A 57,671-nucleotide genomic window follows, 5' to 3' on the forward strand; every position below is an offset into this window, starting at 1 on the left:
CAGGCACCCACACTCATCGGCTGTAATTTGTTAAAGATCGTTTGCCACATCCACTACGAAACCTGCTAGACTCTTCGTTTTCGCTGTTTCGCTGTTGTGTCTGCAGCGGAGAAACCGAACTATACGGGCCTCCCCGACACCCGTCAACACCTTCCTGCAACAAATTTCCCGCCTTCTCGACAAGAGACTGATCCGTAAGGAAATTCGGATTTAATTTCATTTCAGATTTGTTACGTGATGATATTTCAGGCCCGGATTTGTGTTTGAAACAGGCGTGTGATGCGCCCGCTGCATCGCCAGAAACAAGGCAAACCAGACAAAAAACAGAAAGGCCGCCCTTGTGGGCGGCCTTTCTGTTTATCCGGCGTACAACATATACATATATATGTGCGCTCAGCTCTGGCGATTGGAACCTGCCACTACCTTGAACTCATACAGCCGGCAATCGAGCGCACCGTTATAAACCGGGATGCGCTTGGTGGCGTTCAGGCGGATGAGTTTGGGCAGGCGCAGATCTGCCGTCAGCAGATAAGAGTTCCAGCCGGTGAAACGCTGTTTGAGGGCGTCGCCCAGTTGCGGGTAGAACTCGCTCAGTTGTTCCTGCTCTTCCAGACGTACGCCATAAGGCGGGTTGGTGATCAGTACACCCTCGGTCGCAGGCGCCTGGGCCAGCAACACGTCCCCGACTTGCACCTTGATCTTGCCTTGCAAGCCTGCGGCTTCAATATTGCGCAAAGCGATATCCACGGCCTGCAGATCACGATCGCTGCCTGTGATCGGGAATGGCAAGTCGGTTTTGATTGCGGCTTCGGCCCGCGCCTTGCAGTCCGCCCAGGCTGCGGCATCAAATGCAAACAGCTTTTCGAAACCGAAATTGCGCAGGCGACCCGGCGCCAGACCCAGCGCAATCTGAGCGGCTTCGATCAGGAACGTGCCGCTGCCGCACATGGGATCAAACAGCGGACGATCACCATGCCAGCCCGCCAGACCCAGCAGGCCGGCGGCCAGGTTTTCCCGCAGTGGTGCTTCACCACTATCCAGACGGTAACCGCGCTTGAACAGCGGCTCGCCCGAGGTATCTATATACAGGGTGGCCAGACGGTCCGTGAGGAACACCTGAATACGGATATCCGGATTATGGGTATCCACACTGGGGCGCTCATCATTGATGGTACGGAACACGTCGCAGATCGCGTCCTTGATCTTGAGCGCGACAAAATCAATGCTGCGCAGGCCGCTGTGTTGCGCGGTCACATTGACCTTGATGGTGCGTGAGACGTCAAACAGCGACGGCCAGTCGATGCGGGTGGCAAGGCGGTACAGATCGGCCTCGTTCCGGTACGCCCGCTCGTCCAGTTGCAGCAGAATGCGGCTGGCATAGCGCGAATGCAGGTTGACCGCGTACATCAGATCAACATGCCCCTCAAATGCGACCCCACCCTCGCCGGCCAGTACGGCCTGGGCGCCGAGTTGTTCCAGCTCATCGGCCAGCAGACGCTCCAGACCACGCGGGCACGGCGCGTAATAGTGCAAGGTAGCTTGCCAGTCGAAAGACTGGGGGCGGGTAATGGTGCTGGTCTGGCGCGCTGCGCCGCCGCCGGGTGCCGGGTGACTGAAGCCGCCACGCGCCTGCTGGGCGTTGCCCCGGTCGAAATCACGCGGACGCTCGTTGCGTTCAAACCGGCCACCTTCAGCACGGTCTTCACGGCGCGGACGGTCGCCACGATCAAAACCACCGTCCTGGCGACGCGCCGGGCGATCACCGAAAGATTCACTACGTTCGAAGCGGCCACCACCGGCACCCTCTTCGCGACGCGGACGATCTGAGCGGTCGAATCCGCCGTCCTCACGCCGTGGCGGGCGATCACCGAACGACTCATTGCGCTCAAAACGGCCGCCACCAGCGCGTTCATCCCGGCGCGGGCGATCTGAGCGGTCAAACCCGCCCTCATCCCGACGCGGCGGACGATCGCCAAACGACTCATTGCGCTCAAAACGGCCACCGCCGGCACGCTCATCCCGGCGTGGGCGATCTGAGCGGTCAAACCCGCCCTCATCCCGACGCGGCGGACGATCGCCAAACGACTCATTGCGCTCAAAACGGCCACCACCGGCACGCTCATCCCGGCGTGGGCGGTCATCAAAATTGCGCTCGCCGCGCGGGCGGTCAGCGTCGAAGCGTTCACGCGGCGGACGATCATCATCCCGGCGGAATCCCCCTTCCGGCTTTACGCGTGCACGCGGGGCCTGGCCACTAAAGCTGCGTTCCTCACCGCCATGCCGACCGCCGTCCTGGCGATCATCGCGCCGGAATGCCGGACGATCACCTTGCGGACGGTCGCCACGATCGGGGCGATCGCCCTGGTAACGCGGCTTGTCGTCCCGGCGCGCACGGCCTTCGCCACGCCCTTCACCCTCCTGGCCACTGCGCCAGGCTGGATCATGCTGGTACGGCTTTTGCGCCTGCCCACCGGAAAACGCAGCGGCCCGGCCTGCGGGGCGCGCTGCGCGGCGGTTGCCACCAGCACTTTGTTCTGCCGGCTTGGGCGGCAACTTCAGGGTTTTCTTGTCAGTCATTGTGATTGATCCGGTAAAGGCAAGGTATGGCGTACTTTGGCGGGCAGTTTGTCACGCACCAGTCGCCAGGAGGTATTGATGAGCGCGGCCAGTTCTGTCGCTGGCAGCGTATGAGTGTTGTCCAGGGCGATCCAGCCATGCCGCGCCAGATACGGCGCCGGGCTCACACCAGGACGGTCGGTCAGTTCCAGAAACCGGTCTTTGCCGACTTTGACCGCAAGATGGCCGCTATCAAGGCTGAGCACCGCAAACATTTTGCCGGCGACCGACCAGACTTCCCGCGTTTGCCATTTGATATCGCGGGTTGCACCGGGCAAGGCGGCGCACTTTGCCCTGAATTGATCCAGATTCATCGCTTTTCTTTATGCCCCGCCTGCACCACGCAGGACAGGTGTTTTGCTGATATCTATCCAGTTTAGTGGCAATCCGGCGCGATGGCAGGCGCCTGCTGAATGGTCGGCACTTCACCGGCCATGCAGCAAAGGGTTACTCCGCTGTGACCGGCGCGCGCACGCGCCGGCGCGTTTGTGCAATCACCGGCGCCCAGGTTTCACCTGGTTGCTTCTTGCGCGTGGTCAGCGTGAGTTCACTTGGGCCATAGACGTTGGTGTTATGCGTCAGCGGCGTGGTGATCAGATATTGCGCTTGCGTTGCTTTCAAAAAGCCACCGACGCGGTCAATGTTAAAGATGTCCAGGTGGGCAAACGGCTCATCAATAAACACAAAGCCGGACGGGTTGGCGTCATCCATCATCAGGCCGATCAGCATGATCAGGGACTTCATCACCTGCTGGCCGCCCGAGGCTTCGCCATCGTTCAGGCCCATCATGCCTTTCTGGTCAAAGTTGAAACGCACGGTCAGGCCGGCCTGGGACAAGATCAGATCATCGTTTTCCAGGTGCGGCAGGTCGGTTTCGACATCAATACCAGAGAGCTCGCCCAGGCGCTTGAGGTTGCGGCCGTACTCCCGCACGGTAGCCTTGAGTTTGTTGATGTAGGCGCCGCGCGCTTCGTCGGTGAGTTGTTCGGTACGCTGCACTTCGTTGCGGTGCGCGTGGGTGTCGTGCTCCAGCGCGTTGTAGTCGTCGGCCACTTTGTCGCGCCGGGCGAGAATGGTCGGATCGGTTTCCCATTCCATTTGCGCCAGACGTTCACGTTCACGCTCGACCATATGCTGGACTTCGCGCGCAGAGCCATATTTGTCGCGCAGTACACGCAGGCGCTCGGCGCTGCGCACTTCGTCCGGCATGGCGGCGCGGGATTTGCGCAAATCATTCACGCGGCGTGTTTGCTCGTCGCGCTGGCGGGCCAGTTGCTCCAGCTCGGTGTTGACTGCGCGGTCCAGCTGCTCGCGGCGATCCTTGAGTTTCTCGTAACCCAGGCGCCCTTCTTCACGCAGTTTGCGGGCTTCGTCCCAACTGGCCTGGGCCATTGCCATGGCGGCGCCGGCTTCTTGCACGCGCTGTTGCTCGGCCGGCCAGCGTTCTGCCACGGCGGCGAATTCTTCCTGGCGTGCGGCCAGTTGCACCACCGCCTGCATACCCATGAGTGATTGTTGCAGCGCCGAGATATCGCGCTCCAGTTCGACCAGTTTGCCTTCGTCATCCAGCAGTTGTTCGTTCAGATCGCGCAGGCGGCGTGTGGTTTCGTTCAGGCGCGACTGGCGGGCGGCCTCGCCAAAGGCGTAGTCGCCCGGGCGCGCCGAAATGTCGCGCGCGCCGCGGCGTTCCTTGTGGTAGCCATCGCGGGTAATCCAGTCGCCATCCAGATGTTCGCCATCGGCCACGGATTTTGCCCGCTGCGTGCGGTTCAACAAACCCACCAGCCAGCCCGGTGCGTCGGCCTTGAAGTCGACCACTTCCAGAATTGAATTGCGATTGGCACGTTCCACCGGCTCGCGCTCCGGCACGATGAAATGGCGGTATTTCAGTTGCTGCCCGATGCCGAACGCTTCTTTGCGATCACTGGCGCGGTTAAGCAAGATGATATGACGGTACGGCGCCAGCAACGCTTCGACCGCGTCTTGCCAGCTGTGGTCGCGCACTTCCACGATCTCGGTCAGCAACTGGTGCGCGATGCCGGCTTCATCCAGCGCCGCGCGCATGCGGTTCACAAAGTCCGGATGCGGCTGACGGCCTTGCTGCAGGGCAAACTGGGCTTGCGCCAGCTCCTGACGTTCGTCCTTCATCAGCTTGATCGACTGCTTGAGTCTGGCGGCGGACTCACGCTGTTGCGCCAGTCTGTCGTTGAGCGACACGCCATCTGCGCCATGCTCGGCTTCGGCCAGCTGGCGCAGGCGCTCGGCCTCTTTCATGGTTTTTTCGCTATCGCGCGCGGCATCACGCGCCACCTGGAACGTGGCATAAGCCTCATCGTGCTCTTTGCGCGCGGCCTCTTCTTGCGACTGGGCAGATTCCTGCCCGCCGGCAATGGCGCGATACTGCACATCCAGCGCGTCCAGTTCGTCCTGTTTCTGGCGCAGGCTTTTGCGGGCGCCGCGGAACTGGTTGATATAACCGCGCAGGCTTTCCCATTGCTCAACATACTTGAGCGCGGGCACCGCTTGCTGTTCGAGTTTTTCGATATCGTCCTGCAGCGAACGCCATTCCAGATAATTATTGCCGCGCAGCTTGAGGCGCTCGACATCCAGCCCGACCTGGGCCAGTTGCTGCTCCATCTTGGCCAGTTCGCCCTCGGCTTCTTTCAGCCGCAGCTTGGCTTCGGCGTAGTGATCCAGCACTTGTTTGTCGCCAAACACCTGGAACACCAGTTCCAGCAACGCCTTGGGCGAGTATTCGCACAGTTTGTCGGTATCGCCCTGTTCCAGCGCCAGCACTTCGGCAATCGCCGGGGTCAGCCCGGCTTGCTCCAGCCGGCGCTTGTATTCGTTGACGCCCAGCCACTGCAAGGTGCTTTCGGTCTGCGCATCCAGCGTGACATCGCCCTCGGCAATGGCGTACTGGCGCATCCAGTCGCCACCTTGTTTGCGGATACGGCAAAACAGCGTGACCACTTCACTGGTCGCCGGGAAAAACAGCGTGGGGAACAAGCCGCCGGCCTCGCGGCGCGGGTTGGATACCACGCCGCGCAGCCAGGCGTAGTTTTCGCGGTTGTTGCGCACATAGCGTTTGTAGTCACGCCGGCCCGAACATTTAAGCGCCAGCAACGTGCGCAGGGCATCAAGCAAGGTGGTTTTGCCAGAGCCGTTGGGGCCGACAATGGTGACAATCTGGGCATCCAGCGGCACGCGGATGGCGCGCCAGAAGTCCCAGTGGATCATTTCAAGTTCGCGGATCTGGAACATTTAAACTTCTTCCCCCGCGGCGGTTTCGGTCGTGTCTTCGGGATCATCTTCGCTGCTGCCATCTTCATCGACCGCAATGCGGGTGCCCGTCAGCTTGAGCACTTCGGCCAGCGCGCCTTCGATAATGCGGGGTGCGAGGCGGGTGTAATCGATCATCAGATCCAGCAACGGCCCTTCGTGGATCATCTTGTTGCGGCGGATCACAAAACCCAGTTTGGCCAGTTGCCCCAGGTTCATGGAAAAGCGCGACTTGCCGCCCAGCTTTTTGCCAAAGTCGGCATACACCGCATCTTCCGGCACACCCGTCGCCACTTCTTCACCGCGCACAATGGGTTTTTCCGTGCCGAACATGTCAGTTTGCGTGTCGCCCGCGGCAGAAGCGCGGGCAATCTGGCGTTCGCGCTTGGGCAAAATGATCAGCGCCCAGACCACAACCAGCAGCGCAATGGCATCGCGCGGCAAGCCCATATTGTTGGACAGCCAGTTCTCGCCCTCGCCAAAGACCCAGTCTTCCATCTCTGGCTTCAGGCCCACGGCAATGTGTTCGGCGTAGGGGTTTTCCAGCAACTGCAGGCCGCACTCTTCCAGCCGGCGTTCCAGGCTTTCACGAAAGGCTTCGTCAATCAGCGCGCGGCGCGCCAGCGGGTCTTTGCGGGGAATGAAGCGGTGCGCCAGCAGGCGCGCCACCAGAATGTTCAGGGCTTGATCCATGTAAATCCGGGTTAGCGTTTCAGCAGCGTCGCAATCTGGCCTGGTTTGCCCAGGAGCACGCAAGCCAGTTGTTCGCACAATGCCGGGCCACACTCTTTGGGCTCGATCACGATGCTGTCTTCGCGCAGTTCATCCAGGTTGCGGACGGTGAGCTTGATGCGCCCTTCTTCGTGCAGGCCTTCAAAGCGCACACGCGTAGGGAGCACAGGCTCGATGTTGACTGTAAAGCGCACCGCGCGTGCCTCGGCATTGCGGGTGATTTTTTCTTCAAGCCGGCAGCCCAGCTGCCACAGCTTGTCTTTCAGGTAATTGGCTTCTGCCTGCGAGGTGTAACTGGCCACCAGCGCTTGCGGGGCTTGCCAGATCACCGCAAATTCAAGCATTGCGGCCACTTCTGTGGCGTCGATGCGTTTCGTGCGCAGATCAGTCGCGGCTTTGTCAAAGGTCAGGCCCGCCCACTCGCCCACGCCCCAGATCAGATACCGGTGCGAGTTGGCCGGGCGGATCACCTTCAATTGTTCGGTGAGCTCGTAAAAATAGCTGAACGCACGGCGCAGGCCTTCGTCCACCTCACGCTGTTTGCGCTCTTGCTCCTGGCGCAGTTGTTCGTGATCAATTGCCTGTGACTGCGCTTGTTGCTTCAAATCATCAAGAAGACTCATGACTGGTCCTGGATACACTCGGATACAGTCATGATTTTACACCGTCTAACGGCCGTAGACTGCCACGTGTCAGCGTGGCGACATCCGGGTGATCTATTTCGTCCACAACATCTTCGGTCACCAGGGCCAGCGGCAGCTTCACGAGGTCCGCCACCACGCTCTGTTCCAGTGCGGCCTCCTGGTCGCCCAGCAAAGACAGCAGCGAGAGGCGGTAAGCGGTTTCCGGGTAGGTGTCGGCCAGCACGGCGCTGGCAAGAGAGGTTTCCAGGTTGATACCCTGGAGCAGTTCAAACAACTCTTCCGCGTGGACCAGGCGTTCGGCCTCCAGCGCGGTAACGGAGGGCGAGAACTCGGATGCGGGTAGTTCGCCTTCGACGATCTGTTCGCGCTCACGCTCCAGCAATTCGAACTCGGTCACATCCAGCAAGATGTCCGAGACCGCAAATCCGGGCTCGGGATGGAACGTCAGCAGATCACGCCCCAGACCCGCCAGTTCTTCTTGCGAGCGATCACGCAGCCAGTCGGCCACGTTGGTCGAAGTCAGGCCGGACTGGCCCAGGTGCACGCGCTGTGCGCCCAGTTCCGCAAGGCGGCGCTGGAACACACTGGTCATGCGCAACATGCGGCCCTGCGCCAGCGCAATGGCTTGTGCCACCTGCTGAACATGGCGCTCGCCCGATTCGTCTTCCAGCACTGAGCGGACTACTTCCGTGCCCTTCTCGACCCAGTTCCACACGCTTTGCAGCTTGGCGCGCGCCTTGCGGATCTGGAATTCCGACTGCGATTCCAGCGCTTCTTCAAAGTCGGCGTGCAATTCATTGAGGCGGGCGTGCAAGTGCTGCAGGGATTCGGGCGAGACATTGCCCACGGCCTGACCGGCCGCCACCTGCGCGGTCAAATAGCCAAGTTCCGCGTCGCCATCGGCAAACTGGGTCAGCGTGGCAATGGCGGCCAGCGCGATCCGGGCCGATTCAGACAGACTGTACAAGCCTTCATCGCTATCCCACACCAACAGCCCGTTTTCACGCAGGCGCTTGAGCACCGTGTCGCGCTTGACCGGGTTGATGTACGAGAAATGCGTTTCCAGCTCTTGCGGGCTCCAGCGCGGGGCATCTGCGCGTGAGCCAATCACCCGCAGCATCAAAAGCCGCACCATGACTTCGTCTTCGCCACCGCGAAAGAGTGTGATCAGCGCGCCGACCGATTCGCGCGCGCGCAAGAGGCTCGCCAGCGGCGCCAGATCAGCCGGGTTAAACCCGGGCTGGAAAAACTCGGCAAGCGGAGATTCTGTAGATTGCATGCGGGCGGTGTTGGCACAAAGGGCGCATTTTACGCGCTTGCACGCGTTTCATGGGCCTGACTAGACAGAGTGTGTGATGTTCAACGCCGCATCAAGGGCGGCTGCGGCATCACCATCGGGCGAGAACTTGCGGGCAAACAGGGCCGGGCTGGCGATCAGTTGCGGCACGTCGGCCGCCGTGAATTCTGCCGGCGACCAGGCGTTTTCTTGCCAGCGCAACTGATGCAGATTGTGCGAGGCCAGTTCCGGGCCACAAGCAGTGGCCATCAGCACGGTCTGGACAAACATTTCGTCGGGCACCAGCGTGCTGCGGAAAAAGGCCGGCACCTGCGGGTGCTGATCCACAAATCCGATGAGCGCTTTGCAGGCCGATTGCGACAGACACCACCATTGCGAACCCGCCCAGACGCGCGTCAATGGCGCGGGTAGGCTGCGCCGCAGACCCAGCCGGTTCAGGCCACGCTGCAGTTTTTGCAGGACTTTGCCGGGACGTGTGCCGTTGAGTTGTTCCGGGAAATACGCTTGCCAGCGGTAGCGCACATCAAATTCATCTTGCGCGCGCAGATCAATAAACCCTGCGGCAGTGGCCCGGGTAAGCCAGGCGCTGATGTGTTCGGTGGTCTTGATGGGGTAATCGGCGCCGGACAATAACTGCGCCCAGTCAAAGCCATCCTTGAGCGCAGCGCGAACCAGATCCAGCGTTGCGTCCACCAGAGAAAACCCGCCCCAGCGACAGGGGCGGCGGGCAATAAAGGTGACCGCTGCCGTTGCCGGCATGGCTGCCTTGATCGCATCAAAAGTAGCTTGATCCGTTCTGGCGTCGATATGCAGATAGCAACGCACACCAGGCGCATTCAGGCGCGCGACCAGCCGGCCCAACTGGGCAGGCTGGCCATGCGCCAGGATCAGATACGCTACGGAGAGGCTCAAGCCTCGTCGCCGTCCACGTGACGCAGCGCGGCGGCACATTCTTCCGGCGTCAGACCTTCGCAGACATTGGGCGTCGGCGTCGGGGCGTGATCGGCAGCGTGGGCGGCCTCTTCCTTGCGCATGGCGCGCACGGCATCCAGGTAATCCATGATCGCCCAGGTCAGTTCTTTACAACCATCGCCAGTCAGACCGGAAATGGTGAACATGCGGCGCTGCATCGGATCAAACGGCTTGTACGGGTCCGGCTCGCCGCCATCCCAGCCGTATTCCTTGAGGAAGTTCGCCACGCGTTCGGCGCGCTCTTCTTCCGGCACCATGTCGAGCTTGTTCAGCACCAGCCAGCGCGGCTTGTCGTGCAGTTCTTCATCGTACTTGCGCAGTTCTTCTACGATTGCATTGGCTTCTGCCACCGGATCAACGCCTTCATCAAACGGCGCCAGATCAACGATGTGCAGCAGCACACCCGTGCGGGTCAGATGCTTGAGGAAGCGATGACCCAGGCCAGCGCCTTCCGCGGCGCCTTCGATCAGACCGGGGATATCGGCGACCACAAAGCTGCGGTTGTCATCAATACGCACCACGCCCAGATTGGGGTGCAGTGTGGTGAAGGGGTAATCGGCCACTTTGGGTTTGGCGGCAGATACAGCGCGGATGAACGTGGACTTGCCGGCGTTGGGCATGCCCAGCAGGCCGACGTCGGCCAGCACTTTCAGTTCCAGTTTCAGTTCACGACGCTCGCCTGCTTCGCCCGGCGTGGTCTGGCGCGGGGCGCGGTTCACGGACGACTTGAAGTGGATGTTGCCCCAGCCGCCCTTGCCGCCCTTGGCCACGCAAACGCGCTGACCGTTGTGCGTCAGATCGGCAACGACTTCTTCGGTTTCAGCGTCGACGATCACCGTACCGACCGGCATGCGCAGTTCAATGTCGTCACCGGCGGCGCCGTAGCAATCGGCACCACGGCCGGACTCGCCATCCTGCGCCTTGTATTTCTTGACGAAGCGATAGTCTACGAGGGTATTGATGTCTTCATCCGCCACGGCCCACAGGCTGCCGCCACGGCCGCCGTCGCCGCCATCGGGGCCGCCACGCGGAATGAATTTCTCGCGGCGCATACTGGCCGACCCTTTCCCGCCTTTACCGGCGATGACTTCAATTCTGGCTTCGTCAATGAATTTCATGGTGAATTCTGCTTTCCAGTGAGGGGTTAGGCGTGAACGGTATTCACAGAACTGGCCGCCTTGTATGCGGTCAGCGCCCCAAAAAACCGCAGCTACCCAGGCTACGGGTATGCGGATGCTAAAACATTATATAAATAGTGCCGCTTTTGACGGCAACAACGGCAAACATCAAACAAATCAGTCCAGTTAGCCGGATACACTATCCGGTTGACTGGCAGATGGGCTACAAACCCTGCCCATAAACAAAAAGCCCCATCACAGGACAGGGCTTTTTTGATCCGTCATCGTTGTTGCTTAAGCAACTTCGATCACTTCACCTTCGTACGGTTCGATGAACACGGTGCGACGCTTTTGCGCGCCCTTGATCATGAACTTGACGTAACCGTCAACCAGCGCGAACAAGGTGTGATCCTTGCCCATGCCAACGTTGGTGCCCGGGTGGAACTCGGTACCGCGTTGACGCACGATGATCGAACCGGCGTTGATCAGCTCGCCACCGTAGGCTTTGACGCCCAGACGTTTGGCATGCGAGTCGCGGCCGTTACGGGAACTACCGCCAGCTTTTTTGTGTGCCATGGTTAGTTAGCTCCTGATGGATTACGCGTCGATGGAATCGATGCGGATTTCAGTGTAGTTCTGGCGATGACCAGCGTGCTTCTGGTAGTGCTTACGGCGACGCATCTTGAAAATGCGAACCTTCTCACCACGACCATGCGACACGACAGTTGCCTTGATGGCGGCGCCGGCTACCACAGGGGTACCGATCGTCACTGCATCACCGTTTGCCACCATCAATACTTCATTCAGTACGATCTGGCTGTCGATGTCTGCAGCAATCTGTTCTACTTTAAGTTTTTCGCCGACGACAACTTTGTACTGCTTGCCACCGGTTTTTACGACTGCATACATTTAACAAGCTCCAAAGAGTTTGCGCCCAAGAAACCGTGCCTTTGCAGACACAGCCTTCCCGCCCTTGCGGAAAGAATCGGCGACTATAGCGCGATCTTCTTTACCCGTCAAACACTTATCGCATTTCAAACGGCAAACCGACCCGCGGGAAAACCCTGGTCCACGCGGCCATCCGGCCTGCTTGCCCGTCTGAACATCAACGCGGTCGAAGAAAACGGCCGTTCCATGCTAAAATTGCGTGTTTATTCAATACCAGTTCAAGCGAGGCGCTCGTGGCAATGGAGTTGGTCAAATCGGTCGTCGACCAGGACATGACGGCGGTTGACGCCCTGATTCGCAAACAGCTCTATTCAGATGTCGTGCTGGTGCGCCAGGTCGGTGAATATATTGTTTCTTCCGGCGGCAAGCGGCTGCGCCCGATCATGGTGCTGCTGACAGCCCGTGCGCTGGGCTATCAAGGCGAGCATCACCACACCCTGGCGGCCGTCATCGAGTTCATCCATACCGCCACCTTGCTGCATGACGATGTGGTGGATGAATCTGCTCTGCGCCGCGGCCGCGAAACCGCCAATGCCCTGTTCGGCAATGCCGCCAGCGTGCTGGTGGGCGACTTCGTCTACACCCGCTCGTTCCAGATGATGGTGTCGGTCGGCTCCATGCGCGTCATGGAAGTACTGGCTGAAGCCACCAACATCATTGCTGAAGGCGAAGTGCTGCAACTGATGAACATCGGTAACGTCGATATCGACGAAGCCGGCTATCTGCAGGTTATCCAGTACAAGACGGCCAAGCTGTTTGAAGCGGCCTCGCGCCTTGGCGCCATTCTGGCCGGCGTGGATACCGCCACCGAAGCGGCCTTTGCCCGTTACGGCATGCACCTGGGTACGGCATTCCAGATTATTGACGATGTGCTGGATTACTCTGGCCACACCGAAGAAATCGGCAAGAACCTGGGCGATGACCTGGCCGAAGGCAAGCCGACCCTGCCGCTGATTTATGTCATGCGCCACGGTGCGCCTGAGCATGCCAACGCCGTGCGTGAGGCTTTGACGCACGCCAGCCGTGACCGTTTTGACGACGTCAGCCGCGCCATTCACGCCACCGGTGCACTGGATTACGCCCGGCAGATTGCAACGGCAGAAGCTGATCGCGCCAAGGCAGAACTGGAAGGCGTGCCTGACAGCCCGGCCAAGCGCGCCCTCCTGGCACTGGCCGATCTGGCCATTCACAGAAATAGCTAGAAACAGTTGACAGGCTTTAGGGCCGCAGACATAATCCCGTTTCTTCGCGAGCGGCACAGCTTGCGAAGTCACAGAAATCGGGGTGTAGCTTAGCCTGGTAGAGCGCTACGTTCGGGACGTAGAGGCCGGAGGTTCGAATCCTCTCACCCCGACCAGATTTCACGAAAAGCCGGATTCAGCGATTGCTGATCCGGCTTTTTCGTTTGCGTTGCGTCCAGCGCGGCCACAACGGCTTGCGAGATGGTTCACAATAGCAGCAGGCCAATCGCAAATGACTGGCTTTTCTTCTGGTTGCATTGCAACAATTACAGCATACGACAGTCAGACCATTCTTCGCCCCCTCCAACAGGACACTCATGGCCGCCTGGCAAATCTGGCAGATTGTGACCAACTTTGGTGATTCGGCGCTGTTGCTGCCGGTCGCCGCGGTGCTGGTTGGCTGGATGCTTTATGAAAAAGCCTGGCGCTGCGCCACGATCTGGCTATTGCTGTTCACCCCGGCACTGGCGGTGGTGCTTGGCGCCAAACTGGCCTTTCTGGGCTGGGGCATCGGGATCGAATCGCTGGATTTCACCGGCCCCAGCGGCCACACCACGCTCTCGATGGCGATCTACCCGACTCTGGCGGTGTGGATCGTGCAACGCATGCCGCCGCGCAATCATGGCAGCGCCTATCTACTGGGCTGGCTGTTCGCGCTGGTCATCGGTATTTCGCGGCTGGTGCTGCACAAGCACTCGGTTTCTGAAGTAGTGGCCGGTGTGGCGCTGGGCACGCTGGTCAGCCTGACCTGGACACTGTTGTCCGCGCTTGATTCGCGCCCGACCCATCATTTTGTGCTGGCCAGCGCCATCGTGATCATGGTGATGTGCGGGCTGCATGGCGAACGCGCCCCCACCCAGAACGCCATTGCCCGCTGGGCGATCGCCATGTCTGGCCGGCCGGTGGCCTACAACCGCTACACCGCATGGCCCAACAGCCCGTATCGCAAAATACGCTACATCGACCCCTGGGGCGTTTGATCCGTCTTTTTGCGCAGTTCGTCGCACAATCCGACAGGTATTGCGCCACCCCGCATACTGACGGCCATTACCCCTCCATCAGGCCGCATCATGAAGCTCTCTTTGCTGCAACGAATCAAACCCGGCGTTGTTGTCGAAATCCTGGTTAACTTCATTTTGCCCTGGCTGGTTTACAACCAGAGCCTGCCGCGCTGGGGCGAGCACAACGCACTGCTGGCCTCCGCCCTGCCGCCGGTAATCTGGAGCGCCGTCGGGCTGATCCGCCACCGCCGGCTGGATGCCATGAGCGCCCTGGTGGTGGCCGGCATTTTGTTGTCGCTGGGCGCGGTCATGCTGGGGGGTAGCCCGTCGCTGATGCTGATGCGTGAATCGCTGATCACGGGCGCAATCGGCCTGGTTTTCCTGGTTTCAGCCTTACTGCGCCGGCCGCTGACTTATTATCTGGCCCAGGCCGCACTGGCCCGCGAGCCAGGTTTTAGCAAAGCGCGCTTCGAGCAGTTGTTTATTGATGCCAATGGCCGCGTGGCCGGCTGGATGACGCTCATGGCGCTGGTCTGGGGCGGTGGTTTGCTGGCCGAGACCGTACTGCGCCTGTGGCTGGTCAAGGTTATTCCGGTCGCGCAGTTTTTGCTGGTGGCACCGTGGATCAGCTACGGCATTTACGGTGCGCTGGCGGGCTGGACCTGGTGGTACCGCGGACAACTGCGCCGCTCTGGTCGCGGCGTTGTCGGCCAGATCAACCCGGCCAGTTGAGCTCGAACACGCAACAAAAAAGCCCGTCATCCAGACGGGCTTTTTTTATGGGGCGCTGCTTACCAGCCCCAGAACATCAACCACCAGGTCAGATCGATCAGCGCCAGCGCCGCGATAAACACGGTCCACGCCGATGCCTGTCGCCACAGCGGTGCAGCGTACTGACGCACAATGCCGGCCGCCAGCCCCAGACTCCACAGATTGGCGAGCACCAGCATGGTGATGCGCACCGGGCTTACCCACAGCAGCGAGACGCCTTCGGGCTTGAGAATGGTGATAGAGGTTGCCGACAGGCCAAGGAACAAGCCACAGCCCGCCAGTGGAATCAGCCCCAGCACCAGATGGTGAAAGCGGCGCATCTGCCACGGCCCCAGCAAGCGGTTGGCGAGAGCCAGAATAGCGGTGAGCGCCGCGCCCATCACCAGCCCGACCGTAACAATCCAGGCCACCACCAGCGAACCATCCAGCAGCGTGAACACGTCATTTTGCTGCGGGTAATTGGTGAAGATGAACCAGGGCAGCGATTTTTCCAGCGGCCACATGATGTTGTGGTTGATCAGCCATTCCGCCAGCGTCTGCTTGATGGTGATCATCCACGGGCTGACCGTCCACTGGAACGCGCCAATAGCCAGACCCAGCATACCGAACAGCACCAGCACGCTTTGCCAGCGGGCATCTTTGGGTGGGCCGACGCGCACGACTTCTTCGTTGGGCGAGCGCACGGTCAGCGTGATTGCATCACGGTGGCTACTGCAGCGGCCGCACATATGGCAATCCGCGTTGCCTTGCATATCGCGCATCGGCACCATCGGCGCACAGACAATCGGGATCACTTTATGGCCGTGGTAGGACTGCTTCCAGGCTTCTTTGTCGACTTTGAAGTGAATGGGCGCCAGACGCGAGAGCATGTTGAACACGCCGTTGACCGGGCACAGGTATTTGCACCAGGCGCGGCGGTCACGCGCGTACAGAAAACCGATGATCATGGCGGCCACGGTAGAGCCGCCCAGCACCACGATCACCGCTTTGGGATATTGATAGACACTGACCATCTGGCCATAGATGGTGGTCCCGGCAAACGCGACAAACGGCCAGCCCGACCAGCGCATCCAGCGCGGCAGCGGCAGGTTCAGGCCAAAGCGGCTACTCCACTCTGACAACGCGCCTTCCGGACAGAGCACGCCACACCACAAGCGGCCGAACAGCACCATGGAGAGCAACACAAACGGCCACCAGATCCCCCAGAACAGGAACTGGGCAAACACCGTCAGGTTATTAAGGATACGTGCGTCTGAGTCCGGCAGCGGCCGTAATACCGGGAACACCAGCAAAGAGACGTAAAACACCACCACCACCCACTGCGCGGTGATGATGGCGCCACGGTGCTGCGCCAGCCAGTCAGCTGCACTGGCCAGTACCGTTTTCTTTGCCGGGATACTGCATCTTTGCTGCATTGCTGCCGCCTTCCTTCCAACCGTCATGCCTTGTGAGCGCACATCATAACGGCTTATCTGGTGAGAATGCTTAGCATTCTCCAGAAACAACCAGGTCTTGCTTGTCCAGGCGCCGCAAATCCGGGCCTGGGCAACGCTTGAAAAACACAAAAAACACCACCCTCATCACCCCGCAAGGCCAGCGCACATAGCGCAGCCAGCCCTTCAAGCGCCGGGTTCAGCATTATTTGGCGATGATCTTGCCCTTGGCCGTTGCCTGGTGAAAATCATCAAACCAGGTGTACTCACCCGGCGAGAGCGGCGCCAGGATCACGAACGAGGTCACGCCAGGGCCCAGTACCTTTTCCTTGCGCAGTTGCGTGCTTTCGAATTCTGCCGCCTGCGTGCCGGTGTTGGTCAGCACCACGCGGATCTTCTTGCCCGCCGGCACGGTCAACTCGGTCGGGTTGGCCTTGCCATCCTTGAACTCGATTTTGACTTCGTGCGGCTCATCGGCCATGGCCGTACCGGTCAGCGTCGCCAGGCCCAGGGCCAGTGCAAACAGGGTCTTGCGCATTGCTCTTATTCCTTTAACAACGTTCATGTCGGGGCGCGGCATGACAACGACATCGGGCTGCCGATTCAAGCACAAAAGGGCGCACAGCCTCGCTGCACGCCCATCTGCATTCCGTCAGCAAGACGGACCGATCAATAGCCACCCTTCTTGCCAGTACCGGCGAAGGTGAACTCGTAATCGTTGGTGATGGTTTCAAACCACGGGCCCACACCGGTTTCCTTGTCCACATGGCGGCCAAAGTGACCCATCGGGTTCTTGGACGGCGGCAGGATGGTCAGGTGCAGTTTGTACTTGCCCGGGCCAAACAGTTTCACGTTGTCACCGTAGTGCGGGCCATCGTTGGCCACCATGGCCATCATGTCGCCCGACACTTTCTGGTTGGTACCCACTTTGGTGACTTCATACTTCACCAGCAGTGCCGGCATCCATTCGCCTTCGGCAAAACCGTTGGGGTTGTTCTTCAGCGCGTGGATATCGGCCTCAAGGTGAATGTCCGATTCTTCCGCCTTGCGCATCATGCCTTCCGGGTCCATCTTGATCGGTTGCAGGTACACAGCACCGATTTCCATACCGCCCTTGAGCAGCGGCTTGCCAATCGGGTATTCAGCCGCGAAGGCCGAAGCAGTCAGGGTCAACGCAGCAACGGCGCCAGCCAGAATCGAAACACGCATTATTTGGATACCTCGTCAGAAGTTGGGTTTTCAGCGCAGGTGCGGTTATTGGACATGTAATGTATTGAGAAAGATTCTCATTTATAGCAATGATGCCTCACCAGTACAAAAGCCTCAAGCGTAAAAACGTAACATTCATATGCATTGCTGCAATTGCGACACCTGCGGGGCCTGTCCGGGGTGGTTTACAGGGCCGATACCGCAGTGCATCGTGCCCACCGTGACGCCCCTGCGCTCTGTCCGTATAATTCATTCCTTTTGACCGATTCATTTCCCGGACCAGGCCATGCAAGAGCAATACACCCCAGCGACCGTCGAAGCCGCCGCGCAAAGCGAGTGGGAACAACACCAGACCGACCGCGCGCTGGAAGATGCCAGCAAACCCAAGTATTACTGCCTATCCATGTTCCCCTATCCGTCCGGGAAACTGCACATGGGGCACGTGCGCAACTACACCATTGGTGATGTGCTGACCCGCTTCATGCGCATGAATGGTTTCAACGTCCTGCAGCCGATGGGTTGGGATGCATTTGGCATGCCGGCAGAAAATGCCGCCATCAAAAATGGTGTCGCCCCGGCCAAGTGGACGTACGAAAACATCGACTACATGAAAAAGCAGTTGAAATCGCTGGGTCTGGCGATCGACTGGGAACGTGAAGTCGCCACCTGCAAGCCGGACTACTACCGCTGGGAACAATGGTTGTTCACCAAGCTGTACAAAAAAGGCGTGATCTACAAAAAGAGCGGCATGGTCAACTGGGACCCGGTCGACAACACCGTGCTGGCCAACGAGCAAGTGATCGACGGCCGCGGCTGGCGCTCTGGCGCGCTGGTCGAAAAGCGCGAAATCCCGATGTACTACTTCCGCATCACCGATTACGCCGAGCAACTGCTGCAGGATCTGGATCAACTGGATGGCTGGCCGGAACAGGTCAAGACCATGCAGCGCAACTGGATCGGCAAGAGCTTTGGCGCTGAAGTCGCGTTTGATTACGACGTGGACTCCATCGGCGAAGCCGGCCAGTTGAAGGTGTACACCACCCGCCCGGATACGCTGATGGGCGCGACTTATGTCGCCATCGCCGCGGAACACCCGCTGGCCACGCTGGCTGCAACGGCCAAGCCGGAACTGCTGTCCTTCATTGCCGAGTGCAAATCGGGCTCCGTGGCCGAGGCTGACGTCGCCACCATGGAAAAGAAAGGCATGCCGACCGGCCAGTTCGTCATCCACCCGCTGACGGGCGACAAGCTGCCGGTGTGGATCGCCAACTATGTGCTGTGGGGCTACGGCGAAGGTGCCGTGATGGCCGTACCGGGCCATGACGAGCGTGATGCCGAGTTCTCCAACAAGTACCAACTGCCCATCGTGCAGGTGTACGAGCCGGTCGCCGGCGACGCCACCTTTGACCCGAGCACCTGGCAAGACTGGTACGGCGCCAAGGATGAGTCCGTCCGCACGATCAACAGCGGCAAATACAACGGCCTGCATTTCCAGGGCGCGTTCGACGGCATCGTCGGCGATCTGGAAGCCAGCGGCCACGGCACCAAGCGTACCCAGTACCGCCTGCGCGACTGGGGTATCAGCCGCCAGCGTTACTGGGGCTGCCCGATTCCGGTCATCCACTGTGCCGATTGCGGCGATGTGCCGGTGCCGGAAGACCAGTTGCCCGTTGTACTGCCAGAAAACGTGGTGCCGGATGGCCGTGGCAACCCGCTGGCCAAGATGCCCGAGTTTTACGAGACCACTTGCCCGTGCTGCGGCAAGCCGGCGCGTCGTGAAACCGACACCATGGACACCTTTGTCGAATCGTCCTGGTACTACGCCCGCTATACCTCGCCGGATGCACAAACCGGCATGGTCGATGACCGCGCCAGATACTGGCTGGATGTTGACCAATACATCGGCGGCATCGAACACGCCATCCTGCACCTGTTGTACGCGCGCTTCTTCCACAAGCTGATGCGCGACGAAGGTCTGATCCATACGGACGAACCGTTCCGCAACCTGCTGACGCAAGGCATGGTGGTGTGCGAAACCTTCTTCCGTGAGCACGCCGACGGCAAGAAAGACTGGTACGCCCCGGCCGATATCGACATCGAGCGCGACGGCAAGGGCAAAATCATCAAGGCCGTACTCAAGAGCGACGGCCAGCCGGTAAACGTGGGCGGCATCGAGAAGATGTCCAAGTCCAAGAACAACGGTGTTGATCCGCAAGCGCTGATTGAAAAATACGGTGCCGATACCGCGCGCCTGTTCATGATGTTTGCCGCCCCGCCGGATCAAAGCCTGGAATGGTCTGACGCTGGCGTGGAAGGTGCGTATCGTTTCCTGCGCCGTCTGTGGAAACTGGTGCACGACCATGTCGCGCAAGGTGGCCCGGTAGCCGCTTACGCCGGTGGCGAACTCTCGGCTGAACTGAAGGGCCTGCGTTTTGCCCTGCACAGCACCATCCAGAAAGTGGCCGATGACTATGGCCGCCGCAAGCAGTTCAACACCGCCATCGCCGCCGTGATGGAACTCTTGAACGCGCTGGGCAAGGCACAAATCACCGATACAACCGGCCGCGCCGTGGCGCAAGAAGTGCTGCAAGCCGCGACCTTGCTGCTCTCGCCGATCGTGCCGCATGCCGCCAATGCGTTGTGGTCTGAACTGCAACCGGGCACCCGCCTTGCCGAACAGGCCTGGCCGAAAGTGGATGAAACCGCACTGGTGCAGGACGAGATCGACATGGTGGTTCAAGTCAATGGCAAACTGCGTGCGACCATCCGCGTCAGCAAGGACGCCAGCAAGGACGCCATCGAAGCCATCGCCCTGGCCGATGAAAACGTGCAGCGCTTTGTTGAAGGCACGCCGAAGAAAGTCATCGTGGTGCCGGGTCGTCTTGTGAACATCGTCGCCTGATCATGATCAACACCAAGGGTTCTGCAATGACCGCACTGCTGCGCCGCCTGACGGCACTTCTTTTGATCAGCCTGCTGGCGGCCTGCGGCTTTCATCTGCGCGGGCAAGGTCCGAACTCGGGCTTTGCCTACCCTGAGGCCTACGTGGACGGCAACGGCGGCGTGGCGCAGCAACTGCGCCTTTACCTGCCGCTGCTGCCCAACGTGAAGCTGGTCAAGGACGCGACCGTCAAGGACGTGGCCAAGATCAGCATTGCCAGTGAAACGTCCAACAGCACCGTGCTGACGATTAACAGCTCCGGCCAGGCTACGGAATACCTGACCTCGCTGGTGGTGACCTTCAGTGCCTGGCGTCCGGATGGCTCGGCCATTATGGAAAGCCAGCAAATCACCTTGTCGCGCAGCTATTCGTACGATCCGAACAACCCGATTGCCATGACCGGCGAATCCAACCGTCTGATCAAGGACATGCAGCAGGATGCTTCCCAGCTGATCCTGCGCCGGATCAACGCGGTCGCCACCCACGGCCAGGATGCGCGCTGAAGATCTGGCCCGCCACCTCAAGGGCGGGCTGGCCCCTCTTTATGTACTGCATGGCGAAGAAGGCTTTTTGACGCTGGAAGCAGCGCAAGCCATTCGCGAGGCAGCGCTACGTCACGGTTATGGCGAGCGTGAAGTGCTGACCGTGGAAAGCGGTTTTTCCTGGAGCCAGCTCACGGCCTCCGGTAATTCGTTCAGCCTGTTTGCCGAGAAAAAACTCGTCGAATTGCGCATCCCCACCGGCAAGCCAGGTGTCGAAGGTGCCAAAGTGCTGGAGGCCTATGCCGGCCGCCTGCCGGAAGACACCGTCACCGTGGTGCAGATGCCCAAGCTCGATCGCACCACACAGAACGCCAAGTGGTTCCAGGCACTCTCGCAACACGGTGAAGTGATCGAAGCCCGGCCGATTGAACGCAGCGCCCTGCCCAACTGGATTGGCCTGCGGCTCACCGCCCAGCAACAACAGCTGGATGTCGACGCCATGCGCTTTCTGGTTGATCGCGTGGAAGGCAACCTTTTCGCCGCGCACCAGGAAGTGCTCAAGCTGGGCCTGCTGCACCCCGCCGGCACGCTAACGCTGGAACAAGTGCGCGAAGCGGTCGCCAACGTCGCCCGTTATGATGTTTTCCAGATGGGCGAAGCGCTGCTGGCCGGTGACACCACCCGTTTTGTCCGCATGCTCGACGGCCTGCGTGCCGAAGGCGAAGCCCCGCATCTGGTGCTGTGGGCGCTGTCTGAAGAAGTCCGTGCCTTGTGGCGTCTGGCCCAGGGCCGCGCCAATGGCGCCAACATGGCGCAGTTGTACAAGGAAAACCGCGTCTGGGGCGCCAAACAGGGCCTCGTGGACAAAGCGCTGGACCGCGTCAGCGGCCCGCAGTTGCGGCAGGCCTTGTCTGCCGCTGCGCGCATTGACCAGATCAACAAGGGCGTCGGGCAAGGCGATGCTTGGGATGAGCTCCTCTCGATGTGCCTGCCATTACTCAAGCCGACTGCAACACGCCCGGGACGCTGAGCGCCAGAGTCGTTACACTTGGGTCACGACGCTGCCCTCGGCGCACAACAATCACATACCGCCCACAAGATACGCGAGCAAGCCGACGATGAAAGAACAGATCCTGGTCAACATCACCCCGCAAGAAACCCGCGTAGCCACCGTTGAAGACGGCGTGGTGCAGGACATCCACATCGAGCGTGCTACCCAGCGCGGCCTCGTGGGCAATATCTATCTGGGCGTGGTCAAGCGCGTGCTGCCCGGTATGCAAAGTGCGTTTATCGAAATTGGCCTGGAGCGCGCCGCGTTCCTGCACATTGCCGATGTCATCGAGCAACGCCAGCACCCCAACGACGAGTTGCGCATTGAGCGCCTGGTGCACGAAGGCCAGCCCATTCTGGTTCAGGTCATCAAAGACCCGATCGGCACCAAGGGCGCGCGGCTTTCTACCCAGATCAGCATTGCCGGGCGTTTTCTGGTATTCCTGCCGCAGGAAACCCACATCGGCATCAGCCAGCGCATTGAAAACAACGACGAGCGCGACCGCTTGCGCTCGCGTCTGGAAAGCCTGCTGGCGCAAGATCACCTGGGCTATATCATCCGGACCTCGGCCGATCACGCCACCGACCAGGAACTGCTGGCCGACATCGACTACCTGAACCTGATCTGGGCTGACATCCGCCAGAAATCGCAAACGCTGCCGCCCAAATCGCTGTTGTTCCAGGACCTCTCTTTGCAACTGCGCACACTGCGCGACATGGTCAACACCGAAACGCAGGAAGTGCTGGTCGACTCGCGTGAGAATGTCGCCAAGATGCGCGACTTCGCCCAGTCGTTTGTGGCGGACGTTTTCCCGCGCGTACAGCACTACAGCGGCGAGCGCCCACTGTTTGAACTGTATGGTGTCGAGGCCGAGATCGAACGCGCACTGGCCCGCCGCGTGAACCTGAAGTTTGGTGGCTATCTCATCATCGACCAGACCGAGGCGATGACCACCATCGACGTCAACACCGGCGGCTTTGTCGGCCACCGTTCCTTTGACGACACCATCTTCAAGACCAACCTGGAAGCCACGCACGTCATTGCGCGGCAACTGCGTCTGCGTAATCTGGGCGGCATCATCATTGTCGACTTCATCGACATGGATAACGAAGCCCACAAGCACGCCGTGCTGGAAGAATTGCAAAAGGCCCTGTCACGCGATCGCACCAAGGTCACGGTCTCGAACTTCACCAGCCTGGGCCTCGTGGAGATCACCCGCAAACGTACGCGTGAAAGCCTTGCCCACGTGCTGTGCGAGCCCTGCCCCACCTGCCAGGGCCGCGGCCAGATCCGCACTGCAGAAACAGTCTGCTATGAAATCCTGCGCGAAATCCTGCGCGAAGAACGCCAGTTCAAGGCCCGCGAATACCGCATCCTGGCCTCGCAGAACGTGATCGACATGTTCCTGGATGAAGAATCCGCCAGCCTTGCGCAACTGGTAGATTTCATCGGCAAACCAATCTACCTGCAGGTCGAAACCGCCTATACGCAGGAACAGTTTGATGTGGTGCTGATGTAACCAGTCAATAAAAAAAGGAGGGATGATATCCCTCCTTTTTTTATATCGTGCCGGCCAGGCCAGACGGCTTAGTGGTCCCGTTTCTGGCGGCGTGCACCACGATGCGCCCGGCGCACCACCAGCCAGCGCGGCGCGCGGAAACGGGCAATGCAGCGGTACAGCCAGACATAGCCAAACACAAACAGCAGCGCCCACAGTTGCAGCGCCAGCGTGTTATTCCAGAACAACACCGCCGGCACCACGCCCAGCGACGACAGCAGCCACAAATAAGGCGAGGTCATCGAATTGCGGAATACCTTGTGGCGCGGATCCGGACTACCCACCGCCCAGCGCATCAGCCGCTTGTAGACCAGTTGATGTAAATGTGCCGCATCCGGCATGCCCGGGTTGCTCTGGCGCGACAGGCGCCGCAGTACCGTAAACACGGTTTCCACCACCGGGTAACTGACCAGCAAGAAGGCAAACCACGGCGACACCTGCGGATTACGTGCCACCAGCATGATCACCAGCGCCGCAATCCAGAACCCGAGCAGATACGCCCCGCCATCGCCCAGGAAAATCAGCCCGCGCGGCCAGTTCCAGAACAGAAACCCCAGACAGGCGCCGATCCCGGCAATGGCCAGCGGCCACACCACATAATCGGCCTGCAAAATGGCGACATAGGCAATGCCGGTCAGCATGATCGCCGCCACGGCAGCGGCCAGACCGTTATAACCATCGATGAAATTCATGGCGTTGGTCACGCCGGCCAGCGCAATCACCGTAAACAGCAAGGACACCGCCGGAAAGGCCAGCAAGGTATCAATGCCCGGCAGATCCAGCCGCGTCACCCGGATACCCATCCAGCTAAAGGCCAGCAGCGCCGAGACGATGATACAGGCCATGCGCAGAATCACCCCGCCGCGCTTGCTGATGTCCTCAAACAGGCCACTGGCAAACGCCGGGAAAACCACGATGAGCAACTGCAGGAAATGTTCGCCGACCGGCCGGCCCAGATAAAGCTGAACAGCCCAGCTAGCCGCCAGCGAGATGATGATCGCCAGACCACCAATACGCGGCACGGGATTAACGTGAAATTTCTGTACGCCGTGCAGATCTGAATCCGCACTGAAACGACCATGGATATGCCCGCTGCGGACCAGCCACATGGACACAAGAAAAGAAACTGCAAAAGCGAGAACAATGGGGAGCACGTTGTACCGGGCAACAATAGGTAAAAAAGCCCGCCCATTATGACGGATATTGACGTTAACTGCTTATGCAGCTTTGTAAGCGTCTATCTCATTCCAGAAAACTGACACAGATTGGAGACAGCTTTCAGTAAAAAATGGGCATACGTCAATGGTTTTGTATCGCATGTCGGGTTGCAATGGTTATACCCGAGCGTCATCAATACCCGCTTGCATCGAAGTCCGCGCCAGCCAGAGTTTCTAGCGTTTCGAGCCAGCCAGTACGCGGCGATAAAGCGCCGTATAGGCGCTCACCATTTTGTCCAGGCTGAACATTTGCCCGAATCGCCGGCGAGCGGCTTCGCCCTGGCGTGTGGCCAGTTCAACATCGCTGGACAGCGTGTTCATGGCTTGCGCAAGTGCGGACGGGTCTGCCGGCGGGATCACAAGGCCGGTCTCGCCGTGCAGATTGATGAAGCTGGTGCCTGTGCCGATGTCGCACGAGATCATGGGTTTGCCCATCATGGCGGCTTCCGCCAGGCCAAGCCCGAATGCCTCAGAGCGCAGGTGGGAGGGAAACACAAAGGCATGCGCGCCGGCCAGGATGTCCATCTTGACCTGCTCATCCACCAGCCCAATGAAATGCAGGTTGGTCAGGCCGCGGCGTGCCGCTTCTGCTTCATACTCGCCACGCAACGGCCCGTCACCCATCAGGACGATATTTTCAGCGACGTGGCTGGCCGCTTCAATCAGGTACTGCAGTCCCTTGTAGTAACGGAACACGCCCACAAAAGCGAAATAGCGCTCGCCAAAACGCTCGCGGTACGCCGCAACCGCCTGCGGGTCTGGCGCGGGATGAGATGCTGGATCGAGCCCCAGCGGGATTACCGTGCACTTGTCACGAAATGGCACAAGATCAACGCTGCTGGCCAGATAGCCGGGGCTGGTCGGCGCGATGGCATCGACATGGCCAAGAAACCAGTTCATCAGTGGAGAATAGGCTTTCTTGAGCCATTTCTGTTTGACGATATCGCTGTGATACGTCACCACAGAAGGCTTGCGGTGCCCCGCCAGGGCATGCAGCACATCCCCGAATGGCCAGGGAAAGTGGTAGTGCAATACATCATAAGGCGCGATAAAACGGCCAAAATCGCGAGCTTCACGGGCGCTGAATGGCGTGGAGGCGACATCGACCGTCGTGGGGTAACGGTGCACCGTGACACCATCAATGACCAGCGTCTCGGGGTGTTTTACCGCAGCCGACAACACCAGCACGTCCGCGGCCACACCTTGCGCCCGGCCGCCCATGGCCAGGCCACGGATCACCTGCTCTACCCCCCCCACCGTATCCGGGTAGTACGTCTTGTAGACGTGCAGCACCTTCACGGGTCAGCCCGCCAACTGACGGTAAACCGCAGCAGTGCGCTGTGCCGTCTGAGCCCAGGTAAAGGTTTTTGCCCGGGCCAGCCCGCGCTCGCTCAGCGCGCTGGCCAGCGTAGTATCTTGCAGCACTCTGGAAATCGCGTCGGCGATCTCGTCGGGGCGTTGTGGATCAACCAGCAGCGCGGCATCGCCAGCCACTTCCGGCAAAGAGGTGACGGTGGAAGTAATCACCGGCAGCCCGGAGGCAAACGCTTCCAGCACCGGCAGGCCAAAGCCTTCGTACAGGGACGGGAACACCAGCGCAGAGGCCGACTGCAGCAGTACCTGCTTTTCTTCGTCAGTCACGTAATCCAGCCAGTGACCCGCACCGCGCGCCTGGATGGCTTTGAGCCGTTCGACTTCTGCTTCGGCAGCCCAGCCATGACGGCCGGCGACCACGAGCGGTGCGGCTTTTTGCAGTTCTGCCGGCAGACTTTCATAGGCGTCGATGACGCGACCGACGTTCTTGCGTGGTTGCAGCGTGCCGACAAACAGCAAGAAACCAGGGCGCAGACCCAGTCTGGCCAGCACTTCCTGTTTGCGGGCTTCGTCAATCCGTCCAAAATAACGCTGGTCCACACCCAGGTGAATGGGCGTGATACGTTCTTGGGGAATGCCAAAATGCTCGACCAGATCCCCAACCACGTAATCGGAAATGGTGATGTAGTGATCCGCCCAGCTGGCAGAACGCTTGAACAGCCAGTTCTTGAGCCAGCGACGCTTCACCGTCACCCAGTCCGAACGCATGAGCGGAACCGGGTCCATGAGTGTGGCGACCAGCGGGATGCCTGAGAGCTTGGGAATGTAGTGGTCTGTGGCGTGAAAAACGTCGATCTTGCGCGACAGTTCGGCGGTGCCCGCAAACGACAACGGTGTGACCGCACTACGCAGCACATTGGTCTTGAAACTGCCTGCCAGGGCGGTAGAACCGGCAGCTGCCGGCGCATCCAGAAAGGCCAGTGGACAGGTCGCTACGCCGTCGGCCGGCAAATAGCGCAGCAGCTCTTCCGTGTACGTACCAATACCGTCGACATGGCCAGAGGTGGCCAGTGCCCTTTCGAGCACTGTCGTGCCAATTCCAACTCGCATCAGGCCTCCTGCGCGGCCAGCATCCAGCCCAACGTATCCTCTAGCGAGTAATCCGGCAGATCAGGTAGTACGGCTTGCAGTTTGTCAGGCGAACCAATCAGCACTTTAAGCTCATTGGCGCGCACTAGTTGTGGATCTACTTCAACGCGCAATGTATGCCCGCTGAGTTTGCTTACGGTTTCGACGACGTCCAGCAGACGGTGGCCGCGCCCGGTGCACAGGTTCACGGTATCGCCCCGCTGACCTTCCGTCAGCAAGCGCACATACGCCTGCGCGACCATGCGCACATCGTTGAACTCGCGCACAACGTCCAGGTTGCCCAGCTTGATCTGGTCAGCCTTGCGTTGAAAGTGCCCGATGATCTTGGGGATCAGGAATTGGTCATCCTGACCCGCACCGGTGTAATTGAACGGGCGCGTAAACAGGATCGGCAGACGATCAAGCCACGTCCGTGCCATGTGTTCCATGGCCAGTTTGCTCATCGCATAGTGATTCACGGGCGCAGGTGCGGTCTCTTCGGCCACCGGCGAGTGCGGCGGGTTCCCGTAGATATTGGCGCTGCTGGCCAGGATCACCTTCTGCAGCGGCGCGCCGCTACGATGCAGCGCTTCCAGCAGATTGAGCGTACCGAACACATTGGTCCGGTACAGCGCCATCTGATCGGCATGCGCCACAAAGGCGATGGCAGCCAGATGGATCACGTAATCCGGCTTGATCTGGTTGACCGCCTCACACAAGGCCGGCAGATCAGCCAGATCTGCCGCGACCTCATCATCCGCCGGTGCGTGCTGCACCAGGCCGGCGACATGATAGCCAGCCTGTTGCAACGCCGCTTTCACATAGCGGCCCGTGAAGCCATGGCTTCCGGTGAGCAAAACCGTTTTTGCCGGCATGACTGCCCCTGTCAGAACGAGAAGCCTTGCTGATTGCGACGCAGGTCTGCGTCAACCATCAACTGGCACAGTTGTTCCAGCGTCGTGGACGGCTCCCAGCCCAGTTCCTTGCGGGCTTTTTCCGGGTTGCCGATCAGCAGCTCTACTTCGGCCGGGCGGTAGAACTTGGGGTTCACGCGCACAACGGTCTTGCCGGTAGCCACGTCCACGGCTTTCTCGGACTCGGCTGCACCAGACCACTCGATGGCAGTACCTGCGGCCTTGAAGGCCATGGTCACGAAATCACGCACGGTTTCGGTACGGTTGGTGGCCAGCACGTAGGTATCCGGCTGGTCGGCCTGCAGCATGCGCCACATGCCCTCAACATATTCCTTGGCAAAGCCCCAGTCGCGCTTGGCATCCATATTGCCCAGTTCCAGCACGTCTTGTTTGCCCAGCTTGATCTTGGCGACGGTGTCAGTGATCTTGCGGGTGACAAACTCGCGCCCACGCAGCGGCGACTCGTGATTGAACAGAATACCGCTGGAACCGAAGATATCGTACGACTCGCGGTAGTTCACCGTGATCCAGTGGGCGTACAACTTGGCCACACCGTACGGGCTACGCGGGTAAAACGGCGTCGATTCGATTTGCGGCACAGCCTGCACCTTGCCGAACATTTCGGAGGTCGATGCCTGGTAAAAACGAATCTTCGGGTTAACGATACGAATCGCTTCGAGCAGGTTCAACGGGCCAATGCCGGTGATCTCAGCCGTCGTCGCCGGCTGATCGAACGAGACGCCAACGAAGCTCTGGGCAGCCAGGTTATAGATTTCATCAGGCTGGCAATTCTGGACCAGTCGAATGCTCGAGCTCAGGTCTGTCAGATCGTATTCAACCAGATGCAGATTGGGGTGATTCTGAATGCCCAGTTCTTCGATACGCCAGAAATTAACCGAGCTGGTACGGCGGTAGGTGCCATATACAACGTAGCCCTTGTCCAGCAAAAGCTGGGCCAGATACGCGCCGTCCTGACCGGAGATACCGGTGATAATTGCTTTTTTCATGAGCGTTCTCTAATTCGTGAAATTAATTAGTTCTGAATATGCCAAATTATAAAATGCGAAGCAGCCGCAACGAGCCGGGCCGTCAAGCCAGGCCCGCTACAAATCATTGTTTTTGAGATCCTGTTTTCAGGAAAGTGCCGGCCGCCCGGCTCACTCAGCCGCAGTGAGCATTTGCAATAGCTGAGCAGCTTGTCCAGACGTCAAGCGTGCAGGACTAGCTGGCGCAGAATCGCCATCAGTTGGCAGCGAGTTTATCACAAACACCCCTGTCCGTTTGTGGTCAGCTTCTCGTAACCAGCCCTTCATCGCATCCGCGGTTTCACACGAAATACAAATGACGCCGTCAAAGGGAAGTGCCACTTGCAACCAGGATTGCCAGACTGGCACACTACCCGCTTGAGGTGTTGCGCTGGATGTCCCATCCTCGAAATCCAGTAAGAACTGGACATTGACACCACGATCAAAGCAACTCTGGACCGCAGCCATTCGCGCCGACGCGATCCCGGACGCACGGACCAGCAAGATCAGTACGTCATTGCTCCAGGCATCAACGAGGGTATCACTTGCCCAGCCACCATACACGCCAAGCAACTGGCTGGTGAAAGCTCGTGCATACCTGTAACTGGACGATTTCTCGCAGAAATAGACGGGCTCAATGACCCAACCGTTGCGTGGTGCATCAAGCCACGACCGCAGCAGTACTTCGAGTGCCACGTCAGTCTTGCCATTCAACCCGGTTTCATGAATCTCCGAGATATCGACCAGCACTTGTCTGCATACCGGATGAGCAGGAATGTTACGTGCGACAGCACGCGCAACCTGCGCCCAGTCATTAGCAGTCAAAGCCAGACCGCGGTCTTTGAGCGCCTCAACCAGCCGATAACGCAACTGATCAGGGTTCTGATAAAAGCCCTCGATTGCTTCGGCATACTGGGCAGCGCAACTCGCTGGCGAGTGCCGGGTAGAAAGCAAAGCCTGGGCCAGAGTCCCCAATTGTTCGCGTCGGGCTTGATCTTGCCAGAGCGTCGTCAGGGCCTCAGTCAGTTCGTGGTCGGCAAAGGCGTCGGGCAGCATCCATACTGCCTCCTTCGGCGTCTCGGCCATGGAACCATTGGCATTGATGATCGTTGCAAGACCGTAGTTCATACTGTCGAGCACCGCTGCCGAAGTTTCCCCACGCGACATTGCCCGAAGTTGTACACCGACATCAGAAGCAACTAGCCATTGCTTGTAGACATCGCCGTCCGTCCAGCCAGTAATAGTGACGCGATCTCGAGCCGGGGAAGCATTGATTCTGGCCATTAGTTCTTTGCCATAATCGCCAGGATGGTCCTTGCCGACGAACACCAGCCGGCATTTCGGACTGTCCGCCAACGCAGAGGCTAGCCACGCCTCAAGCAGGCGGTGATTAAGCTTGGTTGGAGCCAGGAACCCCAGGCTGCAAACCACAAAGTCATCCGGGTTAATGCCAAGTGCAGCACGCGCCTGCGCGCGGGTTTCGCCGGATGGGGGTTGGCGCAGCAGCGGAATCTGTGCCCAGTGCTCTGCGGCATCCGGGCCATACCAGTGCGCTGCCAGTTGTTTTGAATAATCCGCGTGAACGATAATACCCAGCGCATCCTGCAGGACCTGCAGGTTGCACGGATAGCGATAGATGACTTCGGAGACATCCTGGGTCTTGAACCGTTCAGCCACCGCTGGCCAGCCATGGCATTCAATCAGCGCACGCGTCCAGCTACCGGGCGCCTCTCCAGTCAGCTCACGATGCGCAATAATCCCGGACATGTAAAAGTCATGCAGCACGACAGCGCCAGGGTGGGCTTGCAACAGGCCGAACATATGGCTGTGGAAATGCGAATTACCAAAATGGTACAGAATGCGGTCAAACCCGTCAGCATTCTCCTGGAACCATTGCACACTGCGAACAGCGTGATTCTCCCGTACCCATTCCGACGTAACTTCAGGCTGACTCACCACCACTTCGATGTCATAGTGAGCGGCAAGCGCCGGCAGCAATTCCGCACTGTAATCACTGATCCCGCTCGGCTCAGGGGGCAACGGTGACACATAGGCCAGTCGTGGACGTGGCTTCGTCACTCGTTTCTGGGCGACTTGCATACCTTGCCGTTCTTCCAGAGCTTGCCATGCGACCTTTGCGCTTGCATCCCAGGAGAACTTTGCTGCTTGTGCCAGACCATGTTGCTCGAGTTCGACCCGATAGGCATCGTTCTCAAGCACTTCTCGCATTTTTTCAGCCATGGCCTGAACGTTGCGCGCTTCAAAAAGGGCGTCGCTCCGGCCAATCACCTCAGGCAAGCTGGAACAATCTGTGGCGATAACGGCCTTGCCACACCGCATGGCCTCCAGCGCAGGAAGGCCAAACCCTTCATGCCAGGATGGGAAGATAAAGAATTTGCAGGCCCGGTAACAAGCCAATAGATCATCGTCCGAGACAAAACCGGTCAGGATCAATTCGTCGCGGCCAAGCCCACACTCGGCAGCCAGTTTAAGCAATCTGGCGCGATCAGCGGCTTGAATAGAGCAAACCACAGCCAGTTGATGTGCGCGGCGCAGATGCCCAGGCAATTTCGCATAGGCTTCGATTAACCCTTCGATATTCTTGCGATGATCAATCCCGCCCGTGTACATGATGAAAGGGCGCACCAACCCGTATTGCAACTGTAACCGCGACTGATCTTCCGCTGACACCGCGTCGGGAGTAAACCGGTCGTCCACCGCAGCGGAAATGTTTACAACGTGGGCAGGATCAAAACCGAGGTGCGCAACCGCCTCCGAACCCGATGAAGCGGAAATCGCAAGGAGCAAGTCAGCCCTTCTCAACTGGTCCATCTTGCCCAGGTACCACCGCTCACTCACCGGGTTGGTCAGATAGATCCGCCTGTGAATCAGGGGGATCAAGTCATACAGGATCGCCGCCACCGGAATATCACCCACCATCTGTCCGATGCTGACAACAACATCGTCGGACAGCCCTTCCACAGCAGAGGCAACCAGTATCCAGTCTGGCCGCAATTTCGCTAGAAAACTTTCCCGGATCAGTTCAGCGGCAATACGGCGCTCCGCATTATCTGGATCCGCGGAGGAGGCGCCAGCCGGGATATCCCACACCTTGATGTTTTCGGCGGGAAGGAAGTCTGCGAGGGCGGACCTGACCGGGGCGATCGTGTCGGCAAAGCGGCCGTTGAGTGCGATCAGCACCTCATGTTCACCCCGCTGGCGCAACAGCGCCTGGGTAAGTAGCATCGCGTAACGGCCAATACCACGGGCCCGGCTGGATGCTTGCGCCCCCTGGAGATCAATAACTAAGCGCATCAAACTGCATCCCGTTCTTTGTGCTCAACATCACTGGTGAGCTGTGTATAGACACGCTGGGCATACGGGGAGAGATCTTCAATTCCAATACGCGCAATACTCTCGTAGCCGTCGTGCCCATGCAAGGCAGAAAGATAGAGTGACTGCAATTTCATGCTTAAAACCGGAAAACGCCTGATCAGACCGAGCAAAGTCTGTCTGATGCGTGGCGGACAATGAGCCATCACCCTCAGCAGCTTGCCCAGCATGCGGCGCGAAAGGCTGCCGGGAGCCAGCCTCACAAACGCCCGGGCAAAGCGTGCGCAGGCTTTGGCCTCGCGCAGCAAGACCCGAAGCGGTGCGGTCAGTCGCCATGACTGGCTGTGGATCACGCCACCATAGACAGTCCACCAATAATGAGCCTCCTGGCGCGCTTTTCTGGCATCCAGCTCTGCCTCTCGAGCCCACCGCTCTGCTTCATGTGTTCGGCGTTCGGCCTCTTGTAATCTCTGCGCTGCCTCTTGTGTCCGTCGCTCCGACTCAGCGAGGCGGATTTCGGCTCTGGTGGCACGCTCTTCGGCACGCACCTGTGCGGCGATGACATAGTCATCCAATACGTTGGGCGGGTAGTTGAAAGAACCCACCAGCTCCTGATGTTCTGCGGCAAGGTAGTAACGGTTGACGCCGTCCGCGTAGACCCGTTGATACCCGGCATCAAGCAGCAAGGGCTCCCAACTTTCGCAAGATTCGGTCTGGTTCGTCTGACCGGTGCTCGCGACCACGATGATCCAGGGCCGGTTTCTGCTCCAGTCATTGCCACGCAGAACCAGGGCTTCATCTCCCTCCACACCCACTTTCAGGAAATGTACATCCTGGTCCGCCGGCACATTGTCATGCCACAACCCAGCAAGCGTCGCTACAGCCACATCTTCCGTTCTGGCTGTGTAACCGGCCTGCTGACGCTCTCGGCCAACGTCGTGATTCAGCGTAGACAGGCCCGTATCCGGCACAAACGTCATGGCGAGCATGCCGGGCTGGTCAGACACGGCGACGCGCAGCGTCGTGTCGCGTGGACGCTCCAGGACCAGCAGCTTGTTCAGTTGCGAAACGGGCTCAACATTGATGCCATGCCAGCCCCGGTCATAGAAAGCTTTGGTGACCGAACCGGCTACCGGCCATGCAGCGCCGATATCGATATAAAAGCCATGATGAATCTGCTTGAGCGCACGCCAGAGAATGACATCTTCAAGATTCCGGGCGTAAGAAACAAAATTCATTGCTGAGATATTCCAATCTTCGGGTCAAGCCATGCGACCCCGGCAAAAGGCGTTTTATCCGTGTTCACGATATTAAAAAGCAGCGCCAGGTCTCGCCATTCGTAGTTATTGTCCAGATGGGTCTGGGTACTGTGCAGCGCGGTCTGGATCGAATAGCTCCCCGGCCCCATGTTGGCGTCAAATTCAAACCGGTATACCAACTTGCTGCCCGCCGCGACCGGGCCGTAAGGCTGCTCTTTCAGGTCGGTGTTCGTCCCGTAGACCACCTGACCCAGGCGATCCTTGATACTGTAGCCCAGCACCAGGCGGGGGATTTCCGCCTCAACCTGCACCTCAACCTGCAAAACCACGCGCTCCCCAACGTTGACGAACTCAACCCGTTCACCGTCCTGGTTGATCAGCGCAATATCGGTCACGAATGCTTCGCCGGTACCGGAGATCGTCTGCGTTTTGCCGCTTTCGGTCTGCAGTTGGCGGATTTGCTGGTCTTGTTTGTCAGCCAGCAAAGCGTTGTAATAGTCCATCACCGCTTCGGGCTCGCCTTCCATGGCAACCTTACCGCCACTGAGCAAAATGGCGCGGTCGCAGATACTCTGGATGGCCTGCTTGTCATGGGACACGATCAAGAGGGTGGTACCCTGCTTGCTGAATTCGCGAATACGGTCAAAGCTCTTGTGCTGGAAATAGGCATCACCCACAGAAAGGGCTTCATCCACAATCAGCACATCAGGGCGTACAGCAGTGGCCACGCTAAAGGCCAGACGCATCTGCATACCGCTGGAATACACGCGGACTGGATGGTCGAGGTAATCGCCGATCTCGGCGAACGCTTCAATCTGTGGCATCAGGCTGTCAATCTGCTCGGCCTTCAGACCCAGCAACTGGGCAGACATGTATACATTCTGCCGCCCGGTGAAGTCCGGGTGGAAACCCATGCCCAGTTCCAGCATGGCGGCGACCCGACCGGAAATCGAGACCGATCCAGTGGTGGGTGCAGCGGTACCGGTGATCATCTTGAGCAGCGTACTTTTACCCGCACCGTTGACGCCGATAATCCCGACTGCCTCGCCCGGCGCAATATTGAAACTGACATCCTGAATCACCCATTTGAGCGAATGATGCTTCCTGTTACCCGGCAGCAGCCACTCAGCAAGGCGTGACCAGCGGGTGGGATATTGTTTGTACGCCTTCCCTAGGTTCTTGACGTTCACTGTCCCCATTACAGCTCATCCACCATCTCTGCCGCGTGATTGCGGAACAGGTTCAATCCAAAAAGACAAAGCAGGACACCCAGCAACGTCACCGGCAAAAGCGTAGACCATTGTGGCCACTGCCCTTGCACGAGGATCGTCTGACAGGCACCGACAACGCCTGCCATCGGGTTCAATTGCAACAGCGGACGAACGCGCTCGGGCACAACGTTCGCGGCATACACGATGGGCGTAAACCAGAACCAGAACTGCAGGAAAATCCCGAAAAACTGGCCGACATCACGAAAAAACACGTTCAGTACACCCAGCGTAATCCCTAGGCCAATGGCAAACAGAATCATCACCACCAGAACAGGCAGCAACGCCAGATAAGGCAAGCCCGGAAAGTTGCCGCTCAAAATCAGGAACAGCGAAAACAGGCCAAACACAATGCAGAAATTCAGCACCGCGTTGCAGATGATGATGGCCGGCAGACACAGGCGTGGAAAACTGATTTTCTTGAGCAGATTGGCGTTCTCAATAAACACCCCTTGTGCCCGCGTCACAATCTCAGAGAACAGACCCCAGGTCAGCGACCCCGCGCACAGGTAAATGCTGTAGGCAAAAGTATTGGTCACCCCCGGCAAGCGGGCCTTCATGACCTGGGAAAAGATCACCGTATAGACGACGATCATGGCCAGTGGGTTGAGCACATTCCACGCGGCCCCCAGCAAGGAGTTACGATAACGCGTCTGGAATTCGCGCTTGACACTGCCAAGAACAAACTCGCGATAGGACCAGATTGAACTGAACAAGGCAATCAACATCAGATTTCTCACTTACCTTCAAGAATCAAAGCTTCAAGGTTCGCGACACACTGGTTGACGCGCTCTGCGCTAGCGCGTGACTCCACATTCAGCCGCAGCAGCGGTTCTGTATTGGATGCACGCACGTTAAAACGCCAGTCGGCAAACGACATGCTGACGCCGTCCACGCGCTCGATCAGCTCGGCCTTGTCGCCATAGGCGGCTTCGATCCGGGCCAGCACCGCCGGCACGTCGGCCACGCGGTAGTTGATCTCGCCGCTGCAGGGGTAGGCCTGCATGCGGTCACCCACCAGCGCGGAGAGGGAGGTTTGCTTGCGGCTGATCAGTTCAGCGACCAGCAACCACGGGATCATGCCGCTATCGCAGTAGGCGAAATCACGGAAGTAATGGTGGGCGCTCATTTCGCCGCCATAAATGGCGTTCTCGGCGCGCATGCGTTCCTTGATGAAAGCGTGACCGGTTTTGCTTTGCACCGGTACACCGCCCGCCTTTTCCACCACGTCGACCGTGTTCCAGGTCAGGCGCGGATCGTGAATGATCTTCTCGCCCGGGTGACGCGCCAGGAAGGCATCGGCCAGCAGGCCAACAATGTAATAGCCCTCGATGAACTCGCCATGTTCGTCGAACAGGAAGCAACGATCAAAGTCACCGTCCCAGGCAATCCCCATGTCCGCGCCATGCGCTTTCACCGCGTTGGCGGTATCGGCACGGCACTCGGGCAGCAACGGGTTGGGAATGCCATTCGGGAAGGTGCCGTCCGGATTGTTGTGCACCTTGATGAATTCGACCTTCACGCCAGCGGCCTTGAAGCGCGCTTCCAGCGCGTCAATCACATGCCCGGCAGCGCCATTGCCCGCATTGACGACCAGCTTGATCGGCTTGAGCGCAGCGGCATCGATGTAGGTCAGCAGGTGATCAACATACGCGTCCAGAATCGAGGTCCGGGTCAGCGTACCGCGCTTGACCACCGGGCCGAAGTTGTTCTCTTCAGCCAGGCGCTGGATATCGCGCAAACCAGAGTCGCCGCTGATGGGCTGCGCGCCGCGCTTGACCAGCTTCATGCCGTTGTAATCCATCGGATTATGGCTGGCGGTCACTTCAACACCGCCATCGACATCCAGATGGAACGCGGCAAAGTAGATTTCTTCGGTGCCGGTCATGCCGATGTCGATCACGTCGGCGCCCGCATCCATCAAGCCGTTGGCCAAGGCCAGCTTGAGCGATTCCGAGGTCAGCCGGACATCGCCACCGACGGCCATGCTGCGCGGTTTGAGCAGCTCGCCATAGGCGCGGCCGATGCGATAAGCGATGTCTTCGTTGAGTTCATCGCCCAGACGGCCACGGATGTCGTAGGCCTTGAAACAGGTCAGTTTGGTCATTGCTTTTATTTCTGTGGAACACGGCCGTAGGTATCTTCAAAGCGCACGATATCGTCCTCGCCCAGATACGGGCCGGACTGCACTTCGATGATTTCGAGCGGGATCTTGCCCGGGTTGCGCAAACGGTGCGTCACGCCCAACGGAATGTAAGTGGACTGGTTTTCAGTCAGCAAGAGTTCCTGCTCACCATTGGTGACCACAGCGGTACCCTTCACCACGATCCAGTGCTCGGCGCGGTGATGATGCATCTGCAAGCTCAACGAGCAGCCCGGATTCACGATGATGCGCTTGACCTGGAAACGATCTTCCTGGTCCAGACCCTCATAGCTACCCCATGGGCGGAACACCTTGCGATGGGTCACAGACTCACTGCGGCCGGATTCGCTCAGGCGCTGGACAATCTTCTTGACGTCCTGCGCATGTTCTTTGGTCGCCACCAGAATGGCATCGGCCGTTTCCACGATCACCAGATTATCTACGCCGATGGCGGCGATCATGCGGTTTTCAGCGCGGATGTAGCTGTTGGTCACGCGATCAGCCATCACGTCGCCCAGCAGGTTGTTGCCATTGGCATCGGCCTGCGCCACTTCAGCCAGCGCCGACCAGGAGCCGATATCACTCCAGCCCAGACCCGCGGCCTCAACCACCACTGCATGGCGGGTATGCTCCATGACCGCGTAGTCGATAGAATCTTCCGGGCAGGCCGAGAAGCTTTCGTGGTCCAGACGCAGAAAGTCCTTGTCCGTCTCGGCATGTTCGACCGAGAACGTCACCTGCTTGAGGATGTCCGGGCGGATCAGCCCCAGTTCTTCCAGGTACACGCTGGCCTTGAACAGGAACATGCCGCTGTTCCAGTAATAACCGCCCGCCGCCAGGAAACCCTCAGCCTTGGCCAGATCCGGTTTTTCCACGAAGGCCTCAACCGTGTAACCGCCGTCCAGCTCAGCCAGCGCCGCGCCACGACGGATATAGCCATAGCCCGTGTTGGGCGAAGTCGGCGCAATGCCGAAGGTGACCAGCTTGCCCGCTGCAGCCACACCGGCCGCGCGTGCAACGAGGTCACAGAACGTCTTGTCGTTCTGGATCACGTGATCCGACGGCAACACCAGAATCATCGCATCCGGATCGTTCTTCACCGCCACCAGCGCAGCGGCGGCAACGGCCGGTGCCGTGTTGCGGCCGACCGGCTCCAGAATCACGGCAGACGGTTCGATGCTGACAGAGCGCATTTGCTCGGCCACCAGGAAGCGCTGTTCCTGGTTGGTAATGAAGATAGGCTCACCGGTCTGTTCAAGCCCTTGCAAACGCAATGCAGTCTGCTGCACCAGCGTCTGGTCGCCGTACAGCGCCAGGTATTGCTTGGGGAAACCACCGCGCGAGAGTGGCCACATGCGCGTGCCGCTGCCGCCACAAAGGATAACGGGAGTGATATTCATGGTAATACCAAGAGTGAGCCAAAATGGTTTATAAGCCACGCAGTTGTCTGCCCTGCTTACTGACAACTGCGTTAGATTTTCTTGCGGGAGCCCGCCTGTCCTGGCGCATGCGCTACCAGGGTTCGACCCCGCAGCCAGCATCATGCTGGCTGCCGCAAACTACATGCGTAAACATGCCTTATTGACCGGCAAGATGCATGAAACTGTAACGAACCAGACAAGCGACGACGCAACCGGTCATGATACCACCAAGAATTTCGATTGGTCGGTGTCCGATACGCTCGCGCAACCTGGCCCGCGCGGGCTGATCTACCCCGAGCTCATTCACACGCACCGCAATATTCCCGACATGCCGGCGCAAGCTTGTTGCATCCAGCATGACAATAAAGGCCAACGTCACCGCCACGCCCAGCGCAGGGCTAGCGAGGCCTTCGCGCAGATAAATCAACATCGCCATGCTTGATACGATCGCGCTGTGATTGCTCGGCATGCCGCCGTAACCAATCAGCGACCTGGCCGCGGAGCCATGCAGAAAACGGTTAATCGCATATTTGAGCGACCCCGCACAAAGCCACGCGACAAATGGGGTAAGGACGTACGAAATATCCATTTCAGTTCACACCGCAGCGGGCCAAAGCGCCCATGCGCATACACCTGCCCAGAGCAGGACGGTAAAAATCAATTGTTTGTCCGAGTAAAGTACATCGGTTGGCGATTCGCCGGCATTGTGGCAATCCACGACAAACCAGTACCGAAAAAGACCAAACAGCACAATGGGAATGGACAAAACCAGCTTCGGCTTTGAGTCCATGACATACAGGCTGTAGAAAACCAGCGCCCCGACAGCCGACATTTCTGCGTATCGATCAACCAGCGTGACGGTGTACCGACGCAACACTTTTCTGGATTCTTTGCCGTGAATCACCAGCTCCTGCCGCCGTTTGATAGACGCAAGGTACAACGCAAGGCAAAGCGCCGTGACGAACATCCAGTTGGATACCGGAACGGTAATCGCAACGGCACCCGCATAAACCCGCAGGACAAAGCCGGCTGCAATTGTGAAAATATCAATCACGGGCTCATGCTTGAGCACGAAGGTGTATGCGATATTCACAATCATATAAACGATCGTTACAGCAAGCACCGGAAGATGTTGATAGCCAAGCAGGGCAAGCAGTACATAGAGAACGGCCAATATGCATAGCGCGTCTTTTTTCTGCAGCGCCCCGGATGCCAGGGGGCGTGACCTGGACTTCAGCGGATGCGCCCGGTCTTTTTCAATATCGTGCAGATCATTGATGATATAGACCGTTGATGCAGCAATACTGAAGATAACCAGTGCCAGAATTGCAGACACAATGGCCTTGAGATCAAGAAATGCGCCCGCAAACAAAAGCGGGGCCAGAACAAACGCGTTCTTGGCCCATTGATGGGGACGCAACAGCTTGAGTACCGCATGCGGTTTTCCGCTTTGGAAAATCATGCACGATACTCCAGCACCCCGGTGGCGGAGGACAGCTCGTCGATCAATTTCTTGTAGGCAGAGCTGAACTCTTGCAAATTGAATGTTTCCAGAACGGCTCGCGTCACTTTCTCCCGCGAACAGGTTTCCCGCATTTCCAGTACGGAGCGGATGGCCTTTTCCAGCGACACGGAGTCACCAGGCGCAGCCAACCCGCCAAATCCCGTCCGGTTGACCACTTCCCGAACCCCGGACATGTTCGTGGTCACCACGAGAGAACCAAAAGTCATGGCTTCCATCTGCACCATGCCAAAGGCCTCAAAGCGGTTCACGCTGGGCAGCACCAATACATCAATAGCCCTGTAGAACTCGATCAACTGGTCATCGGTCAGTCTGCCCAGCAATACCACCTGATTGCCCAGCGACTTGAGACGTGCCGACAGTTCATCCATGACGCTGCCACCGGCCACGCCTTCATAATCACCGGCAAGCCAGAACACAACGTTCTCATCGTTGACCCGGCTAATTGCTTCAAGCAGGACATCGATGCCCTTTTCTTTTACGAAGCGCCCAACAAACCCCACAATCCGTTTGCCTTCCTGCACTTCACAGGGCAATACCGCCGTATTGGCTGGAGTATTGGCCGCATTCTCGAAACGGTTAGCCGGGTAAACCTGGACCACTTTTTCCATGGCCGACTGCAACGCATCCGAATGCGCCGCATAGTCACTACTCAGGGTCACGATTCTGGCAGAACGCTCAATAGCCCGCCGCCCCGACCACCGGACCAGCGACACCGCCAGCCGGGAAACCACACCGCCCACAAGTGCCATATCGCACTGATAAGTCATCAGGATCGGCTTTTTGGTCAAACTCGCGAGCACACCGCTTTCCAGCATCGGGTAGTGCAGATTCACGATATCCGCTTCTTTCTGCAACTTTCTGAAAAGACGCAGAAAGTTGATAGAAATGTAACCCTTGTCGAAGAAGAAAAGCGGCTTTGCCCGGACTATCGTGTAGCCGTCGCGCGATTCAACATCGGGAAGGTCTGGCAAATGTTTGCCCGTCAATACAGTTACGTCATATGTGTTAGCCAGGGACTCGGCCACTGAACGTGCGTATTCGCTGACTCCGCTGACATATGGGTAGTAGTAATTGAGAACAATCAGCAGCTTCTTCTTACGAGATGGAGACAAGGCAAACCCCAACGATAATGATACAAATACCTGCAATACGCATACCACCCACCGGCTCCTGGAGCACCAGATAGGCCAATACAGCCGAGAACACATAGACCATGGACATCATGGGCTGGAGTTTGCTCAGGTCTACAAACTTCAGTAAATAAACCCAGATAAGCAACGGTACCACGTGCAACGCCGCACCCACGATAAGGTACGGGTTAGATATCAATGCCAGTGCGTAACCAGGCGTAACCGAGAACGTGGGGAGCCGAAGAGCTGCCAGTTTCAGGCAAAGACTGCCAAGCGCAGCCAATCCGGTAGCAAAAATAATAATAAAAAGGTGAACAAGGCTCATTTCAATTCCAGCAAATAATAGTTATTACAATCAGGTCCCGGATGCGCTGGCAGGTTTTGCACCAGCGTCCGGCGATTTATCCAATTTTACGGTCAAGCGTTGCCAACCCATACCAACAGGCACCGTCATTACGTCGCCATCGGTCGGAATACCGGCTGCAACGCTGCCATTTTTAACCAATGCAATCGCGCTGATCAGGTCAGCCCGCCCTCCCCGGGGCTTTGCTATCTTGAGTACAAACCCCTCCGCGGGAGCGTATAGCTCAATGTCAAACGTGCGTGACACCAGACAACGCCCATTGGGGGCCGGGTTCCAGCCGCGACCTGCTACTACCACGCCCGAGTCGGCAAGATCAAAAATCCGGTAGCTATCACCCTCATACAATGCCGGGCCAGACCTCGGAAAGCAACTGACACCCCCGACGCGGGATTTGGCCTGAAGCAGCCAGGACGGTCGCCCAGCCGTCTCGAATGTTCTATTCAGCGAGACATGAAAATACCCGCCACGCGAAGCATCAGCCTCCATATCCGGAAACACCGGGTGGCCTCCGGCCTCAACAATCAAAAAAGCAAGATATTGGTCTTTCTGGAATCTCTCTCGGCCAAACCAGGCTGAATCATCAAAAACAACTGTTGCCCCTTTCGGCACAGCATTCAGATGCTCTACATCCCTGGAAATTTCATGGGCGACGCCGATATCATCAAAATAACTAAAAGACCGCTCCAGAAAATCTACGCTTATTAGCGCCATGCATATAATTGGAACCACAGCCAGACGGCGCACAAGTCGACTAAAAATTGCATTCGGCAAACATCTCGCCAATTCCATAAGACACAAACATGCAATGCAGGTCAGTACACCCCAGGACGGTCCCAGCAATTGCAATATCTTATGTTCCCCATAAGCATAATTTCGCTTCAAGATCAGGCCGATTAATCCCGTAGACAACACCACCGTCGGCGCAAGTACGGATATAAGCCGGGGATATTTACTCCGGCTGGCCAGAATAACAACAATGGAAAAAAGCATCACCACACCCCCGGCGACAATACTCACCAGGGTCGTGGTTTCCGGACCAATGAGATCGGCGGCATACCAGGCCCCCAGCCAACCCCACCACGGACCTCCGATATATCCGGTCGGCCAGGCACCGCCATTTGCAATACCGGATATAAACAGAACGGATTTTACCGCTGCGTATATCGCCAGATTGCCAGCAAGCAGGAACCCCACAAGAGCCACAAAGACCGCTTGTACCCAGGACGAAGGGAATCGGGCTTTCTCAAACCAGAGTCTGCACAGAAGTATCCCGCCGCCAATAGCCACAGAATAAACAATGGCTTCACCGTAAAGCTGGGTGCACAGACCGGCAATCACTCCGATCACGCCCGCCAGCGTGGTCAGATTCAATTTCTCTATTTGCCCCACCACTACCAGTAATGCCAGAAGGGTGCCAACCAGTGCGGTAGCCTGATTGCTATTGGTAAGAGCCGAAAGTAGCGGCCCGGAAAACGCCAGGCACAGCGTCAAAATGAGCCGTACCGCCCATGCACCAGCAGGCATGCGCGTATTGCTGGCAATGGCAAGTCGTACAGCCAGCGAAAACATCAACGGGCAGAAGAGGTAGGAAAGCCAGATGACCCCGCCTTCCCTGTAGCCAGAAAAGACCATACTCCATCCCGCGAGGCTGTATGCCCCACCGCGATAGACAGCACAGTCATACCCAACAAGCCACCCGTTGCATTTGGCGATACCCCAGGTTTGCGTGACAAACTCGCTATCTACCCATTGAGCGTGCTCCAACCCCCACAGTGCGCCCTGGTAGTAATACAAGAGATCGTGATTGGGCCCTTCAAACAACCAGACACCCAACAGCCGGTACATAATAACAATGAGTACGGCAAAACACGCGACAGGAATCAGTAATTGCCCGGTCTCGGCTAAAATATCACGCTGCGTCTTCCGGTCACTTTTAATTATAACCCACAACGAAATCAAGGTTAAAGCCACGGCTATAGCTGGAAATGCAAAACGCCCCGGAACGAGCAAATTCGATCCAATAATCAGCATAAAAAATGCCAATCCAGCAAGCAATGCGCCAAAAGCAAGAGCCAGCTCACCGCCATCCTCTTCAATTTTGAAACGACGGGATTTACAGAATAAATAGGCGCCGCTACCGCACCACAAGGCAAAAATCAGAAAGGACAGAAAAGCCGAACCAAGAATATGAATCATTTAGCTATTTAATAATCAATTACAATCAGCACCAGAACCGGGCAATCCCTTCCTGGAGATCAAAACTTCTCTGCACTTGCAAACCCGCCGCCTGCGCTATCTTTTTGTGACACCTGCGGGAACACGCCCCCCCCCCAGTCTATGCCAAGATCCGGGTCGTCCCAGCGGATGGTCCGCTCGCACTCCGGCGCCCAGTAATCTGTTGTTTTGTAAAACACTTCCGCAACGCTTGAAAGCGTGAGAAAGCCGTGGGCAAACCCTTCGGGCACCCATAACTGCTTTTTGTTTTCGGCGCTGAGCACATAAGACTCCCAGCGGCCAAAGGTGGGTGACTGCGTTCGCAGGTCGACCACCACATCATGAATTTCACCCTGCAACACCCGCACCAGCTTGCCTTGCGGGCGCCCGATCTGATAATGCAGGCCGCGCAATACGTCTTTGACCGAGCGGGACTGGTTATCCTGCACAAACGTCGCTGCGACACCTGTCGCTTCTTCAAACCGCTTGCTGTTGAAGCTCTCAAAAAAATAACCGCGCTCGTCACCAAACACGCGCGGTTCAATGATCTTCACGCCATGCAGTGCAGTGTCAACCACGTTCATGCTCAGCCCTCAACCAGCATTTTCAGCAAATACTTGCCGTAATTGTTCTTGCTCATGGGTCTGGCCATTTGCTCGACCCGCGCGGCGTCAATCCAGCCGGCGCGCCATGCAATTTCTTCCGGGCAGCAAATCTTCAGCCCCTGCCGTGATTCAATCGTCTGGATGAACTGGCTGGCTTCCAGCATCGAGTCATGCGTGCCCATGTCCAGCCAGGCGTAGCCCCGGCCCATGGTTTTGACATCCAGCGTACCGGCCGCAAGGTAGTGCGAATTGACGTCCGTGATCTCAAGCTCTCCGCGGGCGGAAGGCTTGATATCCCGGGCAATGTCGAGCACGTCATTGTCGTAGAAATAGAGCCCGGTCACCGCAAAGGCCGATTTGGGCTGCGAAGGCTTTTCTTCGATGCTGATGGCTTTGCCGGTGCTGTCGAACTCCACCACGCCATAGCGTTCCGGGTCGTTGACCCGATAGGCAAAGACCGTGGCGCCAGCCGGTTTGGCTGCTGCGCCGGCCAGCAAATTGGCAAAATCTGCGCCGTAAAATACGTTGTCGCCCAGCACCAGAGCGCAATTGTCTTGCCCGACAAACTCACGGCCGATGACAAATGCTTGCGCCAGACCATCCGGAGAAGGCTGTACCGCGTACTGTAAATGGAGTCCCCATTGACTGCCATCACCTAACAACTGCTGAAAGCGAGGCGTGTCTTGCGGCGTGGAGATTACCAGAATCTCGCGAATCCCCGCCAGCATCAAGGTGCTCAGCGGGTAGTAAATCATCGGTTTGTCGTAGATAGGCAATAGTTGCTTGGAGACCGCCAGCGTAGCCGGGTAAAGCCGCGTGCCGGAACCACCGGCAAGAATGATGCCTTTTCTGGGTCGGGTGCTCATGGCTTCTCCGTCGGGATCAGTTGGCGCAACACGTGGGCCAGGGCTTGCTCCCATGGGGGCAGGATCAGGCCAAAGGTGCGTTGCAGTTTCTCGGTCGACAAACGGGAGCTGGCCGGGCGCGGCGCCGGCAGCGGGTATTCGGGGGTACTGACTGGCGTAATGGCCGCCGGATCAAGCCGCATTGGCGCGCCCAGGGCACGGGCGGTGTTGATCAGCGTCGTGGCATAACCATGCCAGCTGGTTTCGCCTGCAGTGGTGAGGTGATAGGTGCCGAACGGGAAGCCGGCGGCATCTGTACTGCCAAGGTAGCGCGCCACGATATGGGCGGTGACGTCAGCAATCAATGCGGCCGGCGTGGGCGCGCCAAACTGGTCGGCCACCACCTTGAGCGCGTCACGCTCTTTGGCCAGCCGCAGGATGGTTTTGGCAAAATTGTTGCCCCAGGCGCCGTACACCCAGCTGGTTCGCAAGGTCACATAACGGCAACCGCTGCGTTCGATCGCGAGTTCACCATCACGTTTGGTCTGGCCGTAGACCGAGCGCGGCGCGGCGGTGTCGGTTTCGCGGTATGGTGTGGTTTGCGTACCGTCGAACACATAATCGGTGGAGTAATGCACCAGCAGCGCACCGCGGCGCACGGCGGCAGCGGCAAAGGTTGCGGGTGCGGTTTCGTTGATTGCCCGGGCGGTGGCGGCGTCCGTCTCTGCCCGGTCCACCGCGGTATACGCAGCCGGGTTGACGATGACGTCTGGCGCAATGCGCTCAACCAGCGCATCAATGGCTGCGGGGTCAGCCAGATCGCAGTCTTCCCGGCCAATGGCAATGACTTCACCCAGCACCGCCAGGCTGCGCTGCAGTTCAAAGCCGACCTGGCCGTTTTTGCCCGTGATCAGAATGCGCGGCATGTCAGCGCTCGTACTGCTGCGCGATCCAGTCGCGGTAAGCACCCGAGGTCACATTGCTGACCCAGGCCTCGTTATCCAGATACCAGGTCACCGTCTTGCGGATACCACTGTCAAAGGTCTCTTCCGGCTTCCAGCCCAGTTCATCCGCCAGCCGCGTGGCGTCAATGGCGTAGCGGCGATCATGGCCGGGGCGGTCGGTCACAAAGGTGATCTGGCTGGCGTAGGGCTGGCCATCTGCACGCGGGCGCAGTTCATCCAGAATGCGGCAGATGGTATGCACGACATCCAGATTGGGTTTCTCGTTCCAGCCACCCACGTTGTAGGTCTGCCCCACCTGCCCTGCCCCGAGCACGCAGCGGATAGCGGCACAGTGATCCTTCACGTACAACCAGTCGCGCACTTGTTGGCCGTCGCCATAAACCGGCAGTGGTTTGCCGGCCAGCGCGTTGAGGATCACCAGCGGGATCAGTTTTTCCGGGAAATGGTAAGGACCGTAATTGTTGGAGCAATTGGTCGTCAGTACCGGCAACCCGTAGGTGTGGTGCCAGGCGCGGACCAGATGGTCAGACGCAGCCTTGGAGGCCGAATACGGGCTGTTGGGCGCGTGCGGGTTGGTCTCGCGGAATGGCGCGTCATCCGGCGCCAGCGAGCCATACACTTCATCGGTGGAGACATGCACAAAGCGGAAGGCCGCGCGTTCGTCGTCCGGCAACGCGGACCAGTGCCCGCGTACGGATTCCAGTAGATTGAACGTGCCGACGATATTGGTCTGGATAAAGTCAGACGGGCCGTGAATAGAGCGATCGACGTGTGATTCGGCCGCAAAGTTGATCACTGCGCGGGGCCGGTAGCGGGCCAGGAGTTGTGGCACCAGCGCGGTATCACCGATATCGCCACGGACAAACACATGACGCGCATCATGTTCCAGCGCGGTCAGCGTCTGCAGGTTGCCTGCATAAGTCAGTTTGTCCAGGTTCAACACCGGCTCGTCGCTGGCAGCCAGCCAGTCCAGCACGAAGTTGCCGCCAATAAACCCGGCGCCACCGGTCACCAGAATCATTGCTTTACGTCCGTCGAGGGAATGGCCGCACAGCGTGGCCATTCACTTGTTCATTATCATGGATCAGGCGAACAGTTTGACGACAATTGCCAGCATACTCAACGCATCCCTGACATCGCACCTGAAATTGTCGTTATTAAGCCGCGCAGATCAATAGCGGGCCATGGCCGGATCAACCGAACCGGCCCAGGCATCCACACCGCCGGCGAGGTTGCTGATATGACCAAAGCCCTGGCGTTCCAGGAACACACCCACCTGGTAGCTACGCATGCCGTGATGGCAGATCACGACGATCTCGGCGTCTTCATCCAGTTCGGAAAAACGCTGCGGGATTTCGTTCATGGGCAGGTGCGTGCTGCCATCCAGATGGCACATGGCGTATTCCCAGCCTTCGCGCACATCCAGCAATACCGGCTTGCTACGTGCGTCATCTTGCAACCATGCGGCGAGGTCCTGGGCGGAGAGTTGCTGCATCTGTCAGTGTCCTGATCCATTAAAACATTACAAAAAAAGGCGTGGCATCCAGCGCCACGCCTTTTGCGTTGACCGCCAGCGCTACTTAAAAGCGAAAGGCAGACACGGCCGGCGCGTTCTTCATGCGCGGCAGGTTGTATTCAAACAGTTTTTCTTCGCTGTAGGCGTTGTGGTCAACGCGGCGAACCAGCGTGGCGCTCATGATCGGCAACTGGCCGACGATGGCGATCAGACGGCCGCCGACTGCCAGTTGTTCCTTGAGCGAAGCGGGAACGCTTTCGAACGAGCCGGTGACAATGATCACGTCAAACGGGGCTTGTTCAGCAAAACCGCGCACGGCATCGCCCACAACCACGCGGGCATTGCGCACGCCGGCGCGCGCCAGATTGGCTTCAGCCTGGCTGGCCAGTTCCGGTTCGATTTCCACACCGTACACTTGCGAGGCCAGACCGGCGGCCAGCGCCATCAGGTAACCCGTACCGGCACCGGCGATCAGCACTTTGTCGGTCGGTTGTACTTCTACGTCTTGCAGGAAACGCGCTTCGACCTTCGGGGCCAGCATGGTGGCTTCGTGGCCGATCGGCAGTTCAGAGTCAACAAAAGCCAGCGCTTTTTTGTCTGCGGGGACAAAGTCTTCACGCTTGACCGTCAATACACGGTCCAGCACTTTCTGATCCAGCACATCCCACGGGCGAATTTGCTGCTCTACCAGCAGATAACGGGCGTGTTCCCAATCCATGCTTTTCACCTTGAAAAAACAGGCGCCAGACGGCGTCTTCTGAGCGATCCAACCGACGTTTCAGTCCCGTTAGCCTGAGCGCTGGCGCGCTACCGCTGACCGGACTGTCTTGTAAATTAACTTGCGATTATCTCATAAACTGCGTAACGTCACAGCAGAGTTTCGCTAGGGGTTCCGTGCTTTGCCGCGGATGAGAGAGTCCCTTTGCACCTGATCCGGTTCACACCGGCGTAGGGAAGCGAAGCCGCCATCCGCCCGTCCGGGCCTGGCGTCTATCGCGCGTACCTGCGCCCTTTTCTCAAGAAGGAAGACGCCCATGAATACCCGTGCAGATTTCAGCGCAGCCAGTGCCCACGTGGACGAAGCTGCGATCCAGCCACTGCCCAACTCCCGCAAGATTTATGTAGAAGGCAGCCGGCCCGATCTGCGCGTGCCCATGCGCGAGATCAGCCAGCATGATACGCCTACCGCCTTTGGCGGCGAGCAGAATCCGCCGATCACCGTGTACGACACCTCCGGCCTGTATACCGACCCAGCGGCAAAAATCGATGTGCGCAAAGGTTTGCCCAGCGTGCGCGGCGCCTGGATTGAAGAACGCGCCGATACCGAACTTTTGACCGATCTGACCAGCGAGTTCGGCCGTGGCCGCGCTGCAGACAAGTCGCTTGATGAATTGCGTTTTGAGTTGCACCGCCAGCCGCGCCGCGCCAAAGCCGGCGGCAACGTGAGCCAGATGCACTACGCGCGCAAGGGCATTGTCACGCCGGAAATGGAATACGTGGCGATCCGCGAGAACATGCGCCGCGAAGAGTACATTGCCAGCCTGCAAACCCTGGGCGATCGTAGCAAGCGCATGGCTGAACTGATGCTGCGCCAGCATCCGGGCCAGAGCTTTGGTGCGGCGATTCCGGCGAAAATCACGCCGGAGTTCGTGCGTGACGAAATCGCCCGCGGCCGCGCCATCATCCCCGCCAACATCAACCACCCGGAACTGGAGCCGATGATCATCGGCCGCAATTTCCTGGTGAAGATCAACGGCAATATCGGTAACTCGGCCGTCACCTCGTCCATCAATGAAGAAGTGGACAAGATGACCTGGGGCATCCGCTGGGGCGCCGATACCATCATGGATCTGTCGACCGGCAAGAACATCCATGAAACCCGTGAGTGGATTTTGCGGAACAGCCCGGTGCCGATTGGTACGGTACCTATTTACCAGGCGCTGGAAAAGGTCAACGGCAAGGCCGAAGACCTGACCTGGGAGCTGTTCCGTGACACGCTGATCGAACAAGCCGAACAAGGCGTCGATTACTTCACCATCCATGCCGGCGTGCTGCTGCGTTATGTGCCGCTCACCGCCAACCGCATGACCGGCATTGTCAGCCGCGGCGGCTCGATCATGGCCAAGTGGTGTCTGGCGCACCACCAGGAGAACTTTCTCTACACGCATTTCGCCGAAATCTGCGAAATCATGAAGGCCTACGACGTGAGCTTCAGCCTGGGCGACGGCCTGCGTCCGGGTTCGGTCTGGGACGCCAATGACGAGGCGCAACTGGGTGAACTCAGAACGCTGGGCGAGCTGACGAAGATTGCGTGGGAACACGACGTCCAGGTGATGATTGAAGGCCCGGGCCACGTGCCGATGCAGTTGATCAAGGAAAACATGGACCTTGAACTGCAGGACTGCCACGAAGCGCCGTTCTACACTCTGGGCCCGCTGACCACCGACATCGCCCCGGGTTACGACCACATCACCTCTGCCATTGGCGCGGCGCAGATCGGCTGGTATGGCACCGCCATGCTGTGTTACGTCACGCCCAAGGAGCATCTGGGCTTGCCGAACAAAGATGACGTGAAGGAAGGCATCATCACCTACAAGCTGGCCGCCCACGCAGCCGACCTGGCCAAGGGCCACCCGGGCGCACAGATTCGTGATAACGCGTTGTCCAAGGCGCGCTTCGAATTCCGCTGGGAAGACCAGTTCAACCTGGGTCTGGACCCGGACAAGGCGCGTTCTTTCCATGATGAAACGCTGCCGCAGGAAGGCGCCAAGCTGGCCCACTTCTGTTCCATGTGCGGCCCGCACTTCTGTTCGATGAAGATCACGCAGGACGTGCGCGACTTTGCCGCCCAGCAAGGCATTGCCGAGGCCGAAGCATTGAGCAAGGGCATGGAAGCCAAGTCGATCGAGTTCGTCAAACGCGGCGCGCAGGTGTATCACAAGGAATAACCGCGGCGCCCACCGTACCCCAAACGCAACGGACGTCAGCTGACGTCCGTTTTTTTATCGCGTTTTGCCGCAGCGCAGCAAAAATGCTTTTACAACAAGGGCTTATCAGCACGCCTTTAGACAAACGGTTGTAAGCTGAAAGCTTTCTTAAACCCTTTTCAGACCTTGATCCGCCAAGGCACACCACCGCGCAACGCTTGTCTGCATGCGGATTTCACCGCATTACACATCACTCTTCATCAGCCTTAGCACAGTTAGGCACATCACAAAATTACTATTCATGTTATTTAACATTTCATCTATAGTAATCTCATATGCCGGACACCCGGTTGTGCCAAACCCGTCTTGAGCAGGAACAACATCATGTCTATTTATCCCGTGGTTCTGTGTGGTGGCAGTGGTTCGCGTCTGTGGCCGATGTCGCGTGGTGGTTACCCGAAGCAGTACCTGAAGCTCACCGGCGAAACCAGCCTGCTGCAACAGACCGTGTTGCGCCTCAAGAACCTCAATCAGGCGGCTGCGCCGATTCTGATCTCGCATGAAGAACAGCGCTTTCTGGTGGCAGAACAGGTCCGCAAGATCGGCATCGTGCCCGACACCATCGTGCTGGAACCGGCCGGCCGCAACACCGCGCCCGCCGTTGCCATCGCTGCGCTGCTGGTTACCGCCAAAGACCCGGATGGCTTGCTGCTGGTGATGCCCTCTGACCATGTCATCCGCAAAGACAATGTCTTTGCCAGCCTGGTGGATGAAGCGGCCGAAGTGGCCGGCCTGGGCAAGCTGGTGACATTCGGGATCAAGCCGACCTCGCCCCAGACCGGCTATGGTTACATCCTGCGCGGCGAAGGGCTGGGCCCGGCCAATGCCTACAAAGTGCAGTCTTTTGTCGAAAAACCGGATCTGGCCACGGCCGAGCGTTTCCTGGGTGATGGCCGTTATTACTGGAACAGCGGCATGTTCATGCTCAAAGCGTCAGTCTATTTGTCCGAACTGCGCCGCCTGAACCCGGACATGCTACTCAAGGCCGAGTTGTCGCTGGAACGCAGCATGCGCGATGGCGATTTCACCCGCCTGAACAAAGAGGCTTTCCTGGGCTGCCCGTCCGACTCGATCGACTACGCCGTGATGGAAAAAACCACCGAGGCGGCCGTGATTGAAGCCGCCGATCTGGGCTGGAGCGATATTGGCTCCTGGGACGCCCTGGCCGACATCGGCAGCAAAGACGCCGCCGGCAATACCGTGATTGGCGACGTGCTGACCGATCGCGTGAGCAGTTCGTACATCCGCGCCGAGCACCGCATGGTGGCAGCCATTGGCGTAGACAACATTGTGATTGTCGAAACCGCCGATGCCATCCTCGTCGCGCACAAGGACAAAGTGCAAGACGTGAAGAAAATGGTCGAGCGCCTGAATGCGTCCGGCCGGTCCGAGTCCGTCACCCATCGCAAGGTGTACCGGCCTTGGGGCTCGTATGAAGGGATCGATCACGGCGACCGCTTCCAGGTCAAACGCATCATCGTCAGCCCAGGCTCGCAACTGAGCCTGCAAATGCACCACCACCGCGCTGAACACTGGATTGTGGTCAAGGGCACGGCGCTGGTGGATAACGGCGATCAGCACATTCTGCTGACCGAGAACCAGTCGACCTATATTCCGCTGGGCACCACGCACCGGCTCAAGAACCCGGGCAAGATTCCGCTGGAGCTGATCGAGGTGCAATCGGGCGCCTATCTGGGTGAAGACGATATCGTGCGCTTTGAAGACACTTACGGCCGCGTCGACAAACCCGAGGTTGTGAAATGAGCACTTTGCGTTGCTTCAAGGCTTATGACATCCGCGGCCGGCTGGGCGATGAGCTCAACGAGGATATCGCCTACGCCATCGGCCGCGCCTATGCCCAGTTTCTGCACGCCAGGCGCGTGGTCATTGGCGGGGATGTCCGCACCTCTACGCCGGGCCTGAAAGCGGCGCTGGCCAACGGGCTGATGGATGCCGGCGCCGATGTGATCGACATTGGCATGACCGGGACGGAAGAAGTCTACTTTGCCGCGTTCCACCTGGATGTGGATGGCGGCATTGAGGTCACGGCCAGTCATAACCCGATCGACTACAACGGCATGAAGCTGGTCCGCCGCGGCGCCCGCCCCATCAGCGGCGACACCGGCCTGCGTGAAATCCAGGCGCTGGCAGAATCGCGCAATTTCGCGCCGGCCATCCAGCGTGGCGGCCTGGCGCGTCAGAGCATTCTGGATGCGTATGTGCAGCATCTGCTGGGTTATGTCGATCTGTCTGCGCTGCGCCCGCTCAAACTGGTAGTCAACGCCGGTAACGGCGCTGCCGGCCATGTGGTCAATGCGCTCGATGCCGTGTTCCAGCGCATGAAAGTGCCGGTGACGTTTATCAAGGTGCACAACGAGCCGGACGGCACCTTTCCGCATGGCATTCCCAATCCGCTTTTGCCGGAATGCCGCGCCGATACCGCTAATGCGGTGCGTGAACACGGCGCCGACATGGGTATCGCCTGGGATGGCGACTTTGATCGCTGCTTTTTGTTCGACGAACGCGGCGAGTTCATCGAAGGCTATTACATTGTCGGCTTGCTGGCGGCGGCGTTCCTGGCGCGGCAGCCGGGCTCGCGCATCATCCATGACCCGCGGCTGACCTGGAACACGATCGATGTGGTGCAGCAAGCGGGCGGCGTGCCGGTGCAAAGCAAGACGGGCCACGCCTTTATCAAGGAACGCATGCGCCAGGAAGACGCCATTTACGGCGGCGAAATGAGCGCCCACCATTACTTCCGCGATTTTGCCTACTGCGATAGCGGTATGATTCCGTGGCTGCTGGTCTGTCAGTTGCTCAGCCGCACGGGCCAGCCGCTGTCTACGCTGGTGGCAGACCGGATCGCCCGCTTTCCGTCCTCGGGTGAGATCAACCGCAAACTGGCCGATGCGCCGGGCGCCATTGCAGAAGTCCGCCGCCGCTACGAGCACGAGGCCCTCAGCATCGACGAAACCGACGGCATCAGCCTGGCGTTTGCCGACTGGCGCATGAATCTGCGCTCATCCAACACCGAGCCCGTGATCCGCCTGAATGTGGAGTCCCGCGGCAATCCGGCGCTGATGCAGCAACGGACCGACGAGATTCTGCAAGTGCTCGACAGCTTTGCCACGATGCCGGAAGCCAGAACCGCCTGAGGGTTGGTCCTGCGCCACAACAAAAAGCCCCGGTTTACCGGGGCTTTTTCATGCGTACCAGATGCGGGGTCAGTCTTCCACCAGCTTGGCGTCCGGCCCGTTTTTCTTGACCGACTCGATCCCGTTTTCCATCGCCGCCTTGCTGTTGTACATCTCGCTTTTGCCGATCACCTGATGGTTGGCCGCCTTCAGCACAAAGTACGGATGGCCATCCTTGCTTTCCTTGCGTTCGTAATGCACGTCATCGGGCGCGTTCTTGCGCACCGACTCAATGCCATTCAACGCCGATGCTTTGGCGGTATACAACTCGCTGGTCAGAATGATCTGCCCATTGGCCGCATGCAGATTGAACATGAACTGGCCGTCCTTGGCCGTTTTCAGATGGAATTTACCCGACATGACCGCTCCTTGTTTCCGGTTGACCTGAGGCCGCGCCGCGCGCCGCGCACGGCTTTTTGCAGTATTTGCAACAAGGTGCGGATTTTCAAAAGAAATCCTGCATAAATGGCATGAAAAAGCCCGGCAAACCGGGCTTTTTGTGGGACAGATCAAATTGCAGGGGCAATCAGGCCTGCAGTTCTTCCATCACGTGCCAGAGCGTTTCGATCTCGTCGGCTTCCAGCAAACGTGCAATCAGCGGCTTGATGCGCTCCAGATCGGTCGACAGCACTTGCTCTTTCACCTTCAGCAACCGCGCCGGCAGCATGGAGAAACGCCGCAAGCCAAGGCCGAGCAACAAGCGTGTCAGCGCCGGATCACCCGCCATTTCGCCGCACATGGAGATCGGCTTGCCCACGCGGTTGCAGGTGCTGATCACGTGGTGCAACAGCCGGATCACCGCCGGGTGCACCGGGTCATACAGATGGGACACCGCGTCGTCATTGCGGTCTACCGCCAGCGTGTACTGGATCAGGTCATTGGTGCCGATGGACGCAAAATCCAGATGATGCAGGAAGTGCTCCACCGTAAACGCCGCTGCCGGTACTTCGATCATGCCGCCCAGTTCGATGTGTTCATCAAACGGAATGCCCTCGGCCCGCAGTTGCGCTTTGACTTCTTCCAGATGCCGGCGCGTCTGGCGCACCTCGCCCACGTGCGAGAGCATGGGCACCAGCAGTTTGATCTTGCCGTAGGCCGACGCCCGCAGCAGCGCGCGCAATTGGGTGCGGAACAACTGGGCCTCGGCCAGGCACAGGCGGATACCCGTCAGGCCCAGCGCCGGGTTGGGCGCATCGGTTTCTTCCTGCCATTTGGGAATCTTGTCTTTGCCAAGATCGATGGTGCGGATGATGACCGGCTGGCCATTCATCTGCTCTGCCACCGCGCGATACGCTTCGTACTGTTCTTGCTCGGTCGGCAGATCGTCTTCTGACAAGAACAGGAACTCGGAGCGGAACAGGCCAATCCCGGTCGCGTTGTTCTCGATCACCTGATCCGTGTCTTCCGGCAACTCGATGTTGCCAAAGAGTTCGATCTCAACCCCGTCCTGAGTGACCGGCGTACTGGTGCGGATATCCTGCAGCCGCGCCTGGCGCTCGGTCCAGTCGGCCTGGCGGGCGCGGTATTCAGTCAGCGTGCGCTCGTCCGGGTCGACAATGACCACGCCGTTCACGCCATCGACAATAATCAGTTCGTCTTCATGGATCAGCGAGCGCGCATGGCGCAACGCCAGCACGGACGGCAAATCCAGACTGCGCGCCAGAATGGCGGTGTGGCTGGTCGGGCCGCCGACGTCGGTAATGAACGCCATGTATTCGCTGTCTTTGAACAGCACCATGTCAGCCGGCGACAGATCATGCGCGACAAGGATGGAATCCCGGTCGGTCGGTGCCGGCGTGTGCATGGCCATGTCATGGCCCGCCAGCGTCTTGAAAATGCGCTCGGTCACCTGGATGACGTCGGTGCGGCGCTCACGCAGGTATTCTTCTTCGATCTCGTCAAACTGCGCCAGCAAGGTATCCAGTTGCAGTTTGAGCGCCCATTCGGCGTTGCACTTGCGCTTTTCGATGATCTCTTTGGGTTCGACCGACAGCGTCTGGTCGTTGAGCAGCATGATATGCAGGCTCAGGAACGCCCCCAGCTCGGTCGGCGCGTTCTCCGGAATACTGCCCCAGAGCATTTCCAGCTCTTGCCGCGCTGTTTTGACCGCAGAGTCATAGCGCGCCACTTCGCCGGCAATATCCTCCGGGCGCACGGTGTAGTGCGCAATTTCGATATCGGTATGCGATATGAGGTGGGCGTGCCCGATGGCGACGCCACCGCCAATCCCGATCCCGTGCAAGGCAAGACTCATTCGGACTCCTGTGTCGCCGCCATTCCCGGACCCATGGTTTCAGGTGCGGCCGACAAAACTCGGCGAAGCGTTGCCGGCCCAGGCCGGCAGGTTGATGGCTACGCTTATTCGCCTTCGCCAAAGTAATCAGCAATCAGCGCTTCCAGTGCATCAAGCGCCATCTGGTCATCCGGGCCCGTGGTTTCAATGGTAACCATGCTGCCCTTGCCCGCCGCCAGCATCATGACGCCCATGATGGACTTTGCGTTGACACGTTTCTGGTTACGGCTGATCCATACTTCACTTTGAAACTGACTGGCCAGTTGCGTCAGCTTGCTGGATGCCCGCGCATGCAGACCCAGCTTGTTCACGATTTCGAGCTCTTTTACCGGCATGACCACAGATCCCCTGATTCAACCCTGCGCCGCATTGGGCAACATATACAAAACACCTTCAAGCCCGCCGGTAATGGCCTTGCTGACCACCACTTCCAGCGGCTGCTGACAGTACGTCAACGCCCGCACCAGCATGGGCAGGTTCACGCCCGCCACCGCCTCCACGCGCCCCGGCTGGATCAGGCGGTTAGAGACATTGGACGGCGTGCCGCCGTAAATATCGGTGAGCAGCAAAATCCCTGAGCCATCATCCAGCATGTCGATCAGGTCGTGCGCCTTGAGCACGACGTCATCCGGGTCTTCTGTCTTGCTGACCGACAACTGGCCGACGTTGGTCAGCGGCCGACCCATGATGTGCTCGGCACACGAGATCAACGCTTCCCCCAGCGACACGTGGGTGACGATGATAATCCCTACCATTCGGAGCATTCCTTGTGCATGGCCACAACGAACCTGGCTGCCTGTACCGGCCGGTTCCGGGCTTATTCAAACGCCAGCCGCCGCCCACCTGTGATGCAGGTGCCGGTCAGGTCTGACGTTCTTTTTCTGACTTTATAAGCAAATTTAACCGAATTCCCCTGGGCATTACAGCGCGCCCGGTTGCAGCGCAGCGTTTTCAGCGCAAACGGTAAACATGCGGCGGGGTAATCAGCCACTCTACCCGAGCTTGCATGGATGGTGTCAGGTACACGCTGCCATCATTGGCAACGATCAGCACATCCTTGACGCCAAACCGGGTGGCATAGCCGACAGCGTGTTCAAGCCCGCCGATAAACACCGGTTTGGTCAGCGCATCGGAAATCGCCCCGGCCTCACGTGATGCGGGGGCGATCACGGTGGCCGCCTGCATGGTTTGCGCGGGCCAGCCGGTGCGCGGGTCGATCAAATGGCAATAGCGCTTGCCGTCCACCTCAAAATACCGCTCGTAATCGCCAGAGGTGCCGATCGATTCGCCATCGGCCAGCGTGATCACCGCCATCGCCCCGGGTTTGCGCGGGTGTTGCAGGCCGACTTTCCAGGGCGCGTCGCCCTTCTTGCCCAGCGCCAGCACGTTGCCGCCGATATTGATGAGCGCGTTGTAGATGTGATGCTTGCGCAGATACGCCGCCGCGCGGTCCAGCGCAAAGCCCTTGAAGCCGCCCAGATCAATGTTCACGTCCGGGTTGGTGCTGGAGACGTTGGGGCCGTCAAAGCGCAGATCGTCCAGCGTGGGGTGCGCCGCGACCAGCGCCTTGAGCTTTTCCGGGTCTGGCAGGACGGGCGCAAAGGTATCGTTGTGAAAGCCCCAGGCCGCGACAAGATCGCCAATCGCGGGATCAAACAACTGGTCAGCGCGCTCGGCGTAGCTTTTGGCCTGCTGCAAGATGCTGATCATTTCCG

Annotated in this window: 50 protein-coding genes, 1 tRNA gene and 1 riboswitch (1 of these 52 running past the window's edge); of the genes, 11 read left to right on the plus strand and 40 right to left on the minus strand. The window is 58.8% G+C overall.

Annotated features, from left to right (window positions below; translation table 11 throughout):
• Positions 1 to 393: 393 nt before the first annotated feature.
• The 10 genes from IEX57_RS21225 to rplU form a co-directional block, all read right to left on the minus strand.
• Positions 394 to 1,533, minus strand: a complete 1,140-nt coding sequence (locus tag IEX57_RS21225; RefSeq protein ID WP_373285220.1) for a THUMP domain-containing class I SAM-dependent RNA methyltransferase — start codon at positions 1,531 to 1,533, stop codon at positions 394 to 396.
• 1,040 nt (positions 1,534 to 2,573) lie between these two features.
• Positions 2,574 to 2,930 (minus strand): MmcQ/YjbR family DNA-binding protein, encoded by a 357-nt coding sequence (locus IEX57_RS18150; RefSeq protein WP_188706225.1) that lies wholly within the window; start codon positions 2,928 to 2,930, stop codon positions 2,574 to 2,576.
• 133 nt (positions 2,931 to 3,063) lie between these two features.
• Positions 3,064 to 5,880 carry an AAA family ATPase gene (locus tag IEX57_RS18155; RefSeq protein WP_188706227.1) on the minus strand — a complete coding sequence of 939 codons (2,817 nt, stop codon included), beginning with the start codon at positions 5,878 to 5,880 and terminating at the stop codon, positions 3,064 to 3,066.
• Positions 5,881 to 6,591, minus strand: coding sequence for a hypothetical protein (locus tag IEX57_RS18160; protein WP_188706229.1), 711 nt, complete (start codon positions 6,589 to 6,591; stop codon positions 5,881 to 5,883).
• Positions 6,592 to 6,602: 11 nt separating this feature from the next.
• On the minus strand, positions 6,603 to 7,253 hold the full coding sequence (locus IEX57_RS18165) for a hypothetical protein (protein ID WP_188706231.1): 651 nt from the start codon (positions 7,251 to 7,253) through the stop codon (positions 6,603 to 6,605).
• Between the two features lie 28 nt (positions 7,254 to 7,281).
• Positions 7,282 to 8,553 (minus strand): hypothetical protein, encoded by a 1,272-nt coding sequence (locus IEX57_RS18170; protein ID WP_188706233.1) that lies wholly within the window; start codon positions 8,551 to 8,553, stop codon positions 7,282 to 7,284.
• A gap of 60 nt (positions 8,554 to 8,613) precedes the next feature.
• Complete coding sequence (locus tag IEX57_RS18175) at positions 8,614 to 9,483, minus strand: beta-1,6-N-acetylglucosaminyltransferase (protein WP_188706234.1); 870 nt, start codon at positions 9,481 to 9,483, stop codon at positions 8,614 to 8,616.
• On the minus strand, positions 9,480 to 10,661 hold the full coding sequence (gene obgE / locus IEX57_RS18180; protein WP_188706236.1) for a GTPase ObgE: 1,182 nt from the start codon (positions 10,659 to 10,661) through the stop codon (positions 9,480 to 9,482). Before obgE ends, IEX57_RS18175 begins: the two co-directional genes overlap by 4 nt.
• 294 nt (positions 10,662 to 10,955) lie before the next feature.
• Positions 10,956 to 11,237 (minus strand): 50S ribosomal protein L27, encoded by a 282-nt coding sequence (gene rpmA, locus IEX57_RS18185; RefSeq protein ID WP_184102148.1) that lies wholly within the window; start codon positions 11,235 to 11,237, stop codon positions 10,956 to 10,958.
• Between the two features lie 21 nt (positions 11,238 to 11,258).
• Positions 11,259 to 11,570: a 50S ribosomal protein L21 gene (gene rplU / locus IEX57_RS18190; protein WP_188706238.1), complete on the minus strand. Its 312-nt coding sequence runs from the start codon at positions 11,568 to 11,570 to the stop codon at positions 11,259 to 11,261.
• Between the two features lie 278 nt (positions 11,571 to 11,848).
• On the opposite strand from rplU, the gene ispB reads away from it, so the two are divergent.
• The 4 genes from ispB to IEX57_RS18210 all read left to right on the plus strand — a co-directional run bounded on the left by ispB (position 11,849) and on the right by IEX57_RS18210 (position 14,583).
• On the plus strand, positions 11,849 to 12,811 hold the full coding sequence (gene ispB / locus IEX57_RS18195; protein ID WP_188706240.1) for an octaprenyl diphosphate synthase: 963 nt from the start codon (positions 11,849 to 11,851) through the stop codon (positions 12,809 to 12,811).
• A 78-nt stretch (positions 12,812 to 12,889) separates the two neighbouring features.
• Positions 12,890 to 12,966 (plus strand) — tRNA-Pro (locus IEX57_RS18200).
• A gap of 201 nt (positions 12,967 to 13,167) precedes the next feature.
• Positions 13,168 to 13,830 (plus strand): phosphatase PAP2 family protein, encoded by a 663-nt coding sequence (locus IEX57_RS18205; RefSeq protein ID WP_188706242.1) that lies wholly within the window; start codon positions 13,168 to 13,170, stop codon positions 13,828 to 13,830.
• Between the two features lie 90 nt (positions 13,831 to 13,920).
• On the plus strand, positions 13,921 to 14,583 hold the full coding sequence (locus IEX57_RS18210) for a VC0807 family protein (RefSeq protein ID WP_188706244.1): 663 nt from the start codon (positions 13,921 to 13,923) through the stop codon (positions 14,581 to 14,583).
• Between the two features lie 59 nt (positions 14,584 to 14,642).
• Here IEX57_RS18210 and IEX57_RS18215 read toward each other — a convergent pair whose 3' ends face one another.
• The 3 genes from IEX57_RS18215 to IEX57_RS18225 all read right to left on the minus strand — a co-directional run bounded on the left by IEX57_RS18215 (position 14,643) and on the right by IEX57_RS18225 (position 17,264).
• Complete coding sequence (locus IEX57_RS18215; protein ID WP_188706246.1) at positions 14,643 to 16,037, minus strand: 4Fe-4S binding protein; 1,395 nt, start codon at positions 16,035 to 16,037, stop codon at positions 14,643 to 14,645.
• Between the two features lie 223 nt (positions 16,038 to 16,260).
• Positions 16,261 to 16,593 (minus strand): cupredoxin domain-containing protein, encoded by a 333-nt coding sequence (locus tag IEX57_RS18220; protein ID WP_188706248.1) that lies wholly within the window; start codon positions 16,591 to 16,593, stop codon positions 16,261 to 16,263.
• Positions 16,594 to 16,724: 131 nt separating this feature from the next.
• Positions 16,725 to 17,264, minus strand: coding sequence for an iron transporter (locus IEX57_RS18225; RefSeq protein ID WP_188706250.1), 540 nt, complete (start codon positions 17,262 to 17,264; stop codon positions 16,725 to 16,727).
• Positions 17,265 to 17,550: 286 nt separating this feature from the next.
• On the opposite strand from IEX57_RS18225, the gene leuS reads away from it, so the two are divergent.
• The 4 genes from leuS to rng all read left to right on the plus strand — a co-directional run bounded on the left by leuS (position 17,551) and on the right by rng (position 23,257).
• Positions 17,551 to 20,166 (plus strand): leucine--tRNA ligase, encoded by a 2,616-nt coding sequence (gene leuS, locus IEX57_RS18230; RefSeq protein ID WP_188706252.1) that lies wholly within the window; start codon positions 17,551 to 17,553, stop codon positions 20,164 to 20,166.
• A 26-nt stretch (positions 20,167 to 20,192) separates the two neighbouring features.
• Positions 20,193 to 20,708 (plus strand): LPS-assembly lipoprotein LptE, encoded by a 516-nt coding sequence (locus IEX57_RS18235; RefSeq protein ID WP_188706254.1) that lies wholly within the window; start codon positions 20,193 to 20,195, stop codon positions 20,706 to 20,708.
• Positions 20,698 to 21,717: a DNA polymerase III subunit delta gene (gene holA / locus IEX57_RS18240; RefSeq protein WP_188706256.1), complete on the plus strand. Its 1,020-nt coding sequence runs from the start codon at positions 20,698 to 20,700 to the stop codon at positions 21,715 to 21,717. The genes IEX57_RS18235 and holA overlap by 11 nt, the downstream gene beginning before the upstream one ends.
• Before the next feature lie 88 nt (positions 21,718 to 21,805).
• A complete protein-coding gene (gene rng, locus IEX57_RS18245) occupies positions 21,806 to 23,257 on the plus strand; it encodes a ribonuclease G (RefSeq protein ID WP_188706258.1) in 1,452 nt (483 codons plus the stop codon).
• A gap of 68 nt (positions 23,258 to 23,325) precedes the next feature.
• On the opposite strand, the gene IEX57_RS18250 is transcribed toward rng, so the two are convergent.
• The 22 genes from IEX57_RS18250 to IEX57_RS18355 all read right to left on the minus strand — a co-directional run bounded on the left by IEX57_RS18250 (position 23,326) and on the right by IEX57_RS18355 (position 48,200).
• A complete protein-coding gene (locus IEX57_RS18250; RefSeq protein ID WP_229709099.1) occupies positions 23,326 to 24,405 on the minus strand; it encodes an MraY family glycosyltransferase in 1,080 nt (359 codons plus the stop codon).
• 282 nt (positions 24,406 to 24,687) lie between these two features.
• Positions 24,688 to 25,812 carry a glycosyltransferase gene (locus tag IEX57_RS18255; RefSeq protein ID WP_188706262.1) on the minus strand — a complete coding sequence of 375 codons (1,125 nt, stop codon included), beginning with the start codon at positions 25,810 to 25,812 and terminating at the stop codon, positions 24,688 to 24,690.
• A 3-nt stretch (positions 25,813 to 25,815) separates the two neighbouring features.
• Positions 25,816 to 26,937 carry a glycosyltransferase family 4 protein gene (locus tag IEX57_RS18260; protein ID WP_188706264.1) on the minus strand — a complete coding sequence of 374 codons (1,122 nt, stop codon included), beginning with the start codon at positions 26,935 to 26,937 and terminating at the stop codon, positions 25,816 to 25,818.
• Positions 26,937 to 27,830: an NAD-dependent epimerase/dehydratase family protein gene (locus IEX57_RS18265; protein WP_188706266.1), complete on the minus strand. Its 894-nt coding sequence runs from the start codon at positions 27,828 to 27,830 to the stop codon at positions 26,937 to 26,939. Before IEX57_RS18265 ends, IEX57_RS18260 begins: the two co-directional genes overlap by 1 nt.
• A gap of 11 nt (positions 27,831 to 27,841) precedes the next feature.
• Positions 27,842 to 28,876 carry a GDP-mannose 4,6-dehydratase gene (gmd, locus tag IEX57_RS18270; protein WP_188706268.1) on the minus strand — a complete coding sequence of 345 codons (1,035 nt, stop codon included), beginning with the start codon at positions 28,874 to 28,876 and terminating at the stop codon, positions 27,842 to 27,844.
• A 150-nt stretch (positions 28,877 to 29,026) separates the two neighbouring features.
• Positions 29,027 to 32,209, minus strand: a complete 3,183-nt coding sequence (locus IEX57_RS18275) for a glycosyltransferase (RefSeq protein WP_188706270.1) — start codon at positions 32,207 to 32,209, stop codon at positions 29,027 to 29,029.
• Positions 32,209 to 33,465, minus strand: a complete 1,257-nt coding sequence (locus IEX57_RS18280; protein ID WP_188706272.1) for an FkbM family methyltransferase — start codon at positions 33,463 to 33,465, stop codon at positions 32,209 to 32,211. Before IEX57_RS18280 ends, IEX57_RS18275 begins: the two co-directional genes overlap by 1 nt.
• A complete protein-coding gene (locus IEX57_RS18285) occupies positions 33,462 to 34,685 on the minus strand; it encodes an ABC transporter ATP-binding protein (protein ID WP_188706274.1) in 1,224 nt (407 codons plus the stop codon). Before IEX57_RS18285 ends, IEX57_RS18280 begins: the two co-directional genes overlap by 4 nt.
• Complete coding sequence (locus IEX57_RS18290) at positions 34,685 to 35,494, minus strand: ABC transporter permease (RefSeq protein ID WP_308433883.1); 810 nt, start codon at positions 35,492 to 35,494, stop codon at positions 34,685 to 34,687. Before IEX57_RS18290 ends, IEX57_RS18285 begins: the two co-directional genes overlap by 1 nt.
• Complete coding sequence (gene cpsG, locus IEX57_RS18295; RefSeq protein WP_188706276.1) at positions 35,491 to 36,861, minus strand: phosphomannomutase CpsG; 1,371 nt, start codon at positions 36,859 to 36,861, stop codon at positions 35,491 to 35,493. The genes IEX57_RS18290 and cpsG overlap by 4 nt, the downstream gene beginning before the upstream one ends.
• A gap of 5 nt (positions 36,862 to 36,866) precedes the next feature.
• Positions 36,867 to 38,297, minus strand: a complete 1,431-nt coding sequence (locus tag IEX57_RS18300) for a mannose-1-phosphate guanylyltransferase/mannose-6-phosphate isomerase (RefSeq protein WP_188706278.1) — start codon at positions 38,295 to 38,297, stop codon at positions 36,867 to 36,869.
• Between the two features lie 178 nt (positions 38,298 to 38,475).
• Entirely contained in the window at positions 38,476 to 38,907 is a 432-nt protein-coding gene (locus tag IEX57_RS18305; protein ID WP_188706280.1) for a divergent PAP2 family protein, read from the minus strand.
• Positions 38,908 to 38,913: 6 nt separating this feature from the next.
• Positions 38,914 to 39,780, minus strand: a complete 867-nt coding sequence (locus tag IEX57_RS18310) for a decaprenyl-phosphate phosphoribosyltransferase (RefSeq protein ID WP_188706282.1) — start codon at positions 39,778 to 39,780, stop codon at positions 38,914 to 38,916.
• Positions 39,777 to 40,955, minus strand: coding sequence for a glycosyltransferase family 4 protein (locus tag IEX57_RS18315; protein WP_188706284.1), 1,179 nt, complete (start codon positions 40,953 to 40,955; stop codon positions 39,777 to 39,779). The genes IEX57_RS18310 and IEX57_RS18315 overlap by 4 nt, the downstream gene beginning before the upstream one ends.
• Positions 40,939 to 41,298 (minus strand): EamA family transporter, encoded by a 360-nt coding sequence (locus IEX57_RS18320; RefSeq protein ID WP_188706286.1) that lies wholly within the window; start codon positions 41,296 to 41,298, stop codon positions 40,939 to 40,941. The genes IEX57_RS18315 and IEX57_RS18320 overlap by 17 nt, the downstream gene beginning before the upstream one ends.
• A gap of 30 nt (positions 41,299 to 41,328) precedes the next feature.
• Entirely contained in the window at positions 41,329 to 43,533 is a 2,205-nt protein-coding gene (locus IEX57_RS18325; RefSeq protein ID WP_188706288.1) for a hypothetical protein, read from the minus strand.
• A 59-nt stretch (positions 43,534 to 43,592) separates the two neighbouring features.
• Entirely contained in the window at positions 43,593 to 44,135 is a 543-nt protein-coding gene (gene rfbC / locus IEX57_RS18330) for a dTDP-4-dehydrorhamnose 3,5-epimerase (RefSeq protein WP_188706290.1), read from the minus strand.
• A 2-nt stretch (positions 44,136 to 44,137) separates the two neighbouring features.
• Entirely contained in the window at positions 44,138 to 45,022 is an 885-nt protein-coding gene (gene rfbA / locus IEX57_RS18335) for a glucose-1-phosphate thymidylyltransferase RfbA (protein ID WP_188706292.1), read from the minus strand.
• Complete coding sequence (gene rfbD / locus IEX57_RS18340) at positions 45,019 to 45,927, minus strand: dTDP-4-dehydrorhamnose reductase (protein WP_188706294.1); 909 nt, start codon at positions 45,925 to 45,927, stop codon at positions 45,019 to 45,021. Before rfbD ends, rfbA begins: the two co-directional genes overlap by 4 nt.
• 1 nt (position 45,928) lies before the next feature.
• Positions 45,929 to 46,987: a dTDP-glucose 4,6-dehydratase gene (rfbB, locus tag IEX57_RS18345; RefSeq protein ID WP_188706296.1), complete on the minus strand. Its 1,059-nt coding sequence runs from the start codon at positions 46,985 to 46,987 to the stop codon at positions 45,929 to 45,931.
• Positions 46,988 to 47,137: 150 nt separating this feature from the next.
• Complete coding sequence (locus tag IEX57_RS18350; RefSeq protein ID WP_188706298.1) at positions 47,138 to 47,461, minus strand: rhodanese-like domain-containing protein; 324 nt, start codon at positions 47,459 to 47,461, stop codon at positions 47,138 to 47,140.
• A gap of 85 nt (positions 47,462 to 47,546) precedes the next feature.
• A complete protein-coding gene (locus IEX57_RS18355) occupies positions 47,547 to 48,200 on the minus strand; it encodes a protein-L-isoaspartate O-methyltransferase family protein (protein ID WP_188706300.1) in 654 nt (217 codons plus the stop codon).
• A 157-nt stretch (positions 48,201 to 48,357) separates the two neighbouring features.
• Positions 48,358 to 48,454: riboswitch (TPP riboswitch) on the plus strand.
• A 62-nt stretch (positions 48,455 to 48,516) separates the two neighbouring features.
• On the opposite strand from IEX57_RS18355, the gene thiC reads away from it, so the two are divergent.
• The 3 genes from thiC (at position 48,517) to IEX57_RS18370 (ending at position 53,624) form a co-directional block, all read left to right on the plus strand.
• On the plus strand, positions 48,517 to 50,430 hold the full coding sequence (thiC, locus tag IEX57_RS18360) for a phosphomethylpyrimidine synthase ThiC (RefSeq protein ID WP_188706303.1): 1,914 nt from the start codon (positions 48,517 to 48,519) through the stop codon (positions 50,428 to 50,430).
• 363 nt (positions 50,431 to 50,793) lie between these two features.
• Positions 50,794 to 52,233, plus strand: a complete 1,440-nt coding sequence (locus IEX57_RS18365; RefSeq protein WP_188706305.1) for a mannose-1-phosphate guanylyltransferase/mannose-6-phosphate isomerase — start codon at positions 50,794 to 50,796, stop codon at positions 52,231 to 52,233.
• Positions 52,230 to 53,624, plus strand: a complete 1,395-nt coding sequence (locus IEX57_RS18370; RefSeq protein ID WP_188706307.1) for a phosphohexomutase domain-containing protein — start codon at positions 52,230 to 52,232, stop codon at positions 53,622 to 53,624. The genes IEX57_RS18365 and IEX57_RS18370 overlap by 4 nt, the downstream gene beginning before the upstream one ends.
• A gap of 69 nt (positions 53,625 to 53,693) precedes the next feature.
• Here IEX57_RS18370 and IEX57_RS18375 read toward each other — a convergent pair whose 3' ends face one another.
• From IEX57_RS18375 to IEX57_RS18395, 5 genes are all read right to left on the minus strand, one after another.
• Positions 53,694 to 54,023, minus strand: coding sequence for a YegP family protein (locus IEX57_RS18375; RefSeq protein ID WP_188706309.1), 330 nt, complete (start codon positions 54,021 to 54,023; stop codon positions 53,694 to 53,696).
• A 166-nt stretch (positions 54,024 to 54,189) separates the two neighbouring features.
• Positions 54,190 to 55,917 carry a phosphoenolpyruvate--protein phosphotransferase gene (gene ptsP / locus IEX57_RS18380; protein ID WP_188706310.1) on the minus strand — a complete coding sequence of 576 codons (1,728 nt, stop codon included), beginning with the start codon at positions 55,915 to 55,917 and terminating at the stop codon, positions 54,190 to 54,192.
• A gap of 104 nt (positions 55,918 to 56,021) precedes the next feature.
• On the minus strand, positions 56,022 to 56,291 hold the full coding sequence (locus tag IEX57_RS18385) for an HPr family phosphocarrier protein (RefSeq protein ID WP_184102101.1): 270 nt from the start codon (positions 56,289 to 56,291) through the stop codon (positions 56,022 to 56,024).
• A gap of 18 nt (positions 56,292 to 56,309) precedes the next feature.
• Positions 56,310 to 56,711, minus strand: a complete 402-nt coding sequence (locus tag IEX57_RS18390; RefSeq protein WP_184102100.1) for a PTS sugar transporter subunit IIA — start codon at positions 56,709 to 56,711, stop codon at positions 56,310 to 56,312.
• A 196-nt stretch (positions 56,712 to 56,907) separates the two neighbouring features.
• Positions 56,908 to 57,671: the 3' portion of an FAD:protein FMN transferase gene (locus IEX57_RS18395; RefSeq protein ID WP_188706312.1), read on the minus strand. It continues 271 nt past the right edge of the window; only the last 764 of its 1,035 coding nucleotides appear in the window; its start codon lies beyond the right edge, outside the window; its stop codon occupies positions 56,908 to 56,910.

It is taken from the genome of Silvimonas iriomotensis (assembly GCF_014645535.1).
In the GTDB taxonomy this organism is placed as follows: domain Bacteria; phylum Pseudomonadota; class Gammaproteobacteria; order Burkholderiales; family Chitinibacteraceae; genus Silvimonas; species Silvimonas iriomotensis.

Excerpts from the sequence above, each read along its gene's own strand:
- IEX57_RS18150 (WP_188706225.1), bottom strand. The coding sequence starts at position 2,930 with ATGAATCTGGATCAATTCAGGGCAAAGTGCGCCGCCTTGCCCGGTGCA.
- IEX57_RS18155 (WP_188706227.1), bottom strand. The coding sequence starts at position 5,880 with ATGTTCCAGATCCGCGAACTTGAAATGATCCACTGGGACTTCTGGCGC.
- IEX57_RS18160 (WP_188706229.1), bottom strand. The coding sequence starts at position 6,591 with ATGGATCAAGCCCTGAACATTCTGGTGGCGCGCCTGCTGGCGCACCGC.
- IEX57_RS18165 (WP_188706231.1), bottom strand. The coding sequence starts at position 7,253 with ATGAGTCTTCTTGATGATTTGAAGCAACAAGCGCAGTCACAGGCAATT.
- IEX57_RS18170 (WP_188706233.1), bottom strand. The coding sequence starts at position 8,553 with ATGCAATCTACAGAATCTCCGCTTGCCGAGTTTTTCCAGCCCGGGTTT.
- obgE (WP_188706236.1), bottom strand. The coding sequence starts at position 10,661 with ATGAAATTCATTGACGAAGCCAGAATTGAAGTCATCGCCGGTAAAGGC.
- rpmA (WP_184102148.1), bottom strand. The coding sequence starts at position 11,237 with ATGGCACACAAAAAAGCTGGCGGTAGTTCCCGTAACGGCCGCGACTCG.
- rplU (WP_188706238.1), bottom strand. The coding sequence starts at position 11,570 with ATGTATGCAGTCGTAAAAACCGGTGGCAAGCAGTACAAAGTTGTCGTC.
- ispB (WP_188706240.1), top strand. The coding sequence starts at position 11,849 with ATGGAGTTGGTCAAATCGGTCGTCGACCAGGACATGACGGCGGTTGAC.
- IEX57_RS18205 (WP_188706242.1), top strand. The coding sequence starts at position 13,168 with ATGGCCGCCTGGCAAATCTGGCAGATTGTGACCAACTTTGGTGATTCG.
- IEX57_RS18210 (WP_188706244.1), top strand. The coding sequence starts at position 13,921 with ATGAAGCTCTCTTTGCTGCAACGAATCAAACCCGGCGTTGTTGTCGAA.
- IEX57_RS18215 (WP_188706246.1), bottom strand. The coding sequence starts at position 16,037 with ATGCAGCAAAGATGCAGTATCCCGGCAAAGAAAACGGTACTGGCCAGT.
- IEX57_RS18220 (WP_188706248.1), bottom strand. The coding sequence starts at position 16,593 with ATGCGCAAGACCCTGTTTGCACTGGCCCTGGGCCTGGCGACGCTGACC.
- IEX57_RS18225 (WP_188706250.1), bottom strand. The coding sequence starts at position 17,264 with ATGCGTGTTTCGATTCTGGCTGGCGCCGTTGCTGCGTTGACCCTGACT.
- leuS (WP_188706252.1), top strand. The coding sequence starts at position 17,551 with ATGCAAGAGCAATACACCCCAGCGACCGTCGAAGCCGCCGCGCAAAGC.
- IEX57_RS18235 (WP_188706254.1), top strand. The coding sequence starts at position 20,193 with ATGACCGCACTGCTGCGCCGCCTGACGGCACTTCTTTTGATCAGCCTG.
- holA (WP_188706256.1), top strand. The coding sequence starts at position 20,698 with ATGCGCGCTGAAGATCTGGCCCGCCACCTCAAGGGCGGGCTGGCCCCT.
- rng (WP_188706258.1), top strand. The coding sequence starts at position 21,806 with ATGAAAGAACAGATCCTGGTCAACATCACCCCGCAAGAAACCCGCGTA.
- IEX57_RS18250 (WP_229709099.1), bottom strand. The coding sequence starts at position 24,405 with ATGTGGCTGGTCCGCAGCGGGCATATCCATGGTCGTTTCAGTGCGGAT.
- IEX57_RS18260 (WP_188706264.1), bottom strand. The coding sequence starts at position 26,937 with ATGCGAGTTGGAATTGGCACGACAGTGCTCGAAAGGGCACTGGCCACC.
- IEX57_RS18265 (WP_188706266.1), bottom strand. The coding sequence starts at position 27,830 with ATGCCGGCAAAAACGGTTTTGCTCACCGGAAGCCATGGCTTCACGGGC.
- gmd (WP_188706268.1), bottom strand. The coding sequence starts at position 28,876 with ATGAAAAAAGCAATTATCACCGGTATCTCCGGTCAGGACGGCGCGTAT.
- IEX57_RS18275 (WP_188706270.1), bottom strand. The coding sequence starts at position 32,209 with ATGCGCTTAGTTATTGATCTCCAGGGGGCGCAAGCATCCAGCCGGGCC.
- IEX57_RS18280 (WP_188706272.1), bottom strand. The coding sequence starts at position 33,465 with ATGAATTTTGTTTCTTACGCCCGGAATCTTGAAGATGTCATTCTCTGG.
- IEX57_RS18285 (WP_188706274.1), bottom strand. The coding sequence starts at position 34,685 with ATGGGGACAGTGAACGTCAAGAACCTAGGGAAGGCGTACAAACAATAT.
- cpsG (WP_188706276.1), bottom strand. The coding sequence starts at position 36,861 with ATGACCAAACTGACCTGTTTCAAGGCCTACGACATCCGTGGCCGTCTG.
- IEX57_RS18300 (WP_188706278.1), bottom strand. The coding sequence starts at position 38,297 with ATGAATATCACTCCCGTTATCCTTTGTGGCGGCAGCGGCACGCGCATG.
- IEX57_RS18305 (WP_188706280.1), bottom strand. The coding sequence starts at position 38,907 with ATGGATATTTCGTACGTCCTTACCCCATTTGTCGCGTGGCTTTGTGCG.
- IEX57_RS18310 (WP_188706282.1), bottom strand. The coding sequence starts at position 39,780 with ATGATTTTCCAAAGCGGAAAACCGCATGCGGTACTCAAGCTGTTGCGT.
- IEX57_RS18320 (WP_188706286.1), bottom strand. The coding sequence starts at position 41,298 with ATGAGCCTTGTTCACCTTTTTATTATTATTTTTGCTACCGGATTGGCT.
- IEX57_RS18325 (WP_188706288.1), bottom strand. The coding sequence starts at position 43,533 with ATGATTCATATTCTTGGTTCGGCTTTTCTGTCCTTTCTGATTTTTGCC.
- rfbC (WP_188706290.1), bottom strand. The coding sequence starts at position 44,135 with ATGAACGTGGTTGACACTGCACTGCATGGCGTGAAGATCATTGAACCG.
- rfbA (WP_188706292.1), bottom strand. The coding sequence starts at position 45,022 with ATGAGCACCCGACCCAGAAAAGGCATCATTCTTGCCGGTGGTTCCGGC.
- rfbD (WP_188706294.1), bottom strand. The coding sequence starts at position 45,927 with ATGCCGCGCATTCTGATCACGGGCAAAAACGGCCAGGTCGGCTTTGAA.
- rfbB (WP_188706296.1), bottom strand. The coding sequence starts at position 46,987 with ATGATTCTGGTGACCGGTGGCGCCGGGTTTATTGGCGGCAACTTCGTG.
- IEX57_RS18350 (WP_188706298.1), bottom strand. The coding sequence starts at position 47,461 with ATGCAGCAACTCTCCGCCCAGGACCTCGCCGCATGGTTGCAAGATGAC.
- IEX57_RS18355 (WP_188706300.1), bottom strand. The coding sequence starts at position 48,200 with ATGGATTGGGAACACGCCCGTTATCTGCTGGTAGAGCAGCAAATTCGC.
- thiC (WP_188706303.1), top strand. The coding sequence starts at position 48,517 with ATGAATACCCGTGCAGATTTCAGCGCAGCCAGTGCCCACGTGGACGAA.
- IEX57_RS18365 (WP_188706305.1), top strand. The coding sequence starts at position 50,794 with ATGTCTATTTATCCCGTGGTTCTGTGTGGTGGCAGTGGTTCGCGTCTG.
- IEX57_RS18370 (WP_188706307.1), top strand. The coding sequence starts at position 52,230 with ATGAGCACTTTGCGTTGCTTCAAGGCTTATGACATCCGCGGCCGGCTG.
- IEX57_RS18375 (WP_188706309.1), bottom strand. The coding sequence starts at position 54,023 with ATGTCGGGTAAATTCCATCTGAAAACGGCCAAGGACGGCCAGTTCATG.
- ptsP (WP_188706310.1), bottom strand. The coding sequence starts at position 55,917 with ATGAGTCTTGCCTTGCACGGGATCGGGATTGGCGGTGGCGTCGCCATC.
- IEX57_RS18385 (WP_184102101.1), bottom strand. The coding sequence starts at position 56,291 with ATGCCGGTAAAAGAGCTCGAAATCGTGAACAAGCTGGGTCTGCATGCG.
- IEX57_RS18390 (WP_184102100.1), bottom strand. The coding sequence starts at position 56,711 with ATGGTAGGGATTATCATCGTCACCCACGTGTCGCTGGGGGAAGCGTTG.